This window comes from Rhizobium sp. 21-4511-3d (assembly GCF_053522545.1).
Genome location: NZ_JBNWCF010000014.1, coordinates 111,966 through 159,428, shown reverse-complemented (window position 1 = coordinate 159,428; position 47,463 = coordinate 111,966). Strand labels below are relative to the sequence as shown.

42 protein-coding genes and 5 pseudogenes (1 of these 47 cut by a window edge) are annotated in these 47,463 nt (G+C 56.9%); 24 read left to right on the top strand and 23 right to left on the bottom strand.

What is annotated here, in order from left to right:
* Positions 1-252 precede the first annotated feature (252 nt).
* Positions 253-621 (bottom strand): hypothetical protein, encoded by a 369-nt coding sequence (locus ACQZ5H_RS26460; RefSeq protein WP_449099440.1) that lies wholly within the window; start codon positions 619-621, stop codon positions 253-255.
* A 154-nt stretch (positions 622-775) separates the two neighbouring features.
* Positions 776-997: pseudogene (locus tag ACQZ5H_RS26455) on the bottom strand (hypothetical protein); the annotation flags it as partial.
* Between the two features lie 357 nt (positions 998-1,354).
* Between ACQZ5H_RS26455 and ACQZ5H_RS26450 the strand changes: the two are divergent.
* The 4 genes and pseudogenes from ACQZ5H_RS26450 to ACQZ5H_RS26435 all read left to right on the top strand — a co-directional run bounded on the left by ACQZ5H_RS26450 (position 1,355) and on the right by ACQZ5H_RS26435 (position 4,518).
* A complete protein-coding gene (locus tag ACQZ5H_RS26450; RefSeq protein ID WP_449099439.1) occupies positions 1,355-2,770 on the top strand; it encodes a Mu transposase C-terminal domain-containing protein in 1,416 nt (471 codons plus the stop codon).
* Positions 2,771-2,776: 6 nt separating this feature from the next.
* Positions 2,777-3,658 carry a TniB family NTP-binding protein gene (locus ACQZ5H_RS26445; protein ID WP_449099438.1) on the top strand — a complete coding sequence of 294 codons (882 nt, stop codon included), beginning with the start codon at positions 2,777-2,779 and terminating at the stop codon, positions 3,656-3,658.
* A pseudogene (locus tag ACQZ5H_RS26440) lies at positions 3,619-3,984 on the top strand (TniQ family protein); the annotation flags it as partial. The gene ACQZ5H_RS26445 and the pseudogene ACQZ5H_RS26440, both read left to right, overlap by 40 nt.
* Positions 3,985-4,125: 141 nt before the next feature.
* Positions 4,126-4,518 (top strand): hypothetical protein, encoded by a 393-nt coding sequence (locus ACQZ5H_RS26435; RefSeq protein ID WP_449099446.1) that lies wholly within the window; start codon positions 4,126-4,128, stop codon positions 4,516-4,518.
* Between the two features lie 80 nt (positions 4,519-4,598).
* Here the strand turns inward: ACQZ5H_RS26435 and ACQZ5H_RS26430 are convergent.
* The 3 genes and pseudogenes from ACQZ5H_RS26430 to ACQZ5H_RS26420 all read right to left on the bottom strand — a co-directional run.
* Positions 4,599-4,874, bottom strand: a pseudogene (locus tag ACQZ5H_RS26430) (DUF4158 domain-containing protein); the annotation flags it as partial.
* A 182-nt stretch (positions 4,875-5,056) separates the two neighbouring features.
* Positions 5,057-5,179, bottom strand: a pseudogene (locus ACQZ5H_RS26425) (transposase); the annotation flags it as partial.
* 376 nt (positions 5,180-5,555) lie between these two features.
* Entirely contained in the window at positions 5,556-5,798 is a 243-nt protein-coding gene (locus ACQZ5H_RS26420; protein ID WP_449099445.1) for an ArsR/SmtB family transcription factor, read from the bottom strand.
* 756 nt (positions 5,799-6,554) lie between these two features.
* On the opposite strand from ACQZ5H_RS26420, the gene ACQZ5H_RS26415 reads away from it, so the two are divergent.
* The 6 genes from ACQZ5H_RS26415 (at position 6,555) to ACQZ5H_RS26390 (ending at position 12,525) form a co-directional block, all read left to right on the top strand.
* Complete coding sequence (locus ACQZ5H_RS26415; protein WP_449099437.1) at positions 6,555-7,241, top strand: FkbM family methyltransferase; 687 nt, start codon at positions 6,555-6,557, stop codon at positions 7,239-7,241.
* 1,295 nt (positions 7,242-8,536) lie between these two features.
* Entirely contained in the window at positions 8,537-9,187 is a 651-nt protein-coding gene (locus ACQZ5H_RS26410; RefSeq protein WP_449099444.1) for a sugar transferase, read from the top strand.
* Between the two features lie 346 nt (positions 9,188-9,533).
* Positions 9,534-9,989 carry an IS66-like element accessory protein TnpA gene (tnpA, locus tag ACQZ5H_RS26405; protein WP_449099436.1) on the top strand — a complete coding sequence of 152 codons (456 nt, stop codon included), beginning with the start codon at positions 9,534-9,536 and terminating at the stop codon, positions 9,987-9,989.
* A gap of 29 nt (positions 9,990-10,018) precedes the next feature.
* Positions 10,019-10,339: an IS66 family insertion sequence element accessory protein TnpB gene (gene tnpB / locus ACQZ5H_RS26400; protein WP_449099443.1), complete on the top strand. Its 321-nt coding sequence runs from the start codon at positions 10,019-10,021 to the stop codon at positions 10,337-10,339.
* Positions 10,340-10,387: 48 nt separating this feature from the next.
* Entirely contained in the window at positions 10,388-11,944 is a 1,557-nt protein-coding gene (gene tnpC, locus ACQZ5H_RS26395; RefSeq protein WP_449099435.1) for an IS66 family transposase, read from the top strand.
* The gene (locus ACQZ5H_RS26390) at positions 11,941-12,525 is read left to right on the top strand and encodes a UPF0149 family protein (RefSeq protein ID WP_449099434.1); all 585 of its coding nucleotides are present in this window, start codon (positions 11,941-11,943) and stop codon (positions 12,523-12,525) included. Before tnpC ends, ACQZ5H_RS26390 begins: the two co-directional genes overlap by 4 nt.
* A gap of 247 nt (positions 12,526-12,772) precedes the next feature.
* Here the strand turns inward: ACQZ5H_RS26390 and ACQZ5H_RS26385 are convergent, their stop codons facing one another.
* A complete protein-coding gene (locus tag ACQZ5H_RS26385; RefSeq protein ID WP_449099433.1) occupies positions 12,773-13,159 on the bottom strand; it encodes a VanZ family protein in 387 nt (128 codons plus the stop codon).
* 258 nt (positions 13,160-13,417) lie between these two features.
* Between ACQZ5H_RS26385 and ACQZ5H_RS26380 the strand changes: the two genes are divergently transcribed.
* Entirely contained in the window at positions 13,418-13,549 is a 132-nt protein-coding gene (locus tag ACQZ5H_RS26380) for a hypothetical protein (RefSeq protein WP_449099432.1), read from the top strand.
* 48 nt (positions 13,550-13,597) lie between these two features.
* Here the strand turns inward: ACQZ5H_RS26380 and ACQZ5H_RS26375 are convergent, their stop codons facing one another.
* The 4 genes from ACQZ5H_RS26375 to ACQZ5H_RS26360 all read right to left on the bottom strand — a co-directional run bounded on the left by ACQZ5H_RS26375 (position 13,598) and on the right by ACQZ5H_RS26360 (position 18,944).
* Positions 13,598-13,744 (bottom strand): hypothetical protein, encoded by a 147-nt coding sequence (locus tag ACQZ5H_RS26375; RefSeq protein ID WP_449099431.1) that lies wholly within the window; start codon positions 13,742-13,744, stop codon positions 13,598-13,600.
* A 196-nt stretch (positions 13,745-13,940) separates the two neighbouring features.
* On the bottom strand, positions 13,941-14,912 hold the full coding sequence (gene fcl / locus ACQZ5H_RS26370) for a GDP-L-fucose synthase (RefSeq protein WP_449099430.1): 972 nt from the start codon (positions 14,910-14,912) through the stop codon (positions 13,941-13,943).
* Positions 14,905-15,999, bottom strand: a complete 1,095-nt coding sequence (gene gmd, locus ACQZ5H_RS26365) for a GDP-mannose 4,6-dehydratase (RefSeq protein WP_449099442.1) — start codon at positions 15,997-15,999, stop codon at positions 14,905-14,907. Before gmd ends, fcl begins: the two co-directional genes overlap by 8 nt.
* Before the next feature lie 650 nt (positions 16,000-16,649).
* Positions 16,650-18,944, bottom strand: coding sequence for a Wzz/FepE/Etk N-terminal domain-containing protein (locus ACQZ5H_RS26360; protein ID WP_449099429.1), 2,295 nt, complete (start codon positions 18,942-18,944; stop codon positions 16,650-16,652).
* A 448-nt stretch (positions 18,945-19,392) separates the two neighbouring features.
* Here ACQZ5H_RS26360 and ACQZ5H_RS26355 point away from each other — a divergent pair, with 448 nt between their 5' ends.
* Both ACQZ5H_RS26355 and ACQZ5H_RS26350 read left to right on the top strand, forming a co-directional pair.
* A complete protein-coding gene (locus ACQZ5H_RS26355; RefSeq protein WP_449099428.1) occupies positions 19,393-19,692 on the top strand; it encodes a hypothetical protein in 300 nt (99 codons plus the stop codon).
* A gap of 314 nt (positions 19,693-20,006) precedes the next feature.
* Positions 20,007-21,206, top strand: a complete 1,200-nt coding sequence (locus ACQZ5H_RS26350; RefSeq protein ID WP_449099427.1) for a hypothetical protein — start codon at positions 20,007-20,009, stop codon at positions 21,204-21,206.
* 46 nt (positions 21,207-21,252) lie between these two features.
* On the opposite strand, the gene ACQZ5H_RS26345 is transcribed toward ACQZ5H_RS26350, so the two are convergent.
* The 5 genes from ACQZ5H_RS26345 to ACQZ5H_RS26325 form a co-directional block, all read right to left on the bottom strand.
* Positions 21,253-21,789: a putative colanic acid biosynthesis acetyltransferase gene (locus ACQZ5H_RS26345; protein WP_449099426.1), complete on the bottom strand. Its 537-nt coding sequence runs from the start codon at positions 21,787-21,789 to the stop codon at positions 21,253-21,255.
* A gap of 14 nt (positions 21,790-21,803) precedes the next feature.
* Positions 21,804-22,961, bottom strand: coding sequence for a glycosyltransferase (locus ACQZ5H_RS26340; protein ID WP_449099425.1), 1,158 nt, complete (start codon positions 22,959-22,961; stop codon positions 21,804-21,806).
* A gap of 77 nt (positions 22,962-23,038) precedes the next feature.
* Positions 23,039-23,791 carry an acyltransferase gene (locus ACQZ5H_RS26335; protein ID WP_449099424.1) on the bottom strand — a complete coding sequence of 251 codons (753 nt, stop codon included), beginning with the start codon at positions 23,789-23,791 and terminating at the stop codon, positions 23,039-23,041.
* On the bottom strand, positions 23,788-25,071 hold the full coding sequence (locus tag ACQZ5H_RS26330) for a lipopolysaccharide biosynthesis protein (protein WP_449099423.1): 1,284 nt from the start codon (positions 25,069-25,071) through the stop codon (positions 23,788-23,790). The genes ACQZ5H_RS26335 and ACQZ5H_RS26330 overlap by 4 nt, the downstream gene beginning before the upstream one ends.
* 395 nt (positions 25,072-25,466) lie before the next feature.
* The gene (locus ACQZ5H_RS26325) at positions 25,467-26,348 is read right to left on the bottom strand and encodes a hypothetical protein (RefSeq protein WP_449099422.1); all 882 of its coding nucleotides are present in this window, start codon (positions 26,346-26,348) and stop codon (positions 25,467-25,469) included.
* Between the two features lie 496 nt (positions 26,349-26,844).
* On the opposite strand from ACQZ5H_RS26325, the gene ACQZ5H_RS26320 reads away from it, so the two are divergent.
* Positions 26,845-27,774, top strand: coding sequence for a glycosyltransferase family 2 protein (locus ACQZ5H_RS26320; RefSeq protein ID WP_449099421.1), 930 nt, complete (start codon positions 26,845-26,847; stop codon positions 27,772-27,774).
* Between the two features lie 34 nt (positions 27,775-27,808).
* Positions 27,809-29,206, top strand: coding sequence for a hypothetical protein (locus tag ACQZ5H_RS26315; protein WP_449099420.1), 1,398 nt, complete (start codon positions 27,809-27,811; stop codon positions 29,204-29,206).
* A 76-nt stretch (positions 29,207-29,282) separates the two neighbouring features.
* Here the strand turns inward: ACQZ5H_RS26315 and ACQZ5H_RS26310 are convergent, their stop codons facing one another.
* From ACQZ5H_RS26310 to ACQZ5H_RS26290, 5 genes and pseudogenes are all read right to left on the bottom strand, one after another.
* On the bottom strand, positions 29,283-30,497 hold the full coding sequence (locus ACQZ5H_RS26310) for a polysaccharide biosynthesis/export family protein (protein WP_449099419.1): 1,215 nt from the start codon (positions 30,495-30,497) through the stop codon (positions 29,283-29,285).
* 292 nt (positions 30,498-30,789) lie between these two features.
* Positions 30,790-31,980 (bottom strand): WcaI family glycosyltransferase, encoded by a 1,191-nt coding sequence (locus ACQZ5H_RS26305; RefSeq protein ID WP_449099418.1) that lies wholly within the window; start codon positions 31,978-31,980, stop codon positions 30,790-30,792.
* Between the two features lie 717 nt (positions 31,981-32,697).
* Entirely contained in the window at positions 32,698-33,666 is a 969-nt protein-coding gene (locus ACQZ5H_RS26300) for a GlxA family transcriptional regulator (RefSeq protein ID WP_449099417.1), read from the bottom strand.
* Positions 33,667-33,961: 295 nt separating this feature from the next.
* Positions 33,962-34,129 carry a hypothetical protein gene (locus tag ACQZ5H_RS26295; RefSeq protein WP_449099447.1) on the bottom strand — a complete coding sequence of 56 codons (168 nt, stop codon included), beginning with the start codon at positions 34,127-34,129 and terminating at the stop codon, positions 33,962-33,964.
* Positions 34,130-34,141: 12 nt separating this feature from the next.
* Positions 34,142-34,709: pseudogene (locus tag ACQZ5H_RS26290) on the bottom strand (RHE_PE00001 family protein); the annotation flags it as partial.
* 205 nt (positions 34,710-34,914) lie between these two features.
* On the opposite strand from ACQZ5H_RS26290, the gene ACQZ5H_RS26285 reads away from it, so the two are divergent.
* Together ACQZ5H_RS26285 and ACQZ5H_RS26280 are read left to right on the top strand one after the other, a co-directional pair.
* Positions 34,915-35,814, top strand: a complete 900-nt coding sequence (locus tag ACQZ5H_RS26285; protein ID WP_449099416.1) for an MBL fold metallo-hydrolase — start codon at positions 34,915-34,917, stop codon at positions 35,812-35,814.
* The gene (locus ACQZ5H_RS26280; protein ID WP_449099415.1) at positions 35,807-36,949 is read left to right on the top strand and encodes a tyrosine-type recombinase/integrase; all 1,143 of its coding nucleotides are present in this window, start codon (positions 35,807-35,809) and stop codon (positions 36,947-36,949) included. Before ACQZ5H_RS26285 ends, ACQZ5H_RS26280 begins: the two co-directional genes overlap by 8 nt.
* 461 nt (positions 36,950-37,410) lie before the next feature.
* Here ACQZ5H_RS26280 and repC read toward each other — a convergent pair whose 3' ends face one another.
* From repC to repA, 3 genes are all read right to left on the bottom strand, one after another.
* Positions 37,411-38,655 carry a plasmid replication protein RepC gene (gene repC, locus ACQZ5H_RS26275; RefSeq protein ID WP_449099414.1) on the bottom strand — a complete coding sequence of 415 codons (1,245 nt, stop codon included), beginning with the start codon at positions 38,653-38,655 and terminating at the stop codon, positions 37,411-37,413.
* Positions 38,656-38,812: 157 nt separating this feature from the next.
* The gene (gene repB / locus ACQZ5H_RS26270) at positions 38,813-39,805 is read right to left on the bottom strand and encodes a plasmid partitioning protein RepB (protein ID WP_449099413.1); all 993 of its coding nucleotides are present in this window, start codon (positions 39,803-39,805) and stop codon (positions 38,813-38,815) included.
* Between the two features lie 84 nt (positions 39,806-39,889).
* A complete protein-coding gene (gene repA, locus ACQZ5H_RS26265; protein ID WP_174000971.1) occupies positions 39,890-41,080 on the bottom strand; it encodes a plasmid partitioning protein RepA in 1,191 nt (396 codons plus the stop codon).
* A 380-nt stretch (positions 41,081-41,460) separates the two neighbouring features.
* On the opposite strand from repA, the gene trbB reads away from it, so the two are divergent.
* The 7 genes in view from trbB to trbL are tightly spaced (at most 10 nt apart) and all read left to right on the top strand, a layout consistent with a single transcriptional unit that may run on beyond the window.
* Positions 41,461-42,426 (top strand): P-type conjugative transfer ATPase TrbB, encoded by a 966-nt coding sequence (gene trbB, locus ACQZ5H_RS26260; protein WP_449099412.1) that lies wholly within the window; start codon positions 41,461-41,463, stop codon positions 42,424-42,426.
* Complete coding sequence (locus ACQZ5H_RS26255; RefSeq protein ID WP_449099411.1) at positions 42,416-42,811, top strand: TrbC/VirB2 family protein; 396 nt, start codon at positions 42,416-42,418, stop codon at positions 42,809-42,811. Before trbB ends, ACQZ5H_RS26255 begins: the two co-directional genes overlap by 11 nt.
* Positions 42,804-43,103, top strand: coding sequence for a conjugal transfer protein TrbD (locus ACQZ5H_RS26250; protein WP_449099410.1), 300 nt, complete (start codon positions 42,804-42,806; stop codon positions 43,101-43,103). The genes ACQZ5H_RS26255 and ACQZ5H_RS26250 overlap by 8 nt, the downstream gene beginning before the upstream one ends.
* 10 nt (positions 43,104-43,113) lie before the next feature.
* Positions 43,114-45,549: a conjugal transfer protein TrbE gene (locus ACQZ5H_RS26245; RefSeq protein ID WP_449099409.1), complete on the top strand. Its 2,436-nt coding sequence runs from the start codon at positions 43,114-43,116 to the stop codon at positions 45,547-45,549.
* Positions 45,542-46,351: a P-type conjugative transfer protein TrbJ gene (trbJ, locus tag ACQZ5H_RS26240; protein ID WP_449099408.1), complete on the top strand. Its 810-nt coding sequence runs from the start codon at positions 45,542-45,544 to the stop codon at positions 46,349-46,351. The genes ACQZ5H_RS26245 and trbJ overlap by 8 nt, the downstream gene beginning before the upstream one ends.
* On the top strand, positions 46,348-46,548 hold the full coding sequence (gene trbK / locus ACQZ5H_RS26235) for an entry exclusion protein TrbK (protein ID WP_449099407.1): 201 nt from the start codon (positions 46,348-46,350) through the stop codon (positions 46,546-46,548). Before trbJ ends, trbK begins: the two co-directional genes overlap by 4 nt.
* Positions 46,542-47,463: the 5' portion of a P-type conjugative transfer protein TrbL gene (gene trbL, locus ACQZ5H_RS26230; RefSeq protein WP_449099406.1), read on the top strand. Its footprint extends 260 nt past the window's final position; only the first 922 of its 1,182 coding nucleotides appear in the window; the start codon lies at positions 46,542-46,544; its stop codon lies beyond the right edge, outside the window. Before trbK ends, trbL begins: the two co-directional genes overlap by 7 nt.

Sequence of the window (47,463 nt, the reverse complement as noted above, 5' to 3'; positions counted from 1 at the left end):
ATGCGTAAACCCTGTAATCGTCATATGTCGAAGCCTCGTTCGGCAACAACATCAACAATCACGCGCTGATCCGGAAGGTGGGGTCAAAACACCGCTTACGATTTTCTGAGTATTGCACGAGTTCATTTTCGACTCCCACGTCCCATCGACCGCGAATTCAGCGGGCTGATCGGGAACCTGATTGAGATAGGTGGACGCGATGCAGATATCCGCTTTGACGGACGGTCGATCCACGGTGATGCCCCGGGGGAGTCAGGCTATTGGGGGTCTATGCGGCGACGATATTGCCGGAGCAATCAGAGTTCTTTGTTCGGCTGACACAAAGATCCTCTGAGCTTGCTGGAAGGACAGCGTCTGCCAATTCAGAATGGCGGCGCTTTGGCACGGCGCCATATGGTCTTGAGAGATGGTTCCGTCGTTATGCTCTTCCACGCTCGACAAATAGACGCATGAGGTGAGCTGCGCCTCCGACGTATCCGCAAGCAGGATGTGGTCAGCAATGTTGCCTGGATCTTTAAGATATTCGCTCGAGGGCACCACAAAAAGTCCCGAGATCGCTACTGCAGCGATAACAAACAGGACGATGTGATCCCAACAGAATATACGACGGAGCGAGGTCATGGCGAATTCTGGATCGAAAGGTCGCGCAGGCCAATTCAGTCTATCGAGGTACAGAAGGCTACGCCATCCTCTCGAACTCTGATGTGTTACTTGGCCTACAATTAGCGGCTCTTCATGCGATATGGACCGAGGACCCGCAATTTCATTGCTGAATTCAATGAAAATTCCGGGCCTTCACCTTCAGCGTGTCGATATGGAGATCGCGCACAAACATATCCCGCGCCTGAACGACCGGCTTCGGCGCATCGCGCGGATCGGGACCACCACCATGCGCAAACTCTTCCCCCCTGCCCGTCGGTAGCCTGAACTCGGTGTCACGATCAGCCAGCCCCGAAAGATCACCCGATAGATCGAACAGCTGCTGCGCTACCAGGTTGTCGTTTTGCATCTAACCGTAAGATTCCACCCCTAACAGTTTCAACAAGATAGCCCGGCACTTAATGTGAGACTTGGCACTTAACTTGAGATTCCATCTTGGATTTTGGCACTTAATGTGAGATTCATTTGTCGACACAATCGACGGTGTTTCTGCATGACTGATCCATTCCCTGATGAGGTTGACGAAGCGCTTTGGGATGAGGCGTGTCGACGAGCCGAGGCTATCCGAAGATTTCTGATACATCGATCAGGCAAAGTTGCAGCCGGGGATATGGCGCTTCTGGCTTCCGAACTGGAAGTCAGTCGGGCAACTGCATTCCGTCTTACCAAGCTATTTCGAGCCGGAGGAACGGTAATGTCGCTCGTGGAACGCAAACCCGGCCGGCCTGACGGCCGCAGGATGCTCGACGACAAGCGAGAGGAAATCATCCGCGCCACGATCAATCGGTATTATCTGACGAAAAACCGCCCAGGTATCTCTCAACTGGTTCGGGATATCCAAACGAACTGCGTCTCGGCTGGGCTAAAGCCGCCCCATCGCCGGACGATCGAAACTCGTCTCAAGGACATCGACATTCACAAACGCGCGAAACGACGAGGCGAAGCCGAAATTGTGAAGCGGACAACGGCCGTGCCGGGAGGGCTTACCGCCTCGCGCCCACTCCAGATCGTCCAAGTCGACCATACGAAAGCAGATATCTTCGTTGTCGACGAGGAGACGCGTCTACCCATCGGAAGGCCTTGGCTAACTCTGGCAATGGATGTCTGCAGTCGGATGGTGACAGGGTTCCACCTCACAATGGACGCGCCATCCCGACTTTCGACCAGTTTGTGCTTGCTACATTCCGTCTTTGACAAATCGCCTTGGTTGAGAGAGCGCGAGATCACTGAGCCGTGGCCGGTCGCTGGCCTCCCTGAGACGTTACATGTCGACAACGGCAGCGACTTCAGGAGCCGCGCGTTTAAGAGGGGGTGCGACGATGCTGGCGTAGCGATCGACTGGCGACCACCTGGTGAACCGCGCTTCGGCGGACATATCGAGAGGCTGATCGGCACCCAAATGGGAAGGATCCACTTGCTACCCGGTACTACTTTCAGCAATTCACAGGAGCTTGGCGAATACGATTCGAAGCGACATTCGGCGCTGACACTCCGCGAACTCGAGCGATACATCGCCCTCGACATTGTCGGCAACTACCATCACTCAATCCACCGCACTTTGGGGCGCCCGCCAATCGCGGTGTGGCGTGAGTACGAGGGTGAAATTCCGCTCCGCTTGCCGCAGGACCGAATGCGATTTTGGCTGACGTTCCTACCTGAGCAGGAGCGTACATTACAGCCAACCGGGATTCATCTTTTTGGAATGCGCTATTGGTCGGCAGCCCTGAGTGCCGACCTCGGGGCTGCAAATCGCCGGCTTCTCGTCAAATACGACCCAAGGGATATGTCTCGTGTCTTCGTGCGGCGACCATCGGGCAGCTTCGTGGAAGCACGTTACGCCGATCTCACCCTGGCTTCGGTAACGCTGCACGAAGCATTGGCTGCGAGGCGTACCCTGCTGGCGAAAGGGCGACGAGAGGTCAACACCCGCACGATCGTTGGTATAGCGATCGAACAACGCAAGCTGGTGGATGCGGCGGTGAAGGCGACAGCGACGGTACGACGAGGCCGCGCCGCCAGCTCAAAAACGAAAGTGGATGACAGCGGTTGGGGCTCGCTTCGGGGTATCGACTCCAGCAAACCTGTGGCTTTCGACGAGGACATGGAGTGAGCTGGCATGAGCACCGAAATCTCCCACCTGACCGTGACCGCAGCCGAACTGCTCAGTGGAGCAGACAACCAGCGCGTCCGCGCCATAAGATCACGTCGCTGGCTCATCTACCCACGCGCTAAGCAGGTACTCGAACGCCTGAACCTCTTGGTCGATCATCCACGCGGGACGCGGATGCCATCGCTCGCCATTTATGGCGACAGCGGCATGGGCAAAACGATGATCATGAAGCGCTTCCGTGATCAGCACCCACCAACTTTCAACCCGGTTACCGGCAAGCTAAAGACACCGGTTCTTGCGATGGAGATGACCAGCCGGCCTGGCGAACGGCGCTTCTACGCCGAACTTTTGACCCTGCTCGGCGCACCGCAGCGACCGCGTGCCGATATTGCCCAGATGGAGCAAGCCGCACTGCGGATCATGGAAGCGATTGGCGTGCAGGTTTTAGTGATCGACGAGGTGCACAACATTCTCGCGGGGACCTATCGTGAACAACGCATCGTATTAAATACCCTGCGCTTTCTCAGCAACCGCCTGCAGATCTCACTCGTCTGCTTCGGCGTCAACGACGCCCGCGAGGCCATTGGTGGCGATGTCCAATTGGCGCGTCGCTTCGACCAGTTCACGCTGAGCCGCTGGGCTGCAAATGAGCAGTTCGAAATGTTGGTCGCCTTGATACTACGCAATACTCCATTGCGGCAGCCATCGGTGCTAACGGCGAAATCTTTGCGGCGAATACTGCAAGTCACAGAGGGCATTACTGCCAACATTTTCCACATCGTCAACTCACTGGCCATCGAGGCAATCGAAAGCGGAAGAGAGCGGATTACTGACGAAGCCATCGAGAAATGGGAGCCGGAATTCGACGCCGACGCAGCGTTCGCATGAAGACGAACTTATGCGGACGGCCACTGCCAGTAAGGCTGGCGCCGTGCGCCGATGAGCTTTTGTCGTCGTGGATTGCCCGACACGCCAAATTCTATGCAATCCCTCCCTTGGCCATGCTTCAGCATTGCCTCCCCGATTTGCGATCATTACGCGCCGCCGATTTGAATCTCACAGAAGATCAGGTCGCCCGCGTTGCCCACCTATTCTCGATCGAGCCCACTACGGTCCGCCGCATGACGTTCTCGAATATTCGACAATCGTCACGGCGAATGATCGCAACGGAGCCTCGACAATCATGCTCTACTTGTAGCCAAACGAGCGACGGAGCGCACGTCATCCTTCGGAACCAATTCTTAGGTTGGCGGATCACCTGCCCGCTTTGCGCGGGGACATTACAGACAATTGGCGGTCGTGACGGCCCAACTCCCTTCGCCGGCTATCACCATGCAGCGCTGATGGGGCAAGAAATGCTAGAAAGCGAGGCTGAGCATGGTATCCAATACTGGGTATCGCCGAGTGAGATTGCCCGTCTCCTGTTAATGCGGCGCGTTCCAAAATCGGTGCCCGGTTACGAACCGTCCGGATATAGGGTGCTCGGTGCCATCATTCCTGATCTCGATGAAGTTATGCAGATAGAAATCAGCAAACTTCCGAGTCCGGCAAGCCCGATCTTGCCCTTGTATCTGCGCCCTGCGCTCTTGGCAGGTGTGGCCATTGTTCAGCATGCCGGGCCCGAAATGCTTCGCATGCTGAGTGGCCATATGATTGGTGAGAATAAAGCCCGCTTCGACAGCGCCATAGAAGAGATCTTAGACTGTTCGCGTCAGTCGTTTGGATCGTCACAGTTGCACTTAATTTGAGATTCTATGCCGACAACATCTCAAATTAAGTGCCAAACGGGAAAACAACAGCCGCAATCTCACGGTTAACTGCCAAACGACAGGGCAAATTCGTCTGGGGTGGCGCCGGTCTGATCAGCAACATACTTCAGCATGGCGCGAGGCGGAGTTTCTTCTGCCCCAAGCACTTGACCCGGGTATCGCATCAGACATAGCTGGATGGCAAAGCCGAGCCGATTGTGATTGCGTCTCCGCAGTGCGATCTCCAGGCGATCCGCTAATGACAATGAATAGTGGCGAATTAAGCTGTCCTCGTCGACTAGGATATCGACAAGCTTCCGGCGATCTTGATCTTTGAGAAGCTTGCGCTTTGCCATCGCCCGACTCCATTCATGACCAATCTGCATGAAGCGTTGTCGAGTCGGGCCGAACAGAGAAATCAAAACTGGCGCATGTCGATGGCAATCCACAGAAATCGGATGTTGCACATCCGAACTACAACATCGTTCCTGTTCCGTTCGGCCTTAGCGTACGATTTCGGACTGCTCTTGTTCTGACCCCATTTATAGATGCTGGCATCGCTGACGCCGTGTTTGCGGCAAAGCTCCGAGACCGGGGTCCCAGCCTCGTGCTCCTTCAGAATGCCGATGATCTGTTCGTCTGTGAAACGAGTGCGCTTCATTCCCTGGTCGTCAATGGGCCAGAGCTTACTTCAAAACGGATTAGTTCAACGGGGCAAGGTCACCCGTGTGCTAGGCTCTGCGAATAAACCATGTTGCTAACGGACGCTACGCTGCCGGGCGACACGCTAACGAACTCATCCCCGTTTGCCTGAGCAAGTGCAAGAGCGTTTATCGTGTAATGATAGGCGCGAGCCCCGGAAACGACAATCCACCTGATAGCTCGAAGTATCACGGACGATTGCAATCCGGTAATCATGTGCGCCCTTAAGCCGATCATCGCCAGCTGGGTGCAGGCAATCCTTGTTGGGCGGACCCGGTTCGATCCGAAGATCGGCGTGTCACCAGAGCCTGCGTGTAAGGTTGCTTCATACGCTGTCAGCGCAACTGAACGAGGTAATCGAGCAGCGGGACGATCTCTCTGGCCTTCAAGAAGTGATATATTGTCTGCGAGTTGCGCCGCGTGCCAACCAGACCCACGGCCTTTAATATGTTTAAATGTTGTGAGCCAGCTCCCGGCGTAAGCCCTACCGCCGCTGATAGACTAAGAGAGCGCCATTCTCTCTCACGGAGCAGACACATCATTTGATACCGGCTCGGATGTGACAAGGCTTCTAGCACCTTGGCGGCCTGCCTTAAGTCGAAACCGACGGCTTCGAGCGCGTTTTGCGGCAATGCCGTCTTCTTACCGCGCAATCTTTTTCTCACGCTCCATACGGAAGCTCTCGGATCGAAGACGCCTAAGCTCAGTGAGCACACGGCCTCCTGGGGCTAACTGATTTACTTCGTTTGGTCTTGTCAAATCTGTGGCTGTATTTCCACTATACCCCTCACTTCAGGGGGCAAGATTGCGTCTATACTCGACATCGGCGTCATGGATCATATCATGCCACATAGCATCATTGATAACAATACTGCACATGTCACTCGATTTTCGAGCACTCCCGTTCTGTTTAACGAAGCCAAGAGGTCATCTATTCATCTTTGATTTAATCAAGGTCATTATCACTCTGTGTGGAGCTCAGCCTTTTTGATTGCATCATCCCCGCTCTCAGAAGCTCCGGTCCAGCTCTGCCGAGCCTTGCGCGCTCAATAGACTTCGAACGGTTAAACTAACCTCCCGCCTGCCCGCTGCTCCAGGACAGATGGCATTAAAGACGGCATCGATAGTGGAGCGAACTACACGACCAAAACTGTCCAAGAAGGCAAGACCAGGATGGAGGAAGGTCCCGTGGTTCACTAACAGACGAGAGGCGGGTGGCCCGCGGTCCGAAGGCGCCCACGAGACCCGCACACCTCGCGAACGATCCTAATACGATCAGGCGAATTGACGATTGTCGCGCCAACCCTTTTTCTCCTGAGCAAAGGAGCCCGGCTATGCTGAAGAGGTTTGCGGAAATTGCTGCCCGAAATCGCAGGATAAGACGGACGCTCCCGAATGGATCGAAGATCTATCTATCACCCGACAGTCAGCTAAAGTACCTCAAGCGATCATTTGATGAGGACCTTACCTACCTGGGGCAAAAGCTAAGTGGTGAGAGCGCGGTGATCTGGGACATTGGCGCGAACTGTGGTGTATTTGCCTTCTCGCTAAGTCAGGCAAAACTGGTACTCATCGTCGAAGCCGATCCATTCCTGGTCACTCTTTTGCAAGACACGGCCTCCATGAACGGTTTGCCCGTCGTTATAATACCGGCAGCCGTTTACGATCAAAATGGAATGGCCGAATTTGCGATCGCTCAGCGGGGGCGCGCTTCGAACCATCTTGTTGCCGCGGGCGGCAATAGTCAAAGCGGTGGTGAGCGATCACGTCTAACGATCCCCACAATCATGCTTGACCAACTGCTCGACCGATATGGCCCCCCAACCTTCGTGAAAATCGATGTCGAAGGAGCCGAAATCGAGGTGCTAAGCGGGGCAACACGATTGTTGCGGGACGCACGCCCTGAAATCTACTTCGAAGCCAATTCACGGACATTCCCGATATGCGAGCGGCTCCTGCGCGGCGCGGGTTACAATTTAGAGAAGGGGGCCGAAATGAACTGGACGGCAATTCCAGCATAGCGTTGGCCAATAGGGCTCGCCAACTCCGAAAAAGTGCCGATTGGCTTACAGGTCCGCCTGCGGACTGCCTAGTCCGGCGAATCCGGGTTGCCGCCTGTAAGGATGGGGTCGACGTCCGTGAACATGACCGATGCGCCATAAATTATGCCAACCCACATGAGGCAGGACAGCGTAATGGCGGCCAGCAGATATTTGCATCGAACTGTCATAGCAATCACCGGCGTTGGCTGAATCTCAGGACACCATCACGCGCAAAACTATCGCGCAGGATCGCAGTCTTGTGTTGACGTTGGGTTAACGGCCAAGTCTGAATGTCGGAGGGTTGCGAAACAGCTCAATGGTTGGGGTCGCGGCTTCCTTAAGTGCCGCATATGGCACCTACGCTTCCGCTCTACAGCGCTTTAGCGTGAGGGATGTCGGGTGCTGATTATCCACGCTCTGCGGGCGCTCGCTTCGACGTGAATGCGGGGCCAATCCAATACGCCACGGCCGCGATGAGCAGCAAATGTGCACCTGGAAGAAAGAGCCAATCGGTCCACCAGTGCGCGAAAGCACAGTACGCGAGCATTGACAGAGATACGGCCGGCAGTGCGAAGATCACGACAAGGAAGGCCCACGCTATGAGAGCAGCGAAAATGCGCCGGAAAATACAGTTGCAAAAGTCAGCCATGCGGAACTGTTACGTTCTGTTAACCATCTTGTCATCCGAAAACGCTGCGTTACGAAGCAAACTGCTGGGAGAAATGACCCGATTGGGTTTTATACTGAAAGATCAACGGCGCCCGGAGATGCTCGCCTCAGACTTATTTCTGGGAATTGAATTTCGAAATATAGCGCAAGCCGAATATGTTTCTCTGGATAGTGATGCGAAATATAAATGCTACTTTAGACTTGGATTCCAAGAATGCTTGGGACTTGATAACGGAGCGTCATCCTCCCTCAGGATGGCTAGTCGCGCTTGAACCCCACGCGCGCGGGACGCGGTGACAGCCGCAGGCCGAATTACCGTTCCTGCTAAATTGATCTACCACTTTTGATGTATATTACTAAAGCAATGTAATTCTCGTAACTGAACAGTTATATTCGTATAGTTGAGTTGCAATACCGTTGTGCTCAAGCATAGGTTTTTCAAGAAAATCGAAAGCACCCCAAAAAAGGTCTTTACACTTGTAGACTCTATTTGTTGGGATGTGTATTAGTTAATGAAGAATTAAACGGTGTCGTCGTTGGAGTAAATCGTGTCTTCTTCAGCAGGACTGATCAAATCGACCGACCATTATCGTTCAGCGCCTGCAATTGCCAATGACAATGAGCCGGCGCTGGATGTATCGCAGCCCGCATTTGCCCAGCTTGCGGCGAAGCGCGCCATTGACATATTCGGCAGCGCAATCGCTCTGTGTATCCTCGCACCCGTGCTCTTGTTGATTGCTGCGGCTATTCGTATTGAAAGCGCAGGCCCATCCCTTTTCGTGCAGCGCCGCTGGGGCAAGGGCGGCAGCGTGATCAACGTCCTGAAGTTCAGGACGATGTATTCGCATCTCTGCGATTTTTCCGGGGTTGCGCAAACTCAAAACGGCGATCCCAGAGTGACGCGGGTAGGCAGCTTCCTTCGACGCAGCAATCTCGACGAGTTGCCTCAGCTGTGGAATATCTTGGTCGGCGATATGTCGATTGTTGGACCCAGATGCCATGCCATCGGCATGAAGGCTGCCGGCGTTCTATACGAAGAACTCGTACCCGAATATCATATTCGTCACAGGATGCGTCCGGGCCTGACCGGCTTAGCGCAGGTGCGCGGCTTACGTGGACCGACGGACCGCCCGTCGCGTGCCCGCGCAAGGATTGCTGCAGACCTTCACTATGTGCGAAATTTTTCAGTAGTAATGGACCTGAAGATCATTTCAGGGACTGTGATCCGCGAGATCAAGGGTGGCACTGGATCGTGAAAACGTCCCTTGCCTGACTGGCTTCGGAAGACGTTGCGTTTCAAGAAATGACACTGGCTGCGCGGGCACTGACGCGCCGGTGGCGTGCCTTTGAACGTGGGCTTCCGGCCTCCCCAAAATAGCAAGTCGCTCACCATCGTTCGCAGGCGCCGACGCTGGCAATGGCCGATGGCAGCGAGAAGAATCTCGCAGGTTTCCGAGCGCAATACTCTCCTCTCTTTCCACTGTGCTCGGCGCAGAACCACTTGTGTCGTGACCTGTAAATTGTGAGCGCCACGAACATCCCACCTTTTCTTGTTTCGGTTGAGGCTTGAGAATCTGCCTTTCGATTTGGAAAGGCGATTTGATGGGCGACGAGAACGATAGTGCCATGCTCAGAGCCAGGCTTGAAGCCAGGCACCAGGAAAGCTACCGCCGGGTTGAAGTGATCACCGGTGACCGCCGGCGACGGGACTGGTTGCCGGAAGAGAAAGACGAGATACTGCTGGCATGTGCCGAGCCCGGTGTGAACATTTCGGCGGTCGCGCGCCGGTACGGTGTCAATCGCGGGCTCCTGAACAAGTGGCGGAAGGCCGCGGGTCTGCCGGTCGGCAGGCATGGCGGTAGAGGACTGGATGTTCCGGTATTCGTTCCGGTGACGATTTCGGACGAAGTGGTTGAGTCGCAGAGCGCCGACAACAGGTCCGATGTTGATACGGGCCGTATCGAGATCGAGCTTGGCGGCGGGCGGATTGTCATGAGCGGCAATGTCACGCCAGAGCTGGCACAAGCGGTGGTGTCAGCGCTGCGGGGCAAGCGGTGATCGGTGCGTCGAGGGGGCTTCGCATCTTGATGGCGACGCAGCCTGTCGATTTCCGGCGCGGAATGAACGGCCTCGTCGCTTTGGTGGCGGCGGCACTTGCTCCCGATCCCTACTGCGGCGACATTTTCGTTTTCCCGGCCAAACGTCGCGACCGGCTGCGCTGCATTTATTGGGACGGATCGGGCATGATTTTATCGACGAAGTGGCTGGAGAGCGGCAAGTTCGTGTTCCCGCCCGTAAAGGACGGCGCGATCTGCATGTCCCCCGAGGAATTCAACCTGCTCGTTGCCGGGCTGGACTGGACACGCGTTCAGCAGAAGGCCGTAAAGCGGCCTGCGAAAGCAGCTTGATCCCATTGTATTTGCTTGAAGATCCATGCCGGTATGGTAGGTTTCGGCATGTCTCTTCCAACCGATCAACTCCCGCAGGACGTCGAGCGACTGAGCCGGATGGTTCTGGCTCGCGACGCCCGGATAGCCGACCTTCAGGAGGAAGTCGCCAGCCTTAAGCGGTTGATCCATGGCGCCAGATCGGAGATGCTTTCGACCATCGATCCGGCACAGGCGAGCTTTGATCTTGGCGATCTTTCGACTGTCCCGGTTGCTGCCAACGACGATCGGCCTGACGGCGGCGAGCAAGGTTTGCGATGCAAGCCACCCGCGGCCCGCAATATCGGCTTTCTTCCCAAACACCTGCCACGATACGATGTCGTCATCGAGCCGGAAAGTCATACCTGCTCCTGTTGCGGAGGCGGGCTGCATCGCATTGGCGAGACGACGAGCGAGGCGCTCGATGTCGTACCGGCCATCTTGCGCGTCAGACGCACCATTCGCCCCCGCTATGCCTGCCGGGCCTGCGAGAATGGCGTCTTTCAGGCACCTGCGCCGGCACGCTTCATGGATGGCGGTATGGCGACGACGGCCTTTGCTGCCCATATCGTTGTTTCCAAATTTGCCTGGCACCTGCCCCTCTATCGGCAGACACAGATCTTCGCAGCCTCGGGCGTCAGTCTCGATCGTGGGACGCTCGGCATCTGGGTGGCGCGCGTTGCCTGGTGGCTCAAGCCGCTTTACGACAGGCTGCTGGCCTTCATTCGCTCACAGCCAAGGGTATTTTCCGACGAGACGCGGTTGCCGCGGCTCGATCCGGGGCGAAAGCGAACGAAAGTCTGTCAGCTCTGGGCACAGGCCATCGATGACCGCCCCTGGAATGGACCCGCCCCGCCAGCGGTCGGCTATATCTTCTCCGAGAGCCGCAGCGCCCGTGAGGCAGAGCGTCAGTTGGCGTCCTTCAACGGCATCCTTCAGGTAGACGGATATACAGCCTACAAAACGCTTGCCAGACATCGCGGCAAAAGCAATTCCAGCCGTTTAAGACTGGCCTTCTGCCTTGCCCACGCACGGCGCAAATTCGTTGATGTGGTCAAGCTGACCGGGTCGTCGGAGGCGCTCACGATCGTCTCGATGTTGGCCGAGATTTACCGGATCGAACAGGAGATCAGGGGCCAAGGCGCCATGGAGCGCCAGAATGCCCGGCAGATCCACTCAGCCCCTGTCATGCGTCAGATAAAGACCCGCCTGCTTGAACTGAAGGACGACATCTCGACCCAGTCCGCTCTGGCCAAGGCCATCAATTACACGCTGACGCACTGGACAGGTCTCACCGCTTTCCTTGACGACGGGACAATCGAGGTAGACTCTAACATCGTGGAACGTTCGATGAAGTCCGTTGCCCTGACGAGAAAGAATTCGATGTTCGTGGGCAATGTGAAGGGTGGCGAGACCTTCGCGGTCCTGGCCTCGCTGGTCAACTCCGCCAAACTCAACGGCCTCGATCCACACAGCTGGCTTGCCGATGTTCTCGAACGGATCGTCTCGGGAAGCACCACGATCAACCAGCTCGATACGCTGCTTCCTTGGAACTGGAAAGCAGAGCGCCATCAGGTTGCCGCATGACGAAACCCACTCAGACCAGTTCTACCAGCCCGGTGCAGGCGGCAACAGCACGACCAAAGCTTGACGATGAAGCATTCGAGACCTTCATCCGTAGACGGCGTCCTGCCGCGCCGGTGTGGAGCATGAGCGGGCTGGATGGCTATCTCACCGCGTTGATCATCGGGCCAAAGTTCATCAACCCCTATCAATGGATACCCCTGTTCGCTGGCGAGGATGCCATGGCCTTGCCGATGGAAACCACGGAGCACCAGGCCGTGCAGACAATCGTCGCCGAATATAACCGCATATCGGCAACCCTTGGGGAGAGGCCGGACGAACATCGGCCACGCTTCAGTCACATCACCTATTCCCACGACAGCTTCGATTGGCACACCGGCTTCCTCCTCGGAACGGAATTCGCCCCCAGGCTATGGAACCCGGTCATCCGTGGTCATGCTGTGACCGGTGATATAATCGCTCCTATTCGCGCCCTCTGCGACGCCAAAAAGGGCACGCCGCCGGCAGAGCTCATCCAGATCGCTGGTGCCGTCATCAAAATTCGAGAATACTTCATGCCGCGGCGCGCAAAGCAGAAATTTTAAAAGCGAGCACCGTAATGCCAACGGAAATGTCAACCGAATAGGCCGTCTCCAGTTCGTCGCGCTTACTGTAAATTCGCACCTCCATGCACCTCGTTTGGGATAGCTCAAGCCCATCACTAAGCATGCATTCTCGGCGGTCGTGGCAGGTTTGCAGGGCGGGGAGTGATTGCCGCCGAGTACCGGACAGCAGTCGGCGGCGGCTCGAACTGAGCTGCCCGCTGCCGCCGCGGGAGAACTACAAGGCAACTTACTGGCGGTTGCCGGGCGCCGGCCGATTTCGACGAAATCTTGAAGCGCGCAGAATGATCAAGTTGCCGGCCGCTGAGATTGATGCGCCTAAGCCTGCTCCTGTCGCTTTGACGCAGGCATCGAGCAGTTGCGGATGCCTGGTGGCGGAGAGAAACTGCATGGCTTCGGTGGCAAAGGCCGACGCGATACAGACAAGGCCGACAAACATCCAGCGCTTCGGATAGGCAAGGACGAACATGCCGCTCAGAACCAGAAAAGCGAGAAAACGGTCCATCTGAACCGGCAACGGATCCCGCGGCCGGTCTTGAATCGGAGAGAGCGTAAACCAGATGATGAGAGCCAGAAAAAGCCAGGAAGCAATGGATAGGAATCGGCGGGAAGACATTATGCCATTCGGTAGCTGCGAGTTGGAATGTAGCGGGTCATAGCAGCGCTCAAGGGCACGATGCGCATTTAAAAGTAAAGCCCGTTTGCTTCCAAAAGAGCGTTACCGTCTCGGACGGCTTGCGTCCACAAATGGCGCAGACTGGCAGAGGATGTTTAACCGCCAGGTCAGATTCCCGGATAAATTTCATGGAGGAGTGAACTCGCTGCTGGTTGTGGTCGTAACAAATGATAGCTTGTGCGGGTGAGGAGGAAATTCATGAGCTATCGAGCAAAATGCGTTATAGCCGCTGCTGTCGTTTCGCTCATGATCTGGGCAATGCTTTATGTCGGCGGCGTCTGGCTTTTCGCTGACGGGGTCGATGGCGATTTCACGGCCGGCACCCGGTGATGGTTCCCACGGGTCCGCGGCTCCTTCTTCAACCGCGAACTTCCTGCATTACGCATCGACGCGGCCAATCTTGAGGCGAGGTTGCTGAGCCTTCTCCTCCTTGATCGGCTTGACACCGACCGGCCTGTCGCGGTCGATCAGGCGCCACTCACGCTCCAATCTTTCGAGAACGCTTTCCGGTATGGTTTCCGTCATTCTACTCCCTCCATCATCGCAGCAAAAATAAGTTAAGTTCGCCTTGTTCCTTTTAGCATAAATGGCGAAGATTGTAGGCTTTCGCAGAAGTAAAACATCATAATCTATATCGGCAAAATTAATTACATTATGCCGATTGGGGTATCGTGGCCTAACGTCGATCGTATAACGTGATGGCCATCGCGAGAATATTAGCTTATCCGACGATCTCAAGCGAGCGTTGAACGAAATTACCTTTGAGAAAGGCGCTATATGCTTGAGATATGCCTTCCTCCAATGAAATGCGAGGAGACCATCCCAACGCGCGCAATCGGTCGGCGCTCATAAGTTTGCGGGGAGTGCCGTCGGGTTTGGTAAGGTCGTGCTCGATATTCCCGTTGAAGCCGACAATCTTCGCAACCATCGTCGCGAGGTCGAGGATGGAAAGATCATCGCCTGAGCCGATGTTCAGATGCATGTCTGCCGAATATGTCTTGAAGACGTGCACGCAAGCGTCGGCGCAATCATCCACATGCAAGAACTCTCTCCGTGGAGAGCCGGTCCCCCATATGGCCATTGACGGCTGTCCTTTGACCTTGGCTTCGTGGGCCTTTCTAATCAGCGCGGGCATGACATGACTTGAGTTGAGGTCGAAATTGTCCCCTGGCCCAAAGAGATTGGTGGGCATAGCCGAAATGAAATCGCTGCCATACTGCCGACGATATGCCTGACAAAGTTTGATGCCCGCAATTTTCGCGACGGCATACCATTCATTGGTCGGCTCTAGCTGACCGGTCAGAAGCGCCTCCTCTACTATCGGCTGCTCCGCGAATTTTGGGTATATGCACGACGAGCCGAGAAACATCAGCTTTTCGACGCCGCTCCGGTAAGCGGCGTGAATGATATTCGATTGTAGCGCCAGATTTTCGTAAAGGAACTCGGCCGGATAGCGGTCATTGGCTAGGATGCCGCCAACCTTTGCAGCCGCGAGGAAAACGGCCTGCGGGCGGTTCTCGTTCATCCACTTCTCGACCATGTCCTGGCGAGTGAGATCGAGCTCGGAGCGAGTGGCCGTGACAATGTCGCAGCCTTCGGATTGCAACCGCCTGACGATTGCGGAGCCGACCATTCCTCGATGGCCGGCAACATAGACCCGCTTGCCTTGAAGGTGATAGATTTCGTCAGGCATGGCTCAAGCCCTTGTTGGCGCCGGATACAGGAACCGCGCGCGCCATGACCTTCAAATCCTCTCGGACCATCTCCGCAACAAGCTGATCCAGATTTGTCTCATGCGCCCATCCAAGCTTGCTCTGAGCTTTTGCCGGATTGCCGATGAGGAGGTCTACTTCGGTTGGGCGGAAGTAGCGGGGATCGATCTCGACCAGGCACTCGCCCGATGTCGCGTCATATCCCTTCTCGTTGACACCCTCGCCGCGCCACTCGATGGGCATGCCGACTTTGGCAAAGGACTTCTCTACGAAGGAGCGGACCGTATGGGTCTCGCCGGTCGCCAAAACGTAGTCATCCGGTTCGTCCTGCTGGAGCATCAGCCACATGCCTCGAACATATTCGCGGGCGTGCCCCCAATCGCGCTTCGCATCGAGATTGCCCAGGTAAAGCCTGTTCTGCAGCCCCAGGTGAATCGCGGCCGCCGCGCGCGTGATCTTGCGCGTGACAAACGTTTCGCCGCGGATGGGGCTTTCATGGTTGAACAGGATGCCGTTGGAGGCATGCATTCCGTACGCCTCACGGTAGTTGACGACAATCCAATAGGCATAGAGCTTGGCGGCAGCATAGGGTGAGCGAGGATAGAACGGTGTCGTCTCGCTCTGAGGGACTTCCTGCACCTTGCCATAAAGCTCGGACGTAGACGCTTGATAGAAGCGGGTTTTGTTAACCAGGCCGAGCAAGCGGATGGCCTCGAGAAGCCTCAAGGTTCCCGTGCCATCGGCGTTCGAGGTATATTCAGGCGTTTCGAACGAAACCTGTACGTGGCTCTGGGCTGCGAGATTGTAGATTTCATCCGGTTGTGTTTCCTGGACGACACGAATGAGATTGGTGCTGTCAGTCATGTCACCAAAATGGAGAATAAATCGAGGGTTTTCGATATGAGGGTCTTCGTAAAGGTGCTCGATGCGGTTCGTATTAAAGCTTGAAGACCGGCGCTTGATGCCGTGAACAGTGTATCCTTTTTCAAGCAGCAACTCTGCGAGGTAGGCTCCATCTTGACCGGTGACGCCGGTAATAAGTGCAACCTTGCCAGTCTTATTTCGCATCGGGTCCATTTCATGTCCTAACTGATCACAGCGTCTGGTAATCGAACTTATCAATATTACGCCTGCGCCGACGTAGCGTAGATCGCCGGCACAACGATTGCTGAAAATGTCTATCGCACCGGACACAACGCGGCAACAACTTCGTTTGTAGTTAGTTAATCTCAAAATGACAATGTGGTATGAAGCAATTGACGTATCTTGATACGTCTATTCTTGTTTGTGCTATATATAATTCAATTTTGAACAAGATAGCATCTTGCCCGCACACTTTTGAGTGCGGGTCAAATGTCCCGGCATTGTGTTGGTCGCGCTCCGGAGCGCAGATCGAATGGGCAGCGTCCTCAGCGCCTACTGGCGCTGCGTCGCATAGGGTGCAATTGAACTTTCGGTCGTCCCGGCCGATGCTCCTGCAACGGGGCGGGGCCGAGGATTGAGATCCAACGGCGGATTGCAGACGCGAACTACTCTCTCTCCGCGGGACTGGGCGACCCGGATCAGTGAACACTCGAGCCGCTCTGCGACCACCGCCTGCCGACTGGCATAGGGCGCGCGAATAATGTCGGCTGCGCTGGAGGCCAAAGGCAATAGCAGGCTGACCGCAACGGCCGCCAAGGGGATCATGCATTTCGTAAATACCATCTTTGATCTCCTCACGAATTCTCGCCGTAGTAGGTCGCGTAGCGCGAATGATAATATTCAGTCGATCCGTGCGCTCGATAGAGCTTCATCTTGTCCATATCGACCTTGTTCAAAATAGCGCCAAGGCACTTGGCGTAAATCTCCGGTTCGCTCGAAAGAAGCTGCCGCGCGGCGCGCCGCGCCGTCCGCCCCCACTCGGCAACAAAAATGAAGCCATCGAGCTGTGTCGAGATGGCTCTGGAGTCAACGACAGGACCAAGCGGCGGCAAGTCTATGATAATGTAGTCAGCTTCGGCGCTCAGGGTTGCAAGCGTTGCCCGCATTGCAGGAGAAGCGAGAAGTTCGGAGGAGTGGGGAACGCGGTGCCTGATCACCGAAGGCAGAAATGCCAGACCGGTCTTCGTATTGCGGAGAAGCAGCCCCCGCGGATCCCTGCCGTCGATAAGCGTTTCCAGAAGGCCGGCCGTTGCGTGTGTCCCAAACTCGCGTGTTGCGCCCGGGTTGCGCAAGTCGCCGTCGATCAAGATCGTGCGGTTTCCTTGGTTGGCGAGCAATTCGGCGAGGTTCATCGCAACCGTGGATTTCCCCTCCCCGGGTAGAGAAGAGACGACGCCAATGATCTTGCAGGGCAAACTAGGCAGTCCCATATCGATGGCGACCTTTGCGCTGCGCATTGTTTCGGCAAACGAAGAAAGCGGATGGTCGATCACATAATTTGATGCGGATCGCATTTTCACGATCTCACCCGGCGCCGGTCTGAAATCCTTGCTGACACCAAACGGCTTTGCAGGGATCACGGACGCCATTCCCAGGAACTCCAGTCCGAGGCTATCTCTGACCTGATCGCCGGTTCTAAAGAACCGGTCACGGAATTCTCTGAAAGCGCCGATGCCCCCCCCGACCGCAGCGCCCATAATGGCAAAAAGAGCGAGGACGACGGGCTTCTTCGGATAACTTGGCGTGTCTGAGACGACACCGCGGGTAATAATTCGCGCGTCGGTGATCGGAAACGACTGCTGCTGGATCGCCGCTTGGTATCGCTGAAGAAAGGTCTGATAGAGATTACGATAGGTATCAGCCTCGCGCTCAAGTTCGCGCAGCTGAACCTGTGTTTCGTTGGATGTCGCGCTCACGCCCGTTGCCTGCGCCACGCTTTCTGTGAGCTCCTTTTCGCGCGCCTTTGCGACGTCGAGGTCACTCTTGTAGCTTTCAGCAATTCTGTTCAGCTCCTCAAACATGAGCCGCTGATATTCTGCCATTTCGCTCCTCAACCGCACAGCTTGGGCATGATCGGGGCCAAGGCGTGCAGCGATCTGCGCCTCACGCTTTGAGGCATCGAGGTACTTCTGGCGGAGGTCGTTGGAGACCGAGCTTCCAAGGACATCGGTCACGATCGCATCGCTCTGTCCCGATTGTATGATTTGCTGGATCCGGTCGAGGCGGGCCTGCGCGCGAGCCGTATCCGATTGAGCGACTATCATCGCGCTATTCAGTTCGGTCAGCTGCTGATCGGCAACCAGCACAGACCCCGCAGCAACAAGGCCGTTAGCGGTGCGGAATTTCTGTACAGCGAGGTCGGACTCAACCGACTTCTGTCGCAACTCTGCAATACGATCCTGGAGCCATCCGCTGGCTCTGCGGGTAGCGTCATACTTTGAGTTCAGCTTATCCAGGAGATAGGCGTCGCCGAACGCGTTCACGATCTCGGAAGCCAGTTGCGGAGAGGCGGACGAATAATCAACCTGAATGACGTAAGTGCGTCCAACACGCGAAATGGCGAGCTCCTTGAGCAGATGCGCAGCTGCCTTGGCCCGCTTGACGTCATCGCTCGTCTCGCCATCAGCACCTGCAGAGAGCCAGGACGTTTCCTTGGCCAGAGTACGTAGACGCTCGGCCAGCTTTCCGATCAGCGACTGTTGATCCGCTTTGAAAGCGGCATTGTTGATGAGGTTCAGTTTATCGACGACCGTCAAGGCGATTGCATCCGATCGAAGGATCTCGACCTCACTCAGGAATTCGCTCTCGTCGTTCATGCTAGGCGGGGCTTCCTGAACGGTCGAAAACTGGTTCGCAACTTCGCCGCTGCTTCGATCGATCAGGACGTTCAGGTTAGATGAATAGAAGGGAACAGCAGTGAAGACATAGATAACTCCGACCGCTATAGCCGTGACGGCTGCAGCTGCGACAACCAACCACTGACGGCGTACGACCCGCAGCAGACCTTCAATATCGATGCCGGCCGGCAGGCCGACTTCGTCCTCGCTGTCGCGCGAGGCGGCTTTGAAATCCTTATTATGAAGTAGCAATCGAGCCTCGCCTGTTTGATGCGATCTGCGGAAACTGGAACCGGCCGATCGCTTGATAGAGGCAGCCAGTGGCGCAGTATATTGAATACACCGTCTGGTCCGCCGATTTCAAGTGTTGCGTTAGGTATCGTACCGCTCTCGTAGTGCGTTGCTTGTCTCAGACGCGGGAAAGTTGAATTTCATTCTGCGATAGCAGTAAAATCGGCAACCATTTCTACTCCAAGCCAACGCTACGGTAGCGCGACATTCGAGAGATACCATAAGGCACAAAATAATTACAGGCTCAACACAAAGCTAATCGAATCGTTAACGCGCAAGGTTACGATCACGAGATTTTGTCGCTCGTCAATTTTATCTGTACTTGCGGTTTTGGGTCAGTATCATCTAACAGGATAGCGGCTGATGTCCTTTGAACGCCGCCATTTATTCTTAAGACTGGCACGGGCGAATGCGCTTCCTTCTACATGTGATCTTCCTGACACTCCCCTCTATTGCCCAGGCCGCTGACGCCTCAAAGATGCGTCTGGCGAGCGAGGTCGAAATTCGTTCAAGCTTGAAGGGAGCCGACAATTTGCGCGCCGCAAAGAATGGATACCAGTATCGGCCCGGTGGGTCCGTAGGCTACCGGATATCCAACGGCTCGATCTGCACAAAACAGATGACTCATATCGATTGCGTTGTTGTCTATTCGGATGGCCGCAAGCTCGAGATTATCGACAGCAAGGGTAATCGCGAATTCCTTCCCTAGGTGACGGATGTCGGTTTTCAAGCTTGTCCCGCCAGACTAATGGTGATCGGCTCCATGTACACATTCACAGCCCTATCACGGAGACAATCGTGATTACTCGCCGGTCATTCATTTGCTCCGCAGTTGGGACAGGACTTGCAGCACGGAGTGGTTTTGCAAGTTCTGCTCTGCCGCCAAAGCAAGATTCGACCACACCGGAAGCATGGCACTCATCCGAGGACGGCGACGACTGGCACCCGGCCTTCGAGCGCGCGCAAGAAAATGCCTCAACCATTCGGCTTGGGCCGAGGGTCTACGAGCTCGGGCGCGCTGTAATGAACAAATCTGACCGGAGATGGATCGGAGCAGGCGATCAGACAATCCTTCGCAACATGCGCGACCCGCGAGTGCCCGATGTTCTCCACTGCGCGTTCATGATGGGCAACATGCATCCGGCTGCATTCGGAGCCGGAGACCATCCGAACAAGCGCCTTCCGATCATTCGCGCCAATGGCATGCGAAAAGGAGATCGCATTGTCCGGCTATCGCGGATGGGAGATGCGGACGCCTTTCGACCCGGCCTTGCAGTACTCCTTAGAACCTCGGCCGAAGCCAAGGGGGATGGCTATGTTTTCCCGACGTTTGCTCAGTTCAATATCGTGGAAAAGGTTGAAAATGGCGACCTCACGTTGATCTATACCTGCCTGAGCGATATCGAAGATGCCTGCGTTTCGCCGATCGATCGTACGGTTGATACCTTCATGTCCGGCGTCAACCGGGCATCCACGAAATGGGGCATGGTGCAGAATGTGCATATTCGCAACCTCGCGATCGAAGCGGATTACATCACCTCGACAAGAACCGGAATGTTCGGTTGCTCTATTTCCGACATTAGTATCAAGGCGGGAAAGGCCGCTCTAGCGATCAACGCCGCGATCAAATCCCAGTTCGACCGCATCCAGGCAATCGATTGCACGGACAGAATCCTCGAGGTCAAATGCTTCTCCGACAGCTCGCGTTTTTCCGAAATCCACGGCAATGTGGTTTCTTCCCGCACGCCGCACAACATGATCATCGATATAGGCGAGCGCTCCAACTGCATCCATCTTACGCGCATCAAAGCAAGGAAGGACGCCAGTGAGAGTCCGTCGGCGATCTTTGCGAACGAAGGTCCTGGCAATGTCCTTGAAGATTTCGATTTCGAGATCACCGGGTGTCCCGAGAATTACACCCCGATGTATCTGTTTTCATCGCGGCTGGGACCAGCGACGGGATCGGTGATCCGGAACGGCGTGCTGAAGGCGCCGCCGCAATGCGCCCGTCATCTTCAGATAGGAGGGGGAGGCGGGTCGCAGCCTGTCGATTACACGGTCGATCGCGTGTCGCTTCAGGGAGTGACGACTATGAGCCAGTCGGTGTGGGTCGCCGGCGGTGGCCGGGGCGGTATTGTGTCCGACTGCAGGTTCCCCTACCCCGTACGGACCGAACCGGGAGCTGTTCCTCCGCAGGAGAGAGGCAATGTAGTCACGGGCTGACTTATTTTGCCGCATGGGACCTGAACTTCAAGGGTTCGAAGATCGCCTAGTCGCTCTGAGCCACATCGCGCCAACGAACAAGAGCTGCCGGGTTGCCGGCGTAGACGCCGCCCTGCCGGAGCTCGCGAAACGCCACGCCCCGCGCCCCAAGAACGGCGCGCTTGCCGACAGTGACGCCTGGCCCGACGAAAGCTTCGGCGGCAACCCATGACCCCTCACCCAGCGATATCGGTTTCGTCCGCAAGGGAAATGCCGCATCGTAGATGTCATGGGTCCCGGCGCAGAGGTGGGCGCGCTGCGACACCAGGGCAAACCGCGACAAGTGGATCTTGTCCATATTGTAGCAGATCGAGCCGGGACCGAGGCAGGCATGCGCCTCCATAACGAGGTTCGCAGGCAGCCAGATCGCAACGCCAGGATATATTTTTGCGGTCGCATCGATCGTTCCACCGAAGGATCGAACCAGGAACCGGCGCCAGCCGTGCAACGGGGTCGGCGACCATTTCCCGAATACTCCCCAAACGAGGTTCCAGACCGCGCGGCGGAGGCGGTGCTTGACTGGGAAAGTCGCGCCACCGGTCATTGGAGTTTTCTTCATCACTTTTCGGATGCCGCCTGTTCCAGGAGTTCGCTAAGATCTTGCGCTGCAGCTTCGATGCCGAAGTAGTTGAGATAGCCCTGACGCGCTGACCGGCGCATGTGCATCTTGTCTTCGACCGTCATCGACAGCCATTGGAGGAGGAGCTGGCGAACACCGGCGACCGTATCTTCTTCAGCTATCCCGCCACCGGAAGCAACGACCTCCTGCCAAATGTTGACGCGCTTCGTCACCAGGGCGGCCGTTCCGCTGGCCATGGCCTCGGCAACGACAAGTCCGAAATTCTCCTGATGGGACGGCAGAATAAAAGCCTCGGCGTTGCGCAGCGTCGTCCATTTTTCGGTACCGGCAATCATGCCCGGCCAGTGAACGCGCCTTTCAAGGCCAAGCTCGCGGACGCGCCTTTGTAGCTCTGGTTGGATTCCCGCATGATCAGGTCCCGCAATGACGAGGTCCAGCCCTCCGAATTCGCCTGCGATCGAGCAGAATGCCTCTACGAGCAGGTCGCAGCCCTTCTTCGGATCTATCCTCCCCAAGAAGAGCAAGTAAGGGCGGTCATATCCCAGCTGTGACGGTTCAGTCGGCGGAACATCCGAAATGCCGAACCTGACCACTTTTTCGCGATATCGCTGGCCGAAGAAGGCGCCGTGCGCGAGTTGACGCTCCTGCTCGCAGGTGAAGAGCATTGCCTTTGCGGAAGCGACCAAAGGCCCTTGCAGAGCAGACCAATAGAGCTGCTTCACCCAGTGTTTTACAGGCTTCTGCCTCTTGAAGAATGGATCCATCATCCCGTGAGAGAAGACATAATAGGGCAGCCGGGCTCGTCTTGCGCCAATTGCGCCGCCGATCGTGGCGTGATGCCAAAGTCCCTCGATGATCACCGCAGAGAACCGGCCGGCATTATTGACCATCCAGCGCGATAGTCTAGGAGTGTATTTGTAAGGAAGCGGCCAGGAGCCCAGTGCGGTGATCGGAAAGGGAAACGACGATAGGAAGGCACTGTCTGGATCATCCAAGCAGACGACTTCGGTCTCCCAACCTAGCTCAAGCAATGCCGTGCTGCTTGCCTTCAACGCTTCGATTGGGCCGCCGGTCTTTGGATCGGCACTTCCAATAACCCGGAGGACCCGGCCTCTCGGCATCTTGTCATTTGTCATCGATATGCCCAGCCCGTGAAAAGTTTGCCGAGAGAGACGCCACTCGTCCGATGTGATTAGCCGTGTTGGAATCCAGCTTACTCCGCCTTGCTTGCGTCGTATCGCATCGATGCCGCTTGCTGCCGCAGGCGAACTTGTTCCCGTTCTTCCTTGGTCAGGTCGGTCTGGCCGGAGATGTTATGGAAAAAGGGGAGCTTGGGGCTGAGATCTCGAACGGGAACTGCCGGAACTCCGCTCAAGAGTTTGTATGGTTCCTTGTATGCCTTGCTCAGGACCGAACCCGCAGAAACGACGCAGCAATCAGGGAGGGCACAGCCCTTGAGAAGAATGCATCCCGTCGCGATAAAGCAATGTTCACCAATGACAATAGGGGCGCATGACTGGGTCAGCGTTGCGAAGTCGATATTGTGGGTGAGAATTTGGCAGCGGTTTCCGCCGATAAAGCTGTAGGCGCCGAGGACGAGCCGATCGGTACATTCGATCAGATTGCGGTTGGTAATGCCTGCGTGCCGATTGAGATGAAGCTGCGGATACCGGTTCGGGAATTTCTTGAAGTAGCGTTCGCCACCAAGAGGAAAGCCGGAAATCCAATTCATGTGGGTTATACGCGCGCTGTCATCGAGACGAATCTCTTCAAGTCCCTTGGCGAAATTGAGATGCCCGATCCAACTGTCTTCGGCCATGATCAATTTCCTCGGCAGAAGGATGGAATAGCCTATGCGCGCGCGCTTGTGTATCTGGAACCCGAAGACGCGATTGAGCAGGAACCGGCGGATGCCCCAAGGTAGGGCCATCAGGATAACCTGAAAGACGATTGCCAAGGACGTCATGTTGTTCTCCTGAAATTACGCTGAACAAGAAGGAGTATGATGAGGGCGATACCGACCACGTCGACGATGATGTCGGCCAGAAGCAGTCCCGAAGCGCCCCAGCTGTCAACCAAGACAAACGACGATGCCCCACCCAGGGCTGTCGCGGCCGAAGCAACCACGAACATCCTGTGAAACTGACCCAGTGCAGCGAGGCCTTGGTACAAGGCAAGCGCGAGCGCGTTGGTTATCAGACATGGCGCGAAGACGAGGATAAGCACGCCGCTTTCGCGGAACTGGTGCAGGTTGAGTGCCAGGGCCAAGGTCGCACCTGACATCACCAGCACGGCAAAGGCGACACTGGCAGCGCTTCCAAGCTTCTGCGACCTGATGATCGCTTTCGTGAGCCCTCTATCGACCCTGCTCAAATTCGAAACCAGCTCGGAAAACTCGACACGCCGGATAAAGCCGACGACTTGTGCGACAGCGACGAAAATCTGCTTTACATAGATAAAAACGGCGGTCGCTTCCGGTCCGAGATAGACATTGCAGAGATGGATCTGAAGGCGGAAATAGAGCTGCCCGGGCAAAATCGATCCAAGAAGCGAAAGCGAATCGCGAACCTTATGTTTCACGCCACGAAGGGTCGGGCGGCGAAACTTCACCGGATGCCCGGCGCCGGTGAGCACCTTCAATTGCAGCATCACAGACAGGAAGAACCCGAGGGACAATGCACCGCCCGTCGTCATCCCGACGTGGTCGAGACCGACAAGCAAGGTCAGGACAAGCAGCACTGAAGAGAGAATGAAGGGCAATGCGTTTGCAATTCCATTGAAGCCGCTCAATCTCAAGCCATCGAGAATTCCAGCGAAGTTGAAGGCCCAGACCATGAGGGCCGCGGCTCCGAAGCTGGCATACTCGATCGTGAACCGGCTGACGTCGAAAGCGAAAATTGTCGCCGTGGCAAGGAACGCAAGAATGGCTGCCACACCAAGCCGGATGACGCACATTTCCCAGTAGGTCTGCCACAGGTCGTCTTCGTCGCTCTGCGGATCGTAAACCTTCGCAGCGTGCCGGGCCAACGTGGTTGTCCCGCCGGCATCGACGATTGTCGTGCACAGCAAAGCATAGGAAATGTGAGTGCCGAACAGCGCAAGCACTGAAAGCTGGCCAGTGGCCATAAGCCAGGTCTGGGCCAGGAAGGTCGACCCCTGTCCCATGCCATAGCCGAGAACCAGGAGGACAAGGTTGCGGAGCTTTGCGCCACCAAAACGAAAGCGTTCTGCTGCCTGTACGGTCATAGCGCGGAAGACCTTCGATCACCGAAGGGACGTATACTTAGCATTTCGACTATATTTCCTATGCAATACAACCAGACGCATTCGTGAAGTTCATGTGATATCCCCAAGCTATCAAGCGTCAGTAGCAGATGCATGACGATATTGTGTGAGAAACACATTTTAACATTAACGCGTCCGCTGTTGATATCTGTCCAATAGTAGCGGCTGAAGGTGATCCGCAGATGTTCGTACTCTTCATAGGGGCGTTATTATCGCGATCGACTACCTCATCTTCGTTAGAAGCCTGGGTGGAGCGGTTGGCCGGATGGCACAAAACCGCTGGCGACGCGGAAAAGGCCTAAGTGGTGGAGTGCTCGCTCAGCTGCTTAGCTCGGGCACCGGCGTTAGCCGGATGCTCATACAAAGGTGTCCGGACCGTTCTTCACAACGAATGCACTTCGAATGTCGAGGTTGCATACCGAGCCGTCGATCGCGCCAATGCAAAGTGCGCCGGATTTTACCGGCGCGGTGCAGACGAAGTCTGCGACACGGCGTCCTGGGCCGCTCAGCTCGGCGGTCTTCGACACCAGTAACCCATCACGCGATGCCGCAGTCAGACCCATCAGCCAGGTGCCTCCCGAGCGAGCGGTGATATCGATACAGGCACGAACCCTGTCCCCCGTAGCGAGGGACCCAAGGGAAATCGACGCGCCACTACCCTTGCGTCCGTCGCTATGGACACGAACATTGCCCGGCCCAACCCAGGTAGCCGAACCTCCGTATGGCGAGGCCTGTATTGAAACAGACCCGGTAGGAAAGTCGGTATCGATGGCCGGTCGCAGAACCGGCACTTTAATGGTGCCGGCGCGCCGCGCCCATACGCGCGAATAGGTCATTTCATCGTCAAACGTTTCGAAGAACACGACTGGTCCGACGACCTGCGGAAGCCAACTATCATAGCTCTGTGCCCGGGCGAGGAGATCACCGCCAGCATTGAAAAGTGCCAAGAGCAGCCATTTTCCGCTCACGTTTGCCGTCAACTTATATCGATTGCCGACGGTGAGCCGGAACGGCTGCTCGGGACCGCGCCATGCAAATGGGTGGTTTGCTTTGAGGTCGCCGAAATAGGCCTTGTCGCCGAGCTCGGGACCGAAGCCGCCAACTCCAAGATAGATATGCAGCAAGCGGAGGTCGCTGAAATCAAGCGTGGCGGGTGTCGAATCCGGAAACATTGCGAGTACGGGGGGTTGTGTGCCGAGTCCCCAGACGAATTCACATCCCAACTCATCTGCGATCATCGGAAGTTCCGACATCGCGTAGCCAACGCCATCTCCGCGGGACGATTGCCTCAATTCGCCGCCTGCGGCCTGCAGCAGCGCCGCATTCGCCCCGAACGTCTGCCACGGAGGGCCGACAAGCGGTGTTCTGCCGGCTACTGGCCCGCTAGATCCCGTGAAGTCGTCAAGCAACAGGTAGCTGGGATCAGCTACAGCGGCGACGCTACCTGTCCCTGCCGCAGATTTGTGTCCATCCGAAGCACCGGCTCGGCTCGATATGGCGGCAGCACCAAGACCGGATACGAAGGTTCGACGTGTGAGGCGCAAAGTCGTCTCCTTGGAATTTTGCGATCGCCGCGCTTTCGGATAGAAAACAACTCGGGGTCCATCCGCAACAGAATTTCTTGTTGTTCGTTGGCGCGTCCAAGGCTTCTGCGCGAAGTGTAGTGTTACTCAGCTTGTCCTCTGTGCGAGAACAATTGAGCATGTTATACACGCTTTGAGCTGATTTAGGGGCATGGCATTGGCTGATGTAGCTGTAATTATTCTGACAAAAAATGAAGAAATCCATATTGAAAGATGTATTTCTTCCGTAAAGGCCTTCGCTCGAAGCGTCCATGTCATCGATTCCGGATCAACCGATCGCACGCGAGATATCGCGGCACGCCTCGGCGCTGAGGTGCTTGAAAATGCCTGGGTCAACCACGCTGATCAATTTCAATGGGCATGCGATCATGTTTCTTCCAACGCCCAGTGGATCATGCGGCTGGATGCAGACGAGATCATCGAGAGCGAACTAGCCGCGGAAATTCAGGAGCGGCTTGACGACCTGCCTGATCAAGTCGTTGGCGTGACGATCGATCGCAAGCACGTTTTCATGGACAAGTGGATCAGGCACGGCGGTCGTTTCCCTATTCGCCTTCTCAGAATATTTCGTCGAGGCAAGGGACGGGTCGAGCAGCGATGGATGGACGAGCACATCCTCGTATGGGGCGGCGAAACAGTTCATTTCAAGGGGCTTTTTGTCGATCATAATCTCAATGATTCCGACTTCTTCACGACCAAGCACCTTGGATACGCGACAAAGGAGGCCATCGAGATTCTCAATCAACGCATGGATCTATTCCCGCGCGACCAGGAACTAATGAGTGGAGGACCGCGGCAGGCAGCAGCAAAGCGATGGGTGAAAGAAAATATCTACAACAGGATTCCCTTTCCGATCGCTACTCTTGGCTATTTTCTATACCGCTATGTTGTTCAGCGTGGTTTCCTCGATGGCCGCGAAGGCTTGATCTATCACTTCCTGCAAGGCTTTTGGTATCGCTTCCAGGTTGGCGTCAGGCTTGCCGAGCTTGAAAGGGTAGTGGCTGCTTCGGAGGATCCGCCTTTGGTTGCTCTGCAAAAGGCCACAGGACTGCAGCTGGGAAAATCGCAGGCACGACCCTAACCGGCGTTTTGGCTCTGCCACCAAGGGGACAGCAATGATCAGGCTTGCTCTTTACGTCTCATACTATCTGCTCAATTTGCTGACCGAAGTTGATGGCGTCGCCGTTATTGGGACGCTGCCGCTTGCACTTGTCTGCTGCTGGAACGTTGCGCGCATACGGTCGAAATATTTCACCGTTTCCGACATGTTCTGGTTTCTGATGTATATTTTCTTCGCAATTGGCCCACTGCAGGCCCTGCGAAACGGCTACTTCGATCATGGTGGCCCTGCTGATGGATACCCGATCCTCAACTCAGAAATCCTGATTGCTTGCGCGATCCCGCTGATTTTCTCGCTGTTCATCACGCTGTTGGGCTATCTGCCGAAAAGTCAGGTGCGCGAGGAAAGGCGCTTCAACGTTTCTGTCAGATACGCACCCTTGCTCGCAGCGGCGATGATGGTCTTCTTTGCCGCCTTCATCGTTACCTCTGGCGGCTTCACCAATGCGTTCGCTCCCCGTTATTTGAAGGCATACGAAGAAACTTCGTTCCTGTCGGTCGTGTGCTTCGGGGGCCAGGTTGTTATCGCTGCGATCTATACGACTATCGGCTTCGGCAAGCCACTGGCGAGGAGACACCGTGTTGTCTACTACCCGATTCTTGCCATTGTCCTCGGTCTCTTGCTGCTAACCGCCAATCCGATCAATTCGGCCAGATACTTCTTGGTGGCAGCCTGGATGCCGATCGGATTCATCGTTCTCAGGGGACGTGTAGGGGCCATGCAGGTCTATAGCTTTCTAAGCTTTGCATTGCTGATCCTGATGCCTCTGCTCAGCATCTCGACCCGTGAAGGTACCTTCTCGCTGGCCAATATCGACTTCAGCCATCTCGACGATTCGATGTTCAAGATCCCGTTCCTCGACGTTTTCGACATGATGGTCTACGAGGTCAATTACGTGAGCCGCAGCGGATTTTACTGGGGCGGGAAAACATTTGGCGTCCTGTTCTTCTTTGTGCCAAGAGCCATCTGGGCCGGCAAAGAAACTCTCCTCGCCATCGACATGGGTCAAGAACTGGTGGGGATGAGACTTGCAGGGACAGACAACCTGTCTCTGTTCTTTGGCGGTGAGTTTTATGCCGATGGGGGACTGGCCGGCGTTGCCCTCGGTTCGGCTGCCGTCGTTCTCTGGCTCTACCGCTTTGCAATCCCTCGGGCCATCACCGTCAACGGCATCAATATGTCGGCGCTCATCCTGATGGCCGCCCTGCCGATCCTGCTGCGTGGTCCGATCGGTGCAAACCTTCCATTGACGGTTTCGGAATACGTGATCCTGGCGTTGATAACCGCTGTCCTTGGTCGCAAGGCGAAGCCTGTGGGAGCGGCAGTGCGGGCAAGGCTCATGGACTTCCAGACCTGGCGCCAAGCCCGAACACAACGGTTACGCCGAACGTGATGCAGCTCTGGCCGCGCCCCCCAAAGGCAAGATAGCGACCAGCTGCGACCGGGAGGCGACGAGCTCCGATCGTGCTCTAGTGCGAGAGATCCCGCACCGCATCGCGGGTGTCCACGACATCCTTTGAAACACCGGACGCCGTCGAAGTGACGGAGTTCAAGATATCCAGGAACTTAAGCAGTTCGACAGAATCTGCATTCGTGATGTAGATGACGTCCTTGTCCTGCATCGGGAATTTTTGCATGGCAAAGAACGCACCCGGATCACGCAGGTTGGCTCGGAAAATGACCGGAACGCTATCAGTCGTGAAGCGTGAGACGTCGACGCCGAGCCTTGCAAGCAAAAGCTTGTCGACGACGCGATAGAGCATGACCTGGGAGGGATTGGCCCGGGTGTCGACAAGGCCGCCAGCCTTTGCCAGCGCCTCGCCGAACGTAAGGTTGGACTCCTCGAAGTCGAACCGGCCATTGAGACCGGACGCTCCGAATGCCAGATAGGTCCTGCGCTCGCGATCGATCAGGATTGTGTCGCCTGGAGCCACGTAGACGTTTTCCGCCGGAATCGCAGCGAGGCGGCTGTACTGGACGGTCGCACTGCGACCACGCCGCTGCAGAGTGACGTAGGTCTCGATCCCGGGGGCACTCAATCCGCCAGCCTCGGAAATCACATCGAGGATCCGTTCGCCTGCTTCGGTCAGCTCAATCTTCGACGGTGAGCGGACGTCGCCAAGAACGGCGACCTGCGCGGAGCGGCTGCTTATCTTCGTGATGAGGACTTGAGGTTCGATAGCGCGATTAGACAGTTTATTTTCGATATCAGCCTGGACAGCTTCCACAGATCGTCCCGCCGCTTTCACGCGACCGGCGTACGGTACGCTCACGGTGCCATCGTGGTCAATCGTCTGATTGGGGAGCGAAACGTAGTTTCCGGGACGGCTACCGGCATCAGCGGGAATGAAAAGGCCGCCCGATTGTGACTCGAACACAGACACCTGGACAACGTCTCCGACGCCGAGCGGCAGGGACGGGGCGCTGCCGCGCCCGCCTCCGGCGCCGAACCCACCGGAAAAGGACGTCAGCACTGACTGCGTCATGTTGGCGAGCACCGTCTTGTTAATATCGACAAGAGCGTAATCAATGCCAACGGTTTTCGCTTTGCTGGCCGAAGTCACCTTGACGGTTGCACCGGCTTCCAAGGCCTTCTCGCTAGGTCCGGCGCTCGGCAGCGACGTGCAACTGGAAAGGACGGAAGCTACGGCCGCAAGCAGACCTATTTTCTGATGAAACTGCAATTCTCGCCCCTTAAAACCGTCGGCACACTATTCGAACGAGCAAATTCAATTCCAGAAAAATACTGGCATCACATGCTCATCGAGGCGATCTTGAGTATTAACGTTGCGGAATTAACACACTGTCCCGATATCACCACTATCAATGACTTGAGATAGTCGGCGCCAGAGAGCAACCATGAAGTTACCGAACCAATCTATACTCCCGGCAAAGTATCCATCGCGACTTTTCCCGGTTGTTGAGATCGGCATGTGTTCGTGGAACAGCGTTAGGTTTCTCATCCTGCGGTCGCCGTCATTCGCTCAGGATTACCGATGAGAGGCGATCGATCGCGGTGGTACGAGTTAGCTGCTGCAGGCACTCGTTCCGCGTTGTCTCGGACCCTGGGCTTGCGCGGTTGCCCGCTTGGACTGTGATTGCTTCCGCAAGGACGGTCGAGTTTCCCGGGGGTACGATCGTTGCTGCGTCCTTTAAGAATTCGACGAGCTCCGTTCCCTCTTCTGCAGTTACCAGGACGGAGCGACCGCTTGCCAGCATGCCACCGAGCTTGGAAGGAAGGACGAGGTCGGCAGCACCCTTGTCCTGTGGCAGGACATGCAGGTCGGCCATGTTCAGAAATGCATTGAGTTTGGCTTCTGGCTGGAAGGGAAGGAACGAGACGTTCTGCAGGTGCCCATATCGTGCGGTTAGTTCCGTCTTGAGGGGGCCAGCTCCGGCAACGACAAAGCGGATATGCTTAAGGTCCACAAGGTTTTCCGCCGCATCGAGAAGCACGTTAAGCCCCTGTTTGGCACCGATATTTCCTGAATAAAGGACGACAAAGTCTTCGGCTGAAAATCCGAGCTCGGCGCGATAAGGGCTGACGTCTCTCAAAGGATAAATATGAGACAGATCCACCCAGTTTCGCACCACCGTCAGGCGTGATGTAAGAACCCCCTTTTCTTCCAGTTTTTCAGCCATGCGGTTGGAGATCGTGATCACTTGATCGAAGCGCTTCAACGAAAATGCCTCGAATGCAAAGCCGAGCTTCTTGAGCCAGCGCCTTGAGCCGAGATGCCCAACGGCAAAGGCCGCATCAACCTCCAGATCTTGGGCATGGAGGACGGTACGAGCTCCGACAAGCTTGGCTGCAAATTGGGCGATCGGCGCGGCAAACAGTGTCGGCTCCACGCAGAAGACGACCGTCGGGCGCTGCTTCAGGATTTGCCAGAGCACAACGGGCGCTGAATACAAGGCGAACGACAGCGGAGCAAGCAGCCGCCAGATGCCCTTCATCTGCTCGCGCAATATCAGTGGCGCGCGAATGACCGGAACTCCGTTTTCAGTCATCGTGGAGTACCGGTTGCGGTATCCCGGCATGACTTTCCAACCGGGATAATGCGGCGGTGTGGTGATGACGGTGATATCGCCTCCGGAGGCGCGAAGATGTTGCGCTATCTCCCCCGTGTAACGGCCAACCCCAGCCATCTCAGGGGCATAGTTCATTCCATAAACCAGAACTCGCTTGCTTGTGCGAGCCGCTGGCGCCTCGCCATTGGCGTGAGGCCGAAAGTTGCTTGGCTCAGTCAGAGCGATGCCGGATGCAGTCTTTGTACTAGATCGAGGCAATACCAAATTCCCTACAAATTACCCGCGCGCATTTTCTGTACCGGTCAGAAGAAACTTCTCAACTTGACCAGTTTCAGAGCGTGCCGGCGAACCATCATCCGTCTTTTCTCATGCTCAGTCACGCGACCACGACGAAATTCTTCAACTTTTGGTACAAAACCGACGGGAGGTGAAGAAGACTTCGCGTTAAGCGCTATTGAACTGTCGTTGCTGGTACCGCACCACAGTAACAGCGGCAAGACATTGTAGTGATGTTAGTTAACTGGGGCAATTTAACCAAATGGCAGGGATACTAATCCATATAGACTAAGGCCTATTTGCTTTTGTTCTAGGCAGCGTTTGCCAAGACGGTTCAAAATGGCCGAAGGCTTGATTGGGAATACAAGAAACTCGCGAAAGAAGTTGTCAAGCGCACGCCCGACGAGATCGGCTACCACGCACCGCGCCGAGGCCGTCCGATCAGTTCCATCCGGCTCGAACTTAGTCTTGGTCAGCAACAAAAGAACCTAAGGCAGCTGAACGTGTGCAGCGAACCGGCAATTTCCAGAGCGCATACTTCGACTTTGGCCATCCAACAATGATTGCTTATAAGCCTTAAAAGCGTCGGCGATATTCGGCGGGCGACATGCCGGTCTCGCGCCGGAACAGCCGACGGAAGGCTGCCATGTCTCGATAGCCGACGATGCGCGGGATCTGCTCGACCGGACGGCGAGACAGTTGCAGCATCTCCTTGGCTTTTTCAATGCGCAGGGTCTGGACATACTCGGTCGGACGGAGCCCGGTTGCGTATTTGAACCGCCGCGGGAAGGTGCGCTCCTCGAGCTTGGCGTGCCTGCTCATGCGCGCGACGTCAATGGCTTGACCTTGCGTATCAAGCAGCATGTGCTGTACGGACAGGATCGCGTCGTCACCGTGATCCATGCGCGGGATGAAGGACTTATTGTTGCGCTGTTCTCGTCCGGCGGTATCCACCAGCATGAAGCGGCTGGTCTGCATCATCACCGCAGTTCCGAAGATGCGTCCGCACAAGCGAATGCCGAGATCGGTCCAGGCCATCAAGCCGCCGGCGGTGACGATCGTCTCCCCTTCGACGATGATCTCGTCGATCTTGAGGCTGACATTCCTGAACCGCCTTCGAAACTCGTCGGCGTCAGCCCAGTGTGTCGAGGCCGTCAGCCGGTCGAGCAGTCCGGCTTCAGCGAGCATGAACGAACCTGCGTAGGAAGTGGCGAGTGTCGTTGCCCTATCGTGCAACGCGCGAATCCACGACAGGAACGGCGCGGCCTCCTCTGTCGATACCGGGCCTGAAAGCCGCCCCGGAATGATCAGGACATGCGGTCCGGCGGTGTTTTCGGCACTGTCGTCGCGCCTTATCCGCCCGCTCGTGTCGAGCGACCACCGGTGGACCTGAGCCTTGGTTCTCAGGCTTCCGCCCTCCTGGGTCGCAAACCTGTTGGCGATCGCCAGCAGATCCGCCATACCAAGCATGGCCGCCTCGTGAGTTTCGGGATAGGCGAGGATGCCGACTTCGACAGAGCTCGGGAAGGGACCGATCTGGGTCATGCTGCACTCTCCTCATCTCACGAACGTGGAGCGATGCAGCCGGACCCCAGGGTCCAGCCGCCGTTGTGCTATCAGTCCCCAGCTGCCTCTTCGATCACCGCCACCACCTTGTCCAGATGAGAGATCATGATGACATGGCTGGAATCGACTTCCGTTACCTTGGCATTGGCGCGCTTGTACATCCAGCGCTCCAGCTCGGGACCTTCGTCGCCACCATGGCAAAAGTCGGTTTGTCCTTCCAGACCGCCGCCTTGGCCGGGGTGGCGAGCGCGTCCTTGTGGATCAGTACCTGCGATTACGCCATGAACGCGGCCTGTGCCCTGGGCAGATCGGCCGCAAAGTCTTCGTGCAGGTGATCGGGATCGATCATCAGATATCCGCCGGAGACCCCCTTCACGTTCGGCGCGCCGGCTGCCGGAAAGCGGGCATGCAGCGAGGCGGTCGTCTCGCCAACCTCCGGCATGATACCGGCAACATAGACCAGAGCCTTGGCCGTCGCCCGGCGCCAGCAGCCGGGACGTGTTGCATTCTCGATCGCGGCCGACGATCGGGCCAGTGTTGCATCGATGGCGGCAAGATCAACGCCGGACAGATTTTCGAGGTTATCGTCATCCTCCCCTCCCCTCTCGCATCAATGGCGGTAGCGCTCCGGATTGTGGCGGCGGCCTCCAACGCTGCAGTGCCGGCCGACGTGATCTCCGATGTCTGTCATAGCGCTCGGATACCGTCTGCTGAAAGAGCCCAGTCCAGCGATTGTGCGGCAATGCGCCGGCGGGTACGAAGAAAGTCGCGGGCGATGGTGAGGTCGGCGGTCGGCGTGCGGATGTCTCGGGTGGCGTCGGGAAGAATGAGGTCTTCGAGATGCACCAGCTCGCCGTCGATCCAGAGAGAAGCGCAAGCGTCGGCGAAATTTCGCTGCTCAAGGAATCCGGCGCCGATCGGCGAGCGCGCAATCCGCCCGTCTAGGCGGGTTAACGCCGCGGTCGCGTTGGTGTCGGCCGCATGAGCGTTGTCACGCTGGTTCTCGAAGGGTCATAAAACATTGGATTTATGGTAAACATGCCATTAAAGAGAAGTGATATTACCAATCACTTCCGTCATGCCTGCGTATTTTTGACGGCATCTTAACCATCGATAATGATCGGTTATCGATGGTAGTTGATCTGGAGTCGCAAATCAGCAAAAGTCGGGGCAAATCACGGCCGCAAAGGCCACGGAAACCGCTGGTTTGAGGGCAGGAACCGCACGATGGATGTGACGCTGCAACTGACACGCTACCCAGGCCTTGACGATCGCATCACCATCCTGCGTGCCGCCGACGAGGTCGACGCCGTGTTCGTCCGGACCAAGCGGTTCAACGTCCTCGTCGATACCCTGGCCACCCCCGCCCTGTGCCGGCAAGCCCTCGACCTGCTCGCCGGACAGATGGCAGGGCGGCCGCTGCTGGTGGTCAATTCGCATATGGACTGGGATCACTTCTGGGGCAATGCCGCCCTCGACCGCCAGGTGCCGATCATCGCCCATGGCAAGGCGATCGATCGGCTCAGCGATCCGGCCGCGCGAGAAATCCTCGCCGAGAAGCAACAGGAGGCCCGGTTCGACGCGGTCGAACTGATCGCCCCCACCATCACCTTCGATGGCGAGAGCATGGTCGTGCATGGCGGTGACCTGACCCTCAAGCTCATCCATACCCCTGGGCATACGCCCGACCATATTGCCGTCTGGATCCCGGAGATTCGAACCTGCCTGGCGGTCGATACCGTCGAACACCCGATACCGGAAGTCTGGAGCAGCGATCCTGCCGATCTCAGCGCCCTCATTGCCTCCCTGAACCGGATCCGCGACCTCAAGGCCGACTACGTCGTCCTCGCCCACGGCCAGACAGCCGCCCCGGCGGTGGTCGATGCCAACCTCCACTATTTTGCCACCCTGCGTGACCGTGTTGACGGTCTCACAAACACGGAACGGAACGACGCCGGTCTTGCCGACCGTGACGGCCTGCGATTGCAGGACCTGGTGACCGTGCCGAGAGACATGTCCGCCGAGACGCGCGCCTTCTACGAACGGTGTCATCAATCAAACATTGCCGCGATGCTCGCCGCCCGCAACGCCGGAATCGATCCGTTCCGCGAGCCTGCCAATGACTAGGAAACCGAACGGGGTTGAGGCCCGCGCCGAGCAGCTGGAAACCATTGCCGCGGTGCTGCCGATCGAGCGCCGCGATGAGCTCGCCGAGCTGCTGACCGACCACGATATCGAAACGCTGCGCCATCTCGTCAACGAAGGCATGGGCGACAACACGCTGCGCGCCATCACCTCGGATCTCGCTTATCTCGAAGCCTGGGGTCTCGCTGCCACCGGCAGCTCTCTACCCTGGCCGGCGCCGGAAGCGCTGCTGCTGAAGTTCGTCGCCCATCACCTCTGGGACCCGCTCCGGAAGGAGGCCGATCCCGATCACGGAATGCCGGTCGCGGTCGCTGATAACCTTCGCAGCCAAGGCTTTCTCAAAGCATCGGGACCGCACGCCCCGGCAACCGTGCGCCGGCGGCTGGCCAGCTGGTCGACCCTGACCCATTGGCGCGGTCTGGAGGGCGCCTTCACCTCCCCTCCCCTGAAGGCGGCCATTCGCCTGGCGGTGCGCGCCGCACCACGCCAACGACGGCGCAAGAGCCCCAAGGCGGTCACCGGAGATGTCCTCTCAAGGCTGCTCGCGACCTGCGAGAGCGGAAGCCTGCGCGATCTGCGCGACCGGGCGATCCTGATGGTGGCGTTTGCCTCGGGCGGCCGTCGACGCAGCGAGATCGCCGCGCTCCGCGTCGACCAGCTCACCGTCGAGGCGCCGATCGAGCAGAAGGATGGCCCTCCCCTTCCCTCACTGGCCATTCATCTTGGCCGCACGAAGACGACATCGGGTGAGCGGGACGAAGTCGTCTACCTCACTGGCCGGCCGGTCGAGGCGCTGAACGGCTGGATGGCGGCTGCCAGAATCGACAAGGGTAGCGTCTTCAGGGGGATCGGGCGCTGGGGGACGGTGTCACGTCGTCCGCTCGATCCACAGTCGATCAACGCCATCCTCAAGCTGCGAGCAGCGATGGCCGGGCTGGAACCGGGAGAGTTTTCGGCCCATGGGCTGCGGTCGGGTTATCTCACGGAGGCTGCAAATCGTCGCATTCCCCTCGTCGAAGCGATGGAGCAATCGCGCCATCGATCGGTGCAGCAGGCGTCGAGCTACTATAACGACGCCACCCGACGCACCGGCAATGCAGCGAGGTTGATCTCCTAATCTTGTCGCGCCATGGAACGCGGGCGCGATCCCCCCGCCCGCTGGGTAGCACCTCTGTGTCGATGCAGCAAGATTTCGTTCCAAAACGTGCGCGGCAGGCTCAGTCAGGTTTCAATAGACCAATCGGGTACATATGGTTCCCTGAATTCCACGAAGCGCTTGCTGGATCCCGTCAGCATTGGCCGAAACTCCCTACACTTCAACGACGACCTAGCCAGTGTCGCCATGGGTCTGAAGGAACTCGGCTACGATAGTCAGGCCACGCAACGAGTAGCGAAACGATCTCGGCCCGGCGCGGTTTCAGATGCTTCCTCCCGGGGAAGATTCGCTTGCCAGTCGAAACGCTCCGATGAGGGATCAGGTTCAGAGCCAATAACCCATTGATTCAGCTTAACTAACGGCCAAAGAAAACGGCTGACAACCGAGCAGCGGTCATCCGTCTCAGTTCGCGAGTGCATTTCTTATCCTGCGAGCTTTCTCCCTGCTCTGTTGTTCTTGAGAAGTGCCATCAGCATCGGGCCAAGCGAAAACTCACCTCGCTCTGACCGCTTCGTCAGGTCACGCAGGTACCCCCCTGGCGAATTGATCATGTTCGAGCGCTCCAAAATGCAAGCCATCGCAACAGCCGCATTTTCTGGACCCATCGCTCCGCACGCTTCTTCGTACGCAGATGGGCTTACTCCGAGCATTGAACGGACGACGACCGCAGCGCTCATGAGTTCGCGCCAGTGTTCGATGCTGCCGCCGGGCCCGTAGTCACTGATTTGGGGGCAAGCCCGAAGCACCATACCCAGCGGAAATGCCTTGATCGGCTCAATGTTTGGCTGGCCGCTGGCCCGATCCCCAGTCTGCGTTTCACGTTCTTGCTCCAACTTCTCGCCCTGCTCCTTTTCAGAGCTAGGTTCAAGTTCATAGATGGATTCGGGTTTTGAATTCTGTATGTGACGACCATTTTGAATGGCATTGCCGTCCGTTGTTTCGGCTTTCATCTGGATTTCCAGCTGGTTAAGCACCTCTTCGCGAAGAAGTTCCATTTCATTGAGCGTAGACTCAACCTGTTGGCGGGTCGCATAGCGCGGAAGCCGCCCCAGTATCCCGACATACGTACCCTCGACGACTTCCCAGTCGCCGCTGGCACCTTCCTCAATAGCGGCAGTGATAAGCTTGCGGACATCCCGCCGGCAGATGGTCAACGCTTCTTTGGCTCTACGGAACCGGATCCGCTCAGCAACTACGTCCTGGGCGAGCTGAGCGAGTTCTGCCGACCGGACGGCCAACGGCGCCAAGTCGAAACCGTATGCCTGCTCGATCTCGCCATCCCGATCTCGATGAGCGTAGCGCTTTCCATTGGGGCTATCGCGTCGCTGAATAAGCCCTGCCTCGACGAGCGCAGCCAAATGCCTGCGTAGCGTCGTCTCCGCCATTCCATGAGCGCGGAGTGATAGCTGGCCATTTGACGGAAAGACAATCAGCCCGCGCTCGGTATCGAGTTCGTTTTCAGGGAAGAACGTTAATAGCGCATCGAGCACAGCGAGGGCTCGGTCCTGAAGGCCTAAGCGTTCCCGCGCCTCGCTGATATCACGGAAAACCTTCCATTTATCAGCACGTTTTTGGGCCTTCGACTCTGCGATGGAAAGCTGCCCTTTTACCAGGGCGAGCGTCATCGATCGCCGCCCAAAGGGCGTCGACACATGTCCCGTTTGCATACTTCTCTCACCTTTCGTCAGGCAAAAGAAATCAGCTCACCAAATCGGTGCCATAGACTCTTGACTGTGATTCCGGGAAATGCGATTCTCGATCTTGCTAAGGATAACGAGAGAGGCTTCCACGGGGTACCGTTTGGGGGCCTTTTTCTTTTGCGGTTTAATCTCCGTTGCTGTCAGGTTTAGACCGCTTGTATTCGTCATACAGCTGGTCCATGCGGCTCGATAGCCAGTCACTGAATGGCTTGGCTTCCACATTCGAAAGCTCGATGGCGACCTTTCTGGACTTGGCGTTCATCGAGAAATTCAATGAGCTATCACTCGATACCCACTCTTTCTCGGATGCCGACGCCTTTGGCTTCTTAGCATCCGACTTGGCTTTATATCGCTTGAGGTAATCGTGGAGATCGTCAAACCTACTGTCCTCGGAAAGTTCGAGAAACTCTGCAGTGCCGACGCGATCTGTCGAAGCGCGGAGTAGGGCAGGGGCCAGAACCAGCTGCCTGAGGCTCAGCCACTTGTCACGGCCTATCTTCTTCGATGCACCAAGAGCCTTAATGACGGCCGAAGGGACTGCCTCGACGACGCTAAGCATCTTCGAAAGCATGGCTTCGTCGATGGCTAGCGATGAACGCACCACATCCTTAGTCATTCCGGTCGCAAGCAAGTTCTGAGCAAAGTATGCACGCTCGATGAACGACAGGTTAGAACGGGCCGAGTTTTCCTGCCCCTGGGCAATGGCCGAGGCGATATCGTCGAGCTTCTTGACAACCGCCTTGACCGGAATGCCGAGCTCGCGGGCTACTTTAAGTCGTCGGTGGCCGAAGACGACCGTGTAGCGCTGCCCGTCTGAACTCGGACGCACAAGAATTGGGGTCGACTGCCCGGTTTCTTGGATCGCCCGCTTCAGCTCCTGATATTCCCTGCCATCATCCGAGAGGCGATCGGCGATGGAGGACGAGTCGAGCGACTGCGGATCCAACTCCACAATCACTTCGCCTTCCATTAGCTTCTTGGTATTTTCCGCAAGATCTTCGATCGACCGAACAACTGTCTTAGCGGCCCCGGTCATAGCGTAGCCCGGCTTTACCGGCGCTTTACCGGCGGAGATAGCAGCAAGGTCCAACTTTGCGAAAGGATTCTCACGCGACATTGCTTTCCTCCCGTTTCGGCGCCAGCGGCTGTAAGTTCCTGTAACTATTTACGAAGCGCCGGAAAAAAACGGCTGACAAGTGGGTCATTTGCGCCCCCATGCACTATGAATCAGCTCCATGATCTCGCCGTTTGTCGAGTTCAAGCTCTCTATAGCGCGATCGTATGTTGATCGGACGAAGTCGCCACGCTCAACCTCATACAAGGTCTGCTTCTTAATCGATGCGTCAGATATTGCTGTCGACTTCAGCACGTGATTTCGAAGCATGTGCTGTGCAAACATCGACTGCATGAAGCCGACCATCTGTGCCTGCGGTATGTCCGTTGGCTCGAACCGAGTCACCAAGTAACGGAACCATTCGACCCGGATTTCAGCGCCGGCCTCGGCAACTGGCGTCATGATCCCGCCGAGCATCATTAGGAACTGGCTCATGGACATAATGTCCAGCATCTGAGGATGAATGGTGATGAGGATGCCGGTAGAGGCCATCAGCGCGGTGATCGTCAGATAGCCAAGTTGTGGTGGGCAATCGATAACCACGACATCGTATCGATCATCAACGTCCTTAAGTGCATTGACGATGCGCATATGAAAAAGGCGCCCCTCGTCACCTTTCCTCGAGGAAATGGCGAGTGGGACGTCATACTCATATTCCTGCAATACGAGGTTCGCGGGCACGACATCGAGGCCAGGGATGTTAGTCGACTGGATGACATCAGCAATCGGCTTGCGCTCGTCATCGAAGCGCAGCGCTTCGTAGAGCGACGAAGTCTCGTCAAGTTCTGGTTGGATGCCGAACAGGGATGTTAGCGAGGCTTGCGGGTCAAGGTCGACCGCGAGAACCCGGTGGCCGGTCAGCGCGAGATACTGCGCAAGATGTGCGGCAGTCGTTGTTTTTCCGCTACCACCCTTAAAGTTCACAACGGACACCACCTGCAGAGGTTCGCCCTGCCGGCGCTTGGGAAGATAATATCGCTTGTCCGATTTCTTGTTGGTCTCGAGATATTCTCTCAGTTCGAGCATCTGATCGGCTGTATAGTAGCGGCGACCACTCACGGATTCGATTTCCGGACCTTTGCCTTCGGAATGAATCTGGCGAAGATGGCTTTGTGTGACGCCCATGAAATCTGCGACTTCACCAATCTGGAACTTTCGCAAACCCTTTCGAGCATCCGGCGGATACTGTTGGCTGCGCAGCATATGCAAAGCGCTGGAGATCTTTGATCCCTGCTCGGCGATCTCTAGATCAAAACGGTTAGGCAGCGGCTGGCTCATTTTGCGAACTATTTCCTTGGTGGTCACACTTTCGAAAAAATGGCCCCATAGCCATCATTTGCGCAACTATCATCCGATTCCGCCTAAGCGACAAGGAATTTAAAGTTAACAAAGTCTTAAGTCGACTCCGCGCATATCTCCTGAATCCCTCGATAATAATTATGAATCATTAGGTTAGATCAATTTTCGGCGTGTTCGAGCGTCCATATTTCTTGTGAGTCTAACGTCCAACTGCTGGCAGTAATTCTGGGCCGCTCCCGATTCGAGCCGAAACTGACGGAATCGGTTGCGACTCGCGAGGTGCAAAATTGCACATGGACTTCGCACGGCCACCGGGGTCTGTCTCCTCCTGCACTCAAATCGAGGAGACGAGCTTCCCTATGCTTCAGTCGCACTCTCGCCTTGTCCGCAAACTCCAGGACGCACTCGGCGAACACCTTTGTATTGCCCTTGAAGACCCAACCGTCGTTGAGATCATGCTCAATCCTGATGGTAAGCTTTTCATCGAACGCTTGGGGCACGGCGTCGCCCCTGCCGGCGAAATGCAGGCGACCGCCGCCGAGACTATTATCGGATCGGTCGCGCACGCTCTCCAGGCCGAAGCCGATGGAGAACGACCAATCATCTCCGGTGAGCTGCCGATCGGCGGACACCGCTTCGAAGGGCTTTTGCCACCCGTCGTCAATTCGCCGACGTTTACGATCCGCCGGCGCGCTTCGCGGCTTATTCCGCTCGACGACTATGTAACCGCAAAGATCATGACAGAAGCGCAGGCTTCCATAATCCGCAGCGCCATCACCAACCGGCTGAACATTGTCATCGCCGGCGGAACGGGCTCGGGCAAGACGACGCTTGCAAACGCGGTCATCGCAGAAATCGTCTCCGCTGCGCCTGAGGACAGGATGGTCATCCTCGAAGACACATCCGAAATCCGATGCGCCGCGGAAAATGCGGTCTGCCTCCACACGAGCGACGCGATCGATATGGCCCGACTTCTCAAGAGCACGATGCGCCTGCGTCCCGACCGCATCATCGTCGGCGAGGTCCGCGACGGCGCCGCACTGACCCTGCTGAAGGCCTGGAACACAGGGCATCCCGGAGGTGTCACGACGATCCACTCCAACTCCGCCATGTCAGCGCTTCGCCGTCTCGAGCAACTGACGTCGGAAGTCAGCCAGCAGCCCATGCAGGCCGTGATCGGCGAGGCTGTCGATCTCGTCATCTCTATCGAACGAGCCGGGCGAGGGCGCCGGGTGAGAGAGGTCCTCCATGTCGAGGGGTATAACGGCTCGCGCTACCAGACAGAACACTATCCGCAGATCGACGAGGACAGTCATGCAGCATAATCGCTCTCTCCGTTTGGGAATTATCGGCGCATTGCTTTGCGCTTCGCTTACCGGGCCGGCGCTTGCAGGTTCAGGAGGCGGAAGCCTTCCATGGGAAGGCCCCCTCGAGCAGATCCAGCAATCCATCACGGGTCCGGTTGCCGGATATATTGCCCTAGCGGCCGTCGCTATTGCCGGCGGCATGCTGATCTTCGGTGGCGAGCTCAACGATTTCGCACGGCGCTTGGTTTACGTGGTGCTGGTCGCTGGGATCCTGCTCGGCGCGACAACGATCGTCGGCCTCTTTGGCTCGACAGGCGCTTCGATCGGAGGCTCCTCTGCCGCCCAGCAAACCGGGCTCCCGAATGCAGATCGGGTCGGGGGAGGGGAGGGGCACCATGGCTGACGCTGGCGCCGGGCTTCGTCGCAACCGGATCCATCGCGCCTTGTCGCGGCCGAACCTCTTGATGGGAGCGGATCGAGAGCTGGTCTTGCTGACCGGCCTCGCGGCGATCATTCTCATCTTCGTCGTGCTGACCATCTACTCCGCCATGTTCGGCGTTGCGATTTGGATCGTGGTCGTCGGCGCGCTCCGCATCATGGCGAAATCTGACCCGATGATGCGCCAAGTTTATGCCCGCCACATGCGCTATCGAGCGCACTACCTTCCGACCTCCGCGCCGTGGCGCCGATACTGAGGAACTGCCGATGGTCGCCCTCCGCACATTCCGATCCACTGGTCCATCATTCGCAGACCTGGTCCCCTATGCAGGCCTTGTCGACAATGGCATTCTCCTGCTGAAGGACGGTAGTCTGATGGCCGGATGGTACTTTGCCGGTCCGGATTCCGAAAGCGCTACAGATTTCGAGCGCAACGAGCTTTCCCGCCAGATCAACGCGATCCTCTCGCGACTGGGTACTGGCTGGATGATCCAGGTCGAGGCCGTGCGGGTGCCGACGACTGAATACCCCTCGGCTGAACGCAGCCATTTTCCCGACACCGTGACGCTACTCATCGACGATGAACGCCGCAGACATTTTGGGCAGAAGCGTGGGCACTTCGAAAGCCGGCATGCTCTTATTCTCACCTATCGGCCGCCAGAGCGACGCCGATCCGGCCTGACCCGCTACATATACTCGGATCCCGAAAGTCGCTCAGCGAAATATGCCGACACGGCTCTCGATGCGTTTCGCCGTTCGATCCGCGAGATTGAGCAGTACCTCGGTAACGTTCTCTCGGTGCAGAGAATGCAGACCCGAGAGGTTTACGAACGGGACGGTGTTCGCGTTGCGCGCTATGATGAGCTCTTCCAGTTCATTCGATTTGCCATCACCGGCGAGAACCATCCCGTCCGCCTGCCTGAAATTCCGATGTATCTGGACTGGCTCGCAACAGCGGAGCTGGAGCATGGACTGACGCCGCGGGTCGAAGGCCGTTTCCTCGGCGTGATCGCGATCGATGGGCTCCCGGCCGAGAGTTGGCCGGGAATTTTGAACAGTCTGAATCTAATGCCACTGACCTATCGGTGGTCGTCGCGCTTCATCTTCCTCGATGCTGAGGAGGCCAAGCAGCGCCTGGAGCGAACCCGCAAGAAGTGGCAACAGAAAGTGCGGCCGTTCTTTGACCAGCTATTCCAGACGCAGTCCCGGTCGGTCGATCAGGACGCGATGGCCATGGTCGTCGAGACTGAGGACGCGATCGCTGAAGCCTCGTCGCAATTGGTGGCCTACGGCTACTACACGCCTGTTATCATTCTCTTCGACGAGAGCCGCTCGGCGCTGCAGGATAAAGCTGAAGCGGTTCGTCGCCTCATCCAGGCGGAAGGCTTCGGCGCCCGCATCGAGACGCTCAACGCGACCGATGCTTTTCTCGGCAGCCTACCGGGAAACTGGTACTGCAACATCCGCGAACCGCTGATCAACACACGCAATCTGGCAGACCTTGTTCCGCTGAACTCAGTTTGGTCGGGTCAGCCATCCGCGCCGTGCCCATTCTATCCGCCCGCTGCGCCGCCACTGATGCAGGTGGCGTCCGGCTCGACTCCCTTCCGACTGAACCTGCATGTCGACGACGTCGGCCATACTTTGATTTTCGGACCAACCGGTTCCGGCAAGTCGACGCTTCTCGCGCTGATCGCCGCGCAATTTTGCCGATACGAGAAGGCGCAAGTCTTCGCCTTCGACAAAGGCAATTCGATGCTGCCACTGACGCTCGGCGTCGGCGGTGACCACTACGAGATTGGTGGAGAGAGCGGGGAGGGGGCCAGACTTGCTTTCTGCCCTTTGTCAGAGCTCTCGACCGACGCAGATCGGGCTTGGGCCTCCGAGTGGATCGAGACCCTCGTTTCGCTTCAAGGCATGACGGTTGCGCCAGACCATCGAAACGCGATTTCGCGACAGATCGGACTGATGGCCTCGGCGCCTGGCCGCTCGCTGTCGGATTTCGTCAGTGGCGTCCAGATGCGCGAGATCAAGGATGCCCTCCATCACTACACCGTTGATGGCCCGATGGGTCAGCTCCTGGATGCGGAACAAGATGGCCTGACGCTTCGACGCTTTCAGTGCTTCGAAATCGAGCAGCTGATGAATATGGGCGAGCGCAATCTCGTGCCGGTACTGACTTATCTCTTCCGACGGATTGAAAAACGGCTTGATGGTTCGCCAAGTCTCATCGTTCTGGACGAGGCGTGGCTGATGCTCGGGCACCCGGTGTTCCGAGACAAGATCCGGGAATGGCTCAAGGTGCTGCGCAAGGCGAATTGCGCGGTCATCCTCGCAACGCAGTCGATCTCCGACGCCGAGCGCTCGGGTATCATCGACGTTTTGAAGGAATCTTGCCCAACCAAGATTTGCCTCCCGAACGGCGCTGCCCGAGAAACCGGCACCCGCGAATTCTATGAGCGGATCGGCTTCAACGAGCGGCAAATTGAGATCGTCGCGAACGCCATCCCGAAACGCGAATACTACGTGACTTCGCCCGACGGCCGCAGGCTCTTCGATATGTCGCTTGGTCCGGTCACGCTTTCCTTCGTCGGCGCTTCTGGCAAGGCCGATCTAGCCCGCATCAGGGCGCTCTCATCGACCCACGGCCACAAATGGCCGGGTCAGTGGCTCATCGAAAGGGGGATCAACCGCTATGAGTGAAGCAGTCCAGTTCTTGAAAATCGGCAAATTGTTGGCGGTGGGGTTGGTCACCGCCGGGCTTATCGCAACGCCGAATGCGACCTACGCTGGAAGCGCGGTTACCGGCGCGACCGAGATGACGCAGATGCTCAACAATGGTGAGCTCATCCATCTTGTTGGTCAGTCGACCGAGCAGATCAATAACCAGATCAAGCAAATCACCCAGCTGGCCGAGCAGATCCAGAACCAGCTCAATATCTACCAGAACATGCTTCAGAATACCGCCCAACTTCCGAACCATATCTGGGGGCAGGTCGAAGGCGATCTGAACCAGTTGCGCGATGTCGTCAATCAGGGTCAAGGTATCGCCTTCTCCATGGGCAATGCCGACGACCTTCTGAAGCAACGCTTCAAAAGCTACTCGGACCTGAAGACGAACTTGCCGAATGCCCAGAGCTTTTCGTCGACCTATCAGACGTGGTCGAACACGAACCGCGACACGATAGCCAGCACACTCAAGGCTGCGAGCCTCACCGCCGATCAGTTCGACAGCGAAGAGGATACGATGGGCCAGCTTCGATCGATGTCGCAATCGGCGGACGGCCAGATGAAGGCGCTTCAGGTCGGCCACCAGATCGCCGCTCAGCAGGTCGCTCAGATGCAGAAGCTCCGCGGTATCGTCTCCCAGCAGACCACTATGATGGGAACCTGGTTGCAGAGCGAACAGACAGACAAGGATCTCGCACAAGCTCGTCGCGAGAAATTCTTCAATGCCGACGTCCAATCCATTCCCTCCGGACAGAAAATGGAGCCGCGCTGGTGACCCGGCCCCTACTGATCGCCTGTGTTTGCATCGTGGTTGCAGGGGCTGCTGCGATCACCATCGTTGTGACCCGAGGAGAAAGCTCCGTTGCATCCCAAATGAGTGAAGAACAACGAGCAACACGCGAGAAGTTCTTCGGTACGGGCAAGACCATCCCGCCGATCCAAAAAGGCCAGGAGATGCGACCGAAATGGTAAAGCGCGGTCGCAGAAGCACCATGGTGGTTGCCGGTATCGCCTTCCTCGCGTTGGCGGCGCCGGCTATCGCTCAGCAAGGCCAAGTCCTGACGGAATTAGAAAACCAGGTCTCGACGGCCGCCAAAGGCTGGGAAACCACCGTCATGGATGCGGCGAAATCATTGTTCTGGATCCTCGCGGGTATCGAGGTTGGCATTGCCGCCGTGTGGCTCGCGATCCAGGCAGCATCGCTTGACAGTTGGTTCGCCGAGCTCGTCCGGCGCATCATGTTCATCGGCTTTTTCGCCTTCGCGCTCACACAGGGACCGACTTTCGCCAAGGCTGTCGTCGATAGCCTTTTCCAGATCGGCGCCGGTGGCGGCTCTGCATCTCCGGCCGAAGTCTTTGACGCTGGCATTCGAGTCGCCTCTCAGATGTCAGAACAGGCGAAGTTCGGCGTCTTTGAGGACAATGCCCTGGCGATCGCCGCGGTGCTCGCCATGGGCATCGTCGTCATCTGCTTCTCACTGGTGGCGGCAATCTTCGTCTCTGTCATGGTCGAGATGTATGTTGGCCTGCTGGCAGGCATGATCATGCTGGGGCTCGGCGGCTCATCTTTCACCAAAGACTTTGCGATCCGCTATCTCGTCTATGCCTTTGGCGTCGGGATGAAGCTGATGGCCTTGGTCATGATCGCCAAAATCGGATCCAACGTCCTGCTCGGCCTTGCACAGGCGCCTACTGCCGAAAGCGACCAATTCATCACAACGCTCGCGATTGCCGGCATCTCCGTCGTCGTCTTCATCATCGCGATGTATGTCCCGAACATCATTCAGGGCGTCGTGCAGGGGGCTTCGGTCTCCGGCGGCATGGAGACAATCCGGCACGGCGGACAGACGGCTTCATTTGCAGCTGGTGGCGCGTTTCTCGGCGCCG

Excerpts from the sequence above, each read along its gene's own strand:
- fcl (WP_449099430.1), bottom strand. The coding sequence starts at position 14,912 with ATGCCTGACGAAATCTATCACCTTCAAGGCAAGCGGGTCTATGTTGCC.
- trbJ (WP_449099408.1), top strand. The coding sequence starts at position 45,542 with ATGAGTGAAGCAGTCCAGTTCTTGAAAATCGGCAAATTGTTGGCGGTG.
- repA (WP_174000971.1), bottom strand. The coding sequence starts at position 41,080 with ATGAGCCAGCCGCTGCCTAACCGTTTTGATCTAGAGATCGCCGAGCAG.
- ACQZ5H_RS26330 (WP_449099423.1), bottom strand. The coding sequence starts at position 25,071 with ATGACCGTACAGGCAGCAGAACGCTTTCGTTTTGGTGGCGCAAAGCTC.
- ACQZ5H_RS26375 (WP_449099431.1), bottom strand. The coding sequence starts at position 13,744 with ATGACGGAAACCATACCGGAAAGCGTTCTCGAAAGATTGGAGCGTGAG.
- repB (WP_449099413.1), bottom strand. The coding sequence starts at position 39,805 with ATGTCGCGTGAGAATCCTTTCGCAAAGTTGGACCTTGCTGCTATCTCC.
- ACQZ5H_RS26435 (WP_449099446.1), top strand. The coding sequence starts at position 4,126 with ATGCTAGAAAGCGAGGCTGAGCATGGTATCCAATACTGGGTATCGCCG.
- ACQZ5H_RS26295 (WP_449099447.1), bottom strand. The coding sequence starts at position 34,129 with ATGCCGGAGGTTGGCGAGACGACCGCCTCGCTGCATGCCCGCTTTCCG.
- tnpA (WP_449099436.1), top strand. The coding sequence starts at position 9,534 with ATGGGCGACGAGAACGATAGTGCCATGCTCAGAGCCAGGCTTGAAGCC.
- ACQZ5H_RS26380 (WP_449099432.1), top strand. The coding sequence starts at position 13,418 with ATGAGCTATCGAGCAAAATGCGTTATAGCCGCTGCTGTCGTTTCGCTC.
- ACQZ5H_RS26335 (WP_449099424.1), bottom strand. The coding sequence starts at position 23,791 with ATGACGTCCTTGGCAATCGTCTTTCAGGTTATCCTGATGGCCCTACCT.
- ACQZ5H_RS26280 (WP_449099415.1), top strand. The coding sequence starts at position 35,807 with ATGACTAGGAAACCGAACGGGGTTGAGGCCCGCGCCGAGCAGCTGGAA.
- ACQZ5H_RS26315 (WP_449099420.1), top strand. The coding sequence starts at position 27,809 with ATGATCAGGCTTGCTCTTTACGTCTCATACTATCTGCTCAATTTGCTG.
- ACQZ5H_RS26285 (WP_449099416.1), top strand. The coding sequence starts at position 34,915 with ATGGATGTGACGCTGCAACTGACACGCTACCCAGGCCTTGACGATCGC.
- ACQZ5H_RS26320 (WP_449099421.1), top strand. The coding sequence starts at position 26,845 with ATGGCATTGGCTGATGTAGCTGTAATTATTCTGACAAAAAATGAAGAA.
- tnpB (WP_449099443.1), top strand. The coding sequence starts at position 10,019 with ATGGCGACGCAGCCTGTCGATTTCCGGCGCGGAATGAACGGCCTCGTC.
- ACQZ5H_RS26245 (WP_449099409.1), top strand. The coding sequence starts at position 43,114 with ATGGTCGCCCTCCGCACATTCCGATCCACTGGTCCATCATTCGCAGAC.
- ACQZ5H_RS26345 (WP_449099426.1), bottom strand. The coding sequence starts at position 21,789 with ATGACCGGTGGCGCGACTTTCCCAGTCAAGCACCGCCTCCGCCGCGCG.
- ACQZ5H_RS26460 (WP_449099440.1), bottom strand. The coding sequence starts at position 621 with ATGACCTCGCTCCGTCGTATATTCTGTTGGGATCACATCGTCCTGTTT.
- ACQZ5H_RS26415 (WP_449099437.1), top strand. The coding sequence starts at position 6,555 with ATGCTGAAGAGGTTTGCGGAAATTGCTGCCCGAAATCGCAGGATAAGA.
- ACQZ5H_RS26355 (WP_449099428.1), top strand. The coding sequence starts at position 19,393 with ATGCGCTTCCTTCTACATGTGATCTTCCTGACACTCCCCTCTATTGCC.
- ACQZ5H_RS26255 (WP_449099411.1), top strand. The coding sequence starts at position 42,416 with ATGCAGCATAATCGCTCTCTCCGTTTGGGAATTATCGGCGCATTGCTT.
- ACQZ5H_RS26300 (WP_449099417.1), bottom strand. The coding sequence starts at position 33,666 with ATGACCCAGATCGGTCCCTTCCCGAGCTCTGTCGAAGTCGGCATCCTC.
- gmd (WP_449099442.1), bottom strand. The coding sequence starts at position 15,999 with ATGCGAAATAAGACTGGCAAGGTTGCACTTATTACCGGCGTCACCGGT.
- ACQZ5H_RS26325 (WP_449099422.1), bottom strand. The coding sequence starts at position 26,348 with ATGATCGCAGATGAGTTGGGATGTGAATTCGTCTGGGGACTCGGCACA.
- tnpC (WP_449099435.1), top strand. The coding sequence starts at position 10,388 with ATGTCTCTTCCAACCGATCAACTCCCGCAGGACGTCGAGCGACTGAGC.
- ACQZ5H_RS26450 (WP_449099439.1), top strand. The coding sequence starts at position 1,355 with ATGTCGCTCGTGGAACGCAAACCCGGCCGGCCTGACGGCCGCAGGATG.
- ACQZ5H_RS26390 (WP_449099434.1), top strand. The coding sequence starts at position 11,941 with ATGACGAAACCCACTCAGACCAGTTCTACCAGCCCGGTGCAGGCGGCA.
- ACQZ5H_RS26385 (WP_449099433.1), bottom strand. The coding sequence starts at position 13,159 with ATGTCTTCCCGCCGATTCCTATCCATTGCTTCCTGGCTTTTTCTGGCT.
- ACQZ5H_RS26340 (WP_449099425.1), bottom strand. The coding sequence starts at position 22,961 with ATGACAAATGACAAGATGCCGAGAGGCCGGGTCCTCCGGGTTATTGGA.
- ACQZ5H_RS26305 (WP_449099418.1), bottom strand. The coding sequence starts at position 31,980 with ATGAACTATGCCCCTGAGATGGCTGGGGTTGGCCGTTACACGGGGGAG.
- trbB (WP_449099412.1), top strand. The coding sequence starts at position 41,461 with ATGCTTCAGTCGCACTCTCGCCTTGTCCGCAAACTCCAGGACGCACTC.
- ACQZ5H_RS26250 (WP_449099410.1), top strand. The coding sequence starts at position 42,804 with ATGGCTGACGCTGGCGCCGGGCTTCGTCGCAACCGGATCCATCGCGCC.
- ACQZ5H_RS26350 (WP_449099427.1), top strand. The coding sequence starts at position 20,007 with ATGAACAAATCTGACCGGAGATGGATCGGAGCAGGCGATCAGACAATC.
- repC (WP_449099414.1), bottom strand. The coding sequence starts at position 38,655 with ATGCAAACGGGACATGTGTCGACGCCCTTTGGGCGGCGATCGATGACG.
- ACQZ5H_RS26445 (WP_449099438.1), top strand. The coding sequence starts at position 2,777 with ATGAGCACCGAAATCTCCCACCTGACCGTGACCGCAGCCGAACTGCTC.